Raw genomic sequence first — 56,294 nt, 5'->3', positions numbered from 1 at the left:
AGGTAAGCGAAACCAGTGTTCCGTGTCCGCCCCCTCCGTCGCCTTCGGCACCACCTCCCCCTGGCGGGGGAGGATCGCAAGAACGGCTAGTCCAACACCCAATGCCGCCGCGCGATGCCTTGTGCGTACAGTAGCGCGGTAAGGTCGCCGTGATCGATCCGCGCTGCTGCGGCAGCCGCGACGATCGGCTTGGCGTGGTAGGCCATGCCCAGCCCCGCCGCCTCGATCATCGCCAAGTCGTTCGCGCCGTCACCGATCGCGAGTGCTTCCTCCACCGCAATCCCCCGCTCGGTGATCGCGGCGCGTAGCGTCGTCAGCTTCGTATTCGACCCGACGATCGGCTTGGTCACTGTCCCCGTCAGTACGCCACTCTCGATCTCCAGCACGTTGGCGATCGCGCGGTCGAAGCCGATCTCCTTGGCTACCGGCTCCGCGAACCGCGTGAAGCCGCCCGATACCAGCACCGCCAGAGCACCCCGCGCGCGCATTGTCCGGACCAACGCCTTTGCGCCCGGCATGATCGTGACGCGTTCGGTCAGACAGCGTTCGATGTCGCTTTCGGCTAGTCCCTTGAGGAGGGCTACGCGCGCATCGAGCGCCGCCTCGAAATCGAGTTCGCCGCGCATCGCGCGTTCGGTGATCTCGGCAATCTGTGGCTTGATGCCCGCGTAGTCGGCGAGTTCGTCGATGCATTCGACGGTGATCATCGTCGAGTCCATGTCGGCGACGAGCAACGTCTTGGTGCGCGTCAGGCTCGACTGTACGACCACGTCGGTCGCCACGAATGCCCCCTCGAGCGCGGTCCGAGCAGCGTCCGGCGCCATCCCGAAGATCAGGTCGGCGGCGTCCCCCTCGTCGATCCAGCCGCTAGCGCCCGGTGCGCAACCGGCGTCGCGCAAGCGGTCCATCGCGGTCGAAATATCGCCTGCGGTCAGCGTGCCCGAGGCTATAAGCGTTGCCGTGAACATAGAACATCTCCCGAAGGTCGCGCTCATCGCAGGGCCGACCGCGAGCGGCAAGTCCGCGCTCGCGCTCGCCATCGCCGCGCGCCACGACGGCGGCGTCATCAACGCCGATTCCGCGCAGGTCTATGCCGACCTCCGCATCGTTACTGCGCGCCCGTCGGCGGAGGAAGAAGCGAGCGCCCCCCATCGGCTGTTCGGCCACGTCGATGCCGCCGATGCGAGCTACTCCGCGGCGCGCTGGGCTACCGAGGCGACGCTGGCGATCCGCGACACGCTCGCGGAGGGGAAGCTGCCGATTTTGGTGGGGGGCACCGGGCTCTATATCCGCACCTTGCTCGACGGTATCGCGCCCGTTCCCGAGATCGACCCGGCCCTTCGCGACGAGGTCCGCGCCCTCCCCGTGGCGGAGGCGCACGCCGCGCTCGCGCAACTCGACCCGGAGGCCGCGACCAAGCTCAACGCAGCCGACACCACCCGCGTCGCCCGCGCGCTCGAAGTCGTCCGCGGCACCGGCCGCACGCTCGCCGATTGGCAGACCGAGAAGGTCGGCGGGATCGGCGAGACGATCGACATCCGCGCGCTGATCCTGATCCCCGACCGCGACTGGCTCAATGCGCGCATCGACCAGCGCTTCGCCGAAATGGCCGACACCAGCCGCGACGAAATCACCGCACTCCTCGCCCGCACCGACATCCCGCAGGACGCCCCGATCCGCCGCGCGATCGGCGTGCCCGAGATCGCCGCCCTGGTCCGCGGGGAGACCTCGAAAATCGACGCCATAGCCGCCGGATCGCTCGCCACGCGGCGCTACGCCAAGCGCCAATATACGTGGCTTCGACACCAGCCGCCGCCCAAATGGACGCGCACCGAAGCCCTAGATCTCCCAACGCGCATGCAGCAATTTGAAACTATATTGCTCAAATGATGTTTGACACGCATCTTTTATATCGGTAGCCGGCCCCTCCACGAGACGCTAAAGGCAGCGTTCTCGCAAAGGATGACATGAAATGACCGAGAAGAGTGGAGCCGATATCCTGATCGAGGCGCTGTGCGATCTCGGCGTGGAGGTCGTCTTCGGCTATCCGGGTGGCGCCGTGCTGCCGATCTACGATGCGCTGTTTCGCTCGGGTCGGATCAAGCACATCCTCGTGCGCCACGAACAGGCTGCGACGCATGCCGCAGAAGGCTATGCTCGCTCGACCGGCAAGCCCGGCGTGGTGCTCGTCACTTCGGGCCCCGGCGCGACCAACGCGGTCACCGGCATCACCGACGCGTTGATGGATTCGATCCCGATGGTCGTGATCACCGGCCAGGTGCCCACCGCGCTGATCGGCACCGACGCGTTCCAGGAAGCCGATACCGTCGGCATCACGCGCCATTGCTCGAAGCACAATTACCTCGTGAAGGATCCCGCCAAGCTTGGCGACGTGATCCACGAGGCGTTCCACATTGCCACCTCGGGTCGTCCGGGGCCGGTTGTCGTCGACATTCCCAAGGACGTGCAGGTTGCGACCGCGCGGTACAAGAAGCCGGGGCCGATCCAGCACAAGACCTATCGCCCTCAGGTGAAGGCCGACCAGTCGCAGATCGAGCAGCTCGTCGACATGCTCGCCGCGGCCGAACGCCCGATCCTGTACACCGGCGGCGGCATCATCAATTCGGGTCCGGCCGCGAGCCAGTTGCTGTGCGAACTCGTCCGCATCACCGGCGCACCAGTGACGTCGACGCTGATGGGCCTTGGCGCCTATCCAGCATCGGGGCCGCAGTGGCTCGGCATGCTCGGGATGCACGGCACCTACGAAGCCAACATGGCGATGAACCAGGCTGACCTCGTCGTCGCGCTCGGCTCGCGCTTCGACGATCGCGTGACCGGACGTCTCGATGCGTTCAGCCCGAACTCGCGGAAGGTGCATATCGACATCGATCGCTCGTCGGTGAACAAGACGGTGCGCGTCGATCTCGGGATCATCGCGGACGTCGGCCATGCGCTCGAGGACATGGTGCGGATCTGGAAGAGCCGCCAGCATCCCAAGCCCGACACGACCGACTGGCAGCGTCGCATTGCCGGCTGGCGCGCGGTGAAGTGTCTCGATTTCCCCGAGAACGATCCGAACGAGATCATGCCGCAGCGCGCGATCCGGGCGCTGTTCGACGCCACGCATGCACGCTCGCCGATCATCACGACCGAGGTCGGCCAGCACCAGATGTGGGCGGCGCAGCATTTCGGGTTCGAAAAGCCGAACAAGTGGCTGACCAGCGGTGGTCTCGGCACGATGGGGTACGGCCTGCCCGCAGCGATCGGCGCGCAGCTCGGCAACCCGAACGCGCTAGTGATCGACATCGCTGGCGAAGCGTCGATCCAGATGAACATCCAGGAGCTGGCCACCGCGTCGCAATACCGGTTGCCGGTGAAGATCTTCATCCTCAACAACCAGTATATGGGCATGGTCCGCCAGTGGCAGGAGCTCACCTATGAGAGCCGCTATGCCGAGAGCTATTCGGATTCGCTGCCCGATTTCGTCAAGCTGGGCGAGGCGTATGGCTGGAAGGGCATCCTGATCGAGACGCGCGATCAGCTCGACAGCGGGATCGCCGAGATGCTGGCGTATGACGGCCCGGTGATCGTCGATTGCCGTGTGTCGCAGCTGACCAACTGCTTTCCGATGATCCCGTCGGGCGCGGCGCATACCGACATGATCCTGCAGGCGAACGAAGTGTCCGGCACGATGGACGACGAAGCGAAGGCGCTGGTGTGATGGCTGCCAAGATCGCCACCGAATTCCCCTCCCGCCTGCGGGAGGGGTTAGGGGAGGGCCTGATGCCCACAGCATCGGCAGCCCTCGCCTCCCCTCCCCCGACCCCTCCCGCAAGCGGAAGGGGAGAGTAAGAAACCATGCACATTTCCCAGGAAAAGGCCGAGCGGCACACGCTCGCCGTCATCGTCGACAACGAACCGGGCATCCTCGCCCGGATCGCCGGCCTGTTCACCGCGCGCGGCTATAATATCGAGAGCCTGACGGTGAGCGAGATCACCGCGGACAAGTCGGTCAGCCGGATCACGATCGTCACCAGCGCGTCGCCGGCGACGATGGAGCAGATCATCGCCCAGCTCGACCGGCTGGTGCCGGTGCACAAGGTCACCGACCTGACGGCACAGGGCGCGCACGTCGAACGCGAGCTCGCACTGGTGAAGGTCCGCGGTACCGGCGACCACCGGATCGAGGCGCTGCGTCTCGCCGACGTATACCGCGCGCGCGTGGTCGATGCGACGACGTCGAGCTTCGTGTTCGAGGTCACCGGCGGGATCGACAAGATCGACAAGTTCGTCGAACTCATGGGCGAAGTCGGTCTGATCGAAGTCGCCCGAACCGGCATCGTCGCGATCGCCCGCGGCAAAGAGCCGGCGTAAGCCAACACCATACCGTCACCCCGGACGTGTTCCGGGGTCCACTCATCCCCGCACCGTCGCCCTCGAGGCACGGTGGACCCCGGAACAAGTCCGGGGTGACGAACCCCAGAACTGAAGGAGCTTTATCATGCGTGTCTATTACGATCGCGACGCCGACCTGAACCTGATCACCGACAAGAAGATCGCGATCGTCGGCTACGGCTCGCAGGGCCATGCGCATGCGCAGAACCTCCGCGATTCGGGCGTCAAGGACGTCGCTATCGCACTGCGCGAAGGCTCGGCCACCGCCAAGAAGGCGATCGAGGCGGGCTTCGCGGTCAAGTCGAACAAGGAAGCCGCAGCCTGGGCCGACATCGTAATGATCCTCGCGCCCGACGAGCATCAGGCGGCGATCTACGCTGCCGACCTGCACGACAACCTCAAGCAGGGCGCGACGATCGCGTTCGCGCATGGTCTCAACGTCCATTTCGGCCTGATCGAGCCGCGCGCCGATCTCGACGTCATCATGATCGCGCCCAAGGGCCCCGGCCACACCGTGCGCAGCGAATATGTCCGCGGCGGCGGCGTCCCCTGCCTGATCGCGATCGACCAAGACAAGTCGGGCAACGCGCATGACATCGCCCTGGCATACGCATCGGGCGTCGGCGGCGGGCGTTCGGGGATCATCGAGACCAACTTCCGCGAGGAATGCGAGACCGACCTGTTCGGCGAGCAGGCCGTGCTGTGCGGCGGCATCACCCATCTGATTCAGGCCGGGTTCGAAACGCTGGTCGAAGCTGGCTACGCGCCCGAGATGGCGTATTTCGAGTGCCTCCACGAGACCAAGCTGATCGTCGACCTGCTGTACGAGGGCGGCATCGCCAACATGCGCTACTCGATCTCGAACACGGCCGAGTATGGCGACATCACGACCGGTCCGCGGATCATCACGTCGGAGACCAAGGCCGAGATGAAGCGCGTGCTGGCGGATATCCAGTCGGGACGGTTCGTGAAGAACTTCATCCTCGATAATCGTGCGGGGCAGCCTGAGCTGAAGGCGGCGCGTAAGCAGGCGCTGGCGCATCCGATCGAGAAGATCGGCAGCGAACTGCGCGGCATGATGCCGTGGATCGGGAAGAATGCTTTGGTGGATCGCGAGCGCAACTGAGCGAAGCGAACGCGCGTGAGCGCGGCCGGCACGACGAAGCCTGCCCATAGGGCACGGCTTCGCCGGGGCCGACGGGTTGGCGTGAGGAGCGCGTTTCGGTTGCTCCCATACCCCCAATCCACCCCGGCGAAGGCCGGGGCCCAATTGGGGGACGTCGCCAACTGAGGACGGCGCTCCGTTACTAAAGCTTTTCCAATTGGGCCCCGGCCTTCGCCGGGGTGGTTTTGTGAGGTGGGGGCCGTTCTCCCCTCCCTGTTCCCTCGCGAACGCGGGGGTCCAGGGTCTCGGGCGGTGGTCGTGGTTTAGCTGGGCCCCCGCGTCCGCGGGGGAACAAGAACGAGCGGTGCTCTCTTCTCCCCCTCCCCCACAACCCAATTCCGAAACACAGCGTTGGCATAACGTCGTTTGACGCGCCCCCTCCCCTCGGCCAGCATCGCGCGATCAACAGGAGACCCCGCATGCGCCTAGTCCTAGCCACCATCCTCGCCCTCACCGCCGCGCCCGTGCTGGCGCAGACCGCCGCAATCCCCGGCGCCCCGGTCAAGGCGCGCGTCGCCGCCGGCACCTACGCGGTCGACCCGAACCACACGCAGGTGACGTGGGCCGTCAACCACATGGGCTTCTCGATGCTCGAAGGGCAGCTTGGCGCGTCGGGGGGCAGCATCACGATCGATCCCGCCAAGCCGAACGCGACCAAGGTCGAGGTCAACTTCGCGATCGACCAGCTTTCGGTCACCGCAGCACCGTTCGCCGGCCATCTGAAGTCGAAGGACTTCTTCGACGCCGCGACCTACCCGACCGCCAAGTTCGTCTCGACCAAGGTCGTTGCGAACGGCGACAAAGCGACGATCACCGGCGACCTCACGCTCAAAGGTGTCACCAAGCCCGTCGTGCTGCAGGCGACCTTCATCGGCGCTGGCGCGAACCCGATGAACAAGAAGCTGAACTTCGGCTTCCGTGCGACGACTTCGATCAATCGCAGCGACTTCAATATCGGCGCCTACGCCCCGGTCGTGTCGGACAAGGTCGACCTAACGATCAACGCTGCATTCTCGGCGCAATAATCTGTCGAGATTCCTATCGCGCTGGACACGGACCGTGTCCGCGCGATAGGACGCTAACAATGACGCATGGCCGCCTCCTGCTGCTTCGACTTACGCGCCCTTAGGCGCGCCGATCGTTTGCGCGGTGGCCATGCCCCCGCGCCTCGCGCCTAAGGGCTGACCCGAACGCTCCCGACGACACGAGAGACACGAGCCATGCTGCGCGACCCATCGACCAAATACCGTCCCTTCCCACAAGTCGACCTGCCCGACCGCCAATGGCCGTCGAAGACCATCGTCAAGCCACCGCGCTGGCTGTCGACCGATCTGCGCGACGGCAACCAGGCGCTGATCGACCCGATGGACGCGGAGAAGAAAACGCGCTTCTTCGACCTGCTCTGCAAGGTCGGTCTGAAGGAGATCGAGGTCGGCTTCCCGAGCGCAGGCGCGACCGAGTTCGACTTCATCTCAGGGCTGGTGAAGACCGGGCGCATCCCCGACGACGTGTCGATCCAGGTGCTGACCCAGTCGCGCCGCGACCTGATCGAGACGAGCTTTGCCAGCCTGGTCGGCGCGAAGACCGCGATCGTCCACCTCTACAATGCCGTCTCCCCCGCTTGGCGCAAGATCGTGTTCGGTATGGACCGCGCGCAGGTGAAGCAGATCGCTGTGGACGGCGCCAAAGTGCTCCGCGACGAAGCCGCCAAGCAGCCGAACGTCCGCTGGCAGTTCGAATACAGCCCCGAGACCTTCTCGACCGCCGAACTCGATTTCAGCCTCGAGGTGTGCGAGGCCGTTATGGACGTCCTGATGCCGACGCCCGACAATCCGATCATCTTCAACCTGCCCGCCACCGTCGAATGCGCGACGCCGAACATCTATGCCGACCAGATCGAATGGTTCGGGCGCAACATCCGCAACCGCGACGCGGTGGCGATATCGCTGCACACGCATAATGACCGCGGCACCGGCGTCGCAGCGGCGGAGCTCGGCATGATGGCGGGCGCGGACCGCGTCGAGGGCTGCCTGCTCGGCAATGGCGAGCGCACCGGCAATTGCGATCTCGTGACCGTCGCGCTCAACATGTACACGCAAGGGGTGGATCCGAAGCTCGACCTGTCGGACATCGATGGCGTCGTGAACACGGTCAATTACTGCACCAACATCCCCGTCCACCCGCGCACGCCCTATGCCGGCGATCTGGTCTTCACCGCGTTTTCGGGCTCGCATCAGGACGCGATCAAGAAGGGCTTCGCGGCGCAGGAGGCGAAGAACGACACGCTGTGGGAGGTGCCGTATCTCCCGATCGACCCTGCCGATCTGGGTCGCAGCTACGAGGCGGTTATCCGCGTGAATTCGCAGTCGGGCAAGGGCGGCGTTGCCTGGGTGATCGAGCAGGACAAGGGCCTGAAGCTGCCCAAGCGGTTGCAGGCGGACTTCAGCCGGCACGTCCAGGCTTATGCCGACGAGACCAGCCGTGAGCTGAACGCAGGCGATATCTGGGGTCTGTTCGAGCGGACGTACATGCCGCAGGCTGACGACCGGGTGGAACTGCGTGATTACGAGGAAAGCGGTGCCTCGGGGCAGCGGGTGTTCATCGGCCGCGTCGCAATCGACGGCGAGGAGCGGTCGATCTCGGGGCGCGGCAACGGGCTGATCTCCGGCGTGATCGCAGCGATCGCGGAGTCGACCGGGCCGACGCTCGACGTGGTGGATTACAACGAGCACGCGATCGGCCACGGCGCGGATGCGCAGGCGGCGGCGTATGTCGAATGCCGGACGGCCGAGGGTCGGACGGTGTTCGGCGTCGGCATGGACACCGACATAGCGACCGCCTCGGTCCGTGCGGTGTTGTCGGCAGCGAACCGAGCCTGATGCGCACCTCCCTCTCCCCTCCGGGGAGAGGGTCGGGGTGAGGGGCAGCCAAGCAGTGCTCAGCCTGGAACAGCCCCTCACGCCAGCCCTCTCCCCGGAGGGGAGAGGGAGCAGTGCGCCATTTGCGCTCGCGTAATCCTCCCCGGCACGGGGAGGGGGACCGCCACGCGCTTGCGTGGGGGTGGAGGGGGGCTTCCCCACGCGTACCGTGCGAGGCACACCCCCACCACCAGCTACGCTGGTCCCCCTCCCCGCGTGCGGGGAGGATCAGCGAGTGCGGACGATCCCGCAGCCGACGCGGGCGTCGGGGTAGACATCAGCCTTCACCGTTCGGACCTTGACCCGTCTGACCCGCTCGTCCCCCATGCATAACCCGGCTATCGCCTCGCAGAGCGTCTCCTGCAACGCGAACGGGCGCTCCGCCGTCAGCGCTCGGATCCCCGTGCGGACGAAATCATAGTCGAGCACTTCCTCGATCGCATCCTCGCCGAGCGGGCCTGGATACACCACCGTCATCTCGACCGAGACGACCACCCGCTGCGGCGCCACCTCGTGCGGATGGATACCGAGCCGCATCATGACTTCGAGCCCGTCGAGGATCGTCGTGAACTCAGCCATGTCGCCCCCCTTGATCCCGGTCGAACATCACGTCGCTATCGCGCACTAGAAACCGCTGCCCGCAATCTACGAACACGTTTTGTCCCGTCACGCCCTTCGCGGTCAGCAGCCACGCCACCGCATCCGCGACAGCCTCCGCCCCGACCGGTCGCCGGAGCAGATTGTCGCTCGCCACGGCCGCGAACTCCTCGTCGCTCTGGTCCCCGCTCGGCAAGGTGAGCCCCGGCGACACGGCGTTCACCGCGATACGCGGGCCAAGCGCCTGCGCGAGCATCGTCGTTGCCCCCTCCAGCGCGATCTTGCCGCAACTGTACGAGAAAAAGTCAGGGTTGAGGTTGGCCACCTTCTGGTCGAGAACATTGACCACCGCGCCATCCACAACATCGTCCTGCGACGCGAGCGCCGACGCAAACAGCACCGGCGCGCCGCAATTGATCGCGCCAAGCTCGGCGAACAGCACCGGATCGACGCTCGGCGGGCGATCGAACGCGAACTTCGATGCGCAGTTTACCAGCCCGTCGATCGGCCCCCCAATCGCTGCCCGCGCCGCCGCGAACAGGTCGCCGATCGCGCCCAGATCGCTCAGGTCGCCCGCCACCGCAGCAGCACGCCCTCCCCCGTCGACGATCTCCGCCACTAGCGCCGCCGCCTCGTCCGGCGAATGCCCCTGGTGCACGACAACGGCATGCCCCCCCGCCGCCAGCCGCCGGACGATCGCCGCGCCCAGCCGCTTCGCACCACCCGTGACCAGCACAGTTCGCATCAGACGCCGCGCCCCATCAACGCCAGCACTTCCTTGCGGCTGCGCTCGTCGTCGCGGAACACGCCCATCATCCGGCTCGTGACCATCGTCACCCCCGGCGTGCGGACGCCGCGCGCGGTCATGCAGGCATGGCTCGCCTCGATCACCACCGCGACGCCCTGCGGCTTGAGGTTGTCCCAGATGCAGTCCGCCACTTCCGCGGTCAGCCGCTCCTGCACCTGCAACCGCCGCGCGAAGCCGTGCAGCACACGCGCGAGCTTCGAGATGCCGACGACATGGTCACGCGGCAGGTACGCGATGTGCGCCTTGCCGATGATCGGCGCCATGTGATGCTCGCAATGCGACTGGAACGGGATGTCCTTCAGCAGGACGATCTCGTCATACCCGCCGACCTCCTCGAACACGCGTTCGAGATGTTTCGCCGGATCGTCGCCATAGCCCGCGCAATATTCCTTCCACGCACGTGCAACACGGCGCGGCGTATCGAGCAGCCCCTCGCGGGTCGGATCGTCGCCTGCCCAGCGGATCAGCGTACGGATCGCCGACGCTACGTCTTCGGGCACAATCACCTTGCCGTCGGGACCCAGCACATCGCCCCCTGCTGGCCGCCACTCGGACCCGTTCAGTTCATCCCGCATCGCAACACCCTTTGTCAGCATACCCAAACATCGGAACATGGGTCCTCTTTTGCAACTGTTTCATTTGAGCAACGCGCCGTAAATCCCCGTAATCCGGGCTTCAAAAAGCGTTGACGGTTGATTTTTTTGGTCGTTACTTCGCCATACCTGAAAATCTAAATCGTGAATCGGCATAGACCGGCACGATCGGGGAGAGGACTGCCATGGCAAAGTTCGAATTGCTCGCCGCATCGGCGATGATACTCCTGTCGATTGCGCCGGCAATGGCGCAGACCGCCACCACCACATCGGCCGAAAACACCGCGCCCACCAATGGCCCCGGGCAGGAGGCGCCGTCGACGCAAACGACACGAGACGTGTCCACCGCCGATCCCTACGCGTCGCAGGATATCGTGATTACCGCGCAACGCCAATCGCAGCGTCTGCAGGATGTTCCGATCGCTGTAAGCGCTTTTACCGCGGACAACATCGCCAAGCAGCAGATCGTCAACCCGAGCGCGCTTCAGCAGACGCTGCCCAACATCACCTTTACCAAGACCAACTTCACGACGTCGAGCTTCACCATCCGCGGGATCGGCGACCTGTGCACGGGCGCGACCTGCGACACCGCGACCGCGATCCACGTCAACGACATGCCGTTGGTCACGACGCGCCTGTTCGAGAGCGAGTTCTTCGACCTCGAGCGGATCGAGGTCCTTCGCGGGCCGCAGGGGACGCTGTTCGGCCGCAACGCCACGTCGGGCGTCGTCAACTTCATCTCGGCAAAGCCCGACCTCTCCGGCATACATTCGGCGGCCGAGTTCGAATACGGCAACTATGATTCGAAGCGCGTGAAGGCGATGATCAACCTGCCCTTCACCGACACGCTCGGCATCCGCGTCGCCGGCACCTATCTCAACCGCGACGGCTATACCAAGAACCTGTACGACGGCCGCAAGATCGACGGGCGCGACCTGTATTCGATCCGTGGCACGCTGTCGTGGGAGCCGACCAGCGACACCCGGGTCGACCTGATCGGCTATTATTTCCGCGAGAAGGACGACCGTTCGCGGTTGCAGAAGCAACTTTGCCACCGCGATCCGACCGGCATCCTCGGCTGCCTTCCCGACCGGCTCGCCAACGAGACCGCGAACGGCAATTCGACGCTGTCCGCGGTGCTCAGTTCGAACGAGTTCTTCGCGGTCAACAACCCCGCGCTGGCGCGCTTCGGGCTGCAGAGCCTCTATGGTCAGGATACCTACACCGGCGTCGTTAACCCGGCCAACGTGCGGACCGTGTCGCTCGACTACAGCCCGACCTATTTTGCCGAGGAGGAGCAATATACCGCCAAGATCTTCCACGATTTCGGTCCGGTCAGCCTGAACTTCACCGGCGGCTACACGCGCAACGCGGTAGATAGCACGACGGACTATAACCTCGCGGTCGAGAACCCGCTGGCCAACAATGTCGGGCTCGCGACGCTCAACGCGCTCGCCCGCCCCGGATCGCCGTTCGCGTTCCTGAACGGCGTGCGCCAGACGTTGATCCCCAACGGGCCCGCGGGCGGCGCGTGCCAGTCGGCGGCGGATCCGAACAACGTCGGCATCTATGGCGGCAACTCGATCGGCTGTTATCCGCAGAGCCTCGACTTCGATCGCTCGCGCCAGGTGAACCGGCAATATTCCGCCGAAGCGCATCTCGACAGCAATTTCGAGGGCATGTTCAACTTCCTGCTCGGCGGCATCTATGTCGACAGCAAATCCACCAACACCGATTATTTCGTCAACGCGTTCGGGCTTGATTACGCCTCCGGCATTCTCGGCTCGGCGAACGCGGCGGGGGCCGGGCTGCCCGCGGGCAACGGCTATTTCCTGTCGACGCCCTTCTATCGCAACAGCGATACCGAGTTCCGCCTGAAATCCTATGGCATCTTCGGCGAGACGTATTTCAAGTTCACCGACAAGCTCAAGCTGACCGTCGGCCTGCGCTACAACCACGACAAGAAGACCGACGAGGCGCGCAACCTCGCGCTCAACGTGCTGACACCGATCGGCGCGACCGGGATCGAGCAGGGGCTTAACTACGGCACGGTCGATTTCGACCCCAACCTGCCGGGCCGCCAGGAGTTCGCCAATGCGCAGGTCAGCTTTTCGCGGCTGACCGGGCGCGCGGTGCTCGACTACCGGATCACCGAGAACAACCTGCTCTACGCATCCTACTCGCGCGGCTATAAGTCGGGCGGGATCAACCCGCCGCTGCTGCCGATGTTCAACGTCAGCAGCACCTTCCTGCCCGAGCAGGTCAACGCATACGAGATCGGCTCGAAGAACACCTTCGGCGGCGGCCGGTTCAGGCTGAACCTCACCGGCTTCTATTATCAGTACAAGAATTTGCAGCTGAGCCGGATCGTCGCGCGGACCTCGGTCAACGACAATGTCGACGCCGATATCTACGGCGTCGAAGCGGAGGCGATCATGAGCCCGATCCCGGCGTTCGTCGTCAACATGAACGCGAGCTACCTGCATTCGAAGGTGTCGAGCGACAAGCTGCTGGTCAACCCGCGCGACGTGTCTGGCGGTCGGTCGGACGCGGTGATCATCAAGGACATCACCAACGCGTCGAACTGCGTCGTCGTGCCCAACGTCGCGGGCAATGCGGCGCTGTCGAACGGCTATGTCGCGGCGGTCAATTCGCAGATCGGTCTGCGTGCGCCGACCGCGATCCCGACGGTGGCGGCGACCGGCGCGTTCGGGATCTGCTCCGCGCTGGGCGCCAACGCCGCGGCGAGCGGCGTGTCGGTGCTAGACGGCGTGACCACCAACATCCGCGGCAACCGCCTGCCGCAGGCACCGACGTACAAATGGTCGGTCGGCGCGCAGTACACGATCGACTTCGCGAACGGCATGAGCCTCGTGCCGCGCGCCGACCTCAACTACACCGGCGGGTTCGCGGCGAGCATCTTCAACACCGCGATCGACCGGATCCCCGGCTACGAGGTGGTCAACATGCAGGTCCAGCTCAACGCCCGCGAAGACCGCTTCTACGTCCGCGCCTATGTGCAGAACCTGACCAAGAACGATGCGACGACCGGGCAGTATGTCACCGACCAGTCGGCCGGGCTGTTCACCAACATCTTCACGATCGAACCACGCCGGTATGGCGTGGCGGCCGGTTTCAAGTTCTGAGGGGATGTTCGAGGCGGAGCCGTTGGAATGCGAGTCCGTCGGGCAGGACGGCGATATGACTGATCCTCCCCCGCCAGGGCGAGGTGGCACCGAAGGTGACGGAGGCGGGCGGACACGGAACAGATGTGTCGCCTTACCTCCCCCCACCGTCTGGCAAGCGCCAGCCACCTCCCCCTGCCGGGGAAGTATCCGACGCCGCCGCCGTCATCCTGACGAAAGTCAGGATCCAGAGCCAATAAGCGCGGCGTTCGTGACCCTGGGTCCTGACTTTCGTCAGGATGACGTGTGGGTGGAGCTACGTGCTGGCTCATGCAGGCCGCGGACTCTCCTTGCCTTCACCCCTCCCACGGCGAAGACCCACGGGCCCCTTCCCTCTCCATCGGGATAGGGAGAGACGCCGAAGGCAGCGAGGCGAGGGTGAGGGCACGGCTTGCAGACCGATAGCCTCGAACCATCAAAGCCGCGGTTAGCGCTTCAGCCGCTCCGCGTGCCACACCACATGGTCGCTCATAAACGTCGAGATGAAGTTGTAGCTGTGATCATACCCCGGCTGCATCCGCAGCGTCAGGTCGATCCCCGCAGCCTCGCACGCCGCCACCAGCAACTCGGGCTTCAACTGCTCGACCAGGAAGCCATCCGCATCCCCCTGATCGACCAGGATGTCCTTCACTCGCGCGCCATCCTCGATCAGCGCGCACGCGTCATACGCGCGCCACGCCGTCCGATCCGCCCCGAGATACCCGCCAAGCGCCTTCTCGCCCCAGGCGCACTGCAACGGCGCCACGATCGGCGCGAACGCCGACACACTCCGGAACCGCTCCGGATTGCGCAGCGCGATCGTCAGCGCGCCATGGCCGCCCATCGAGTGTCCGAAGATCCCCTGCCGCGCCATATCCGCCATCGGAAATTCCGCGCCGATCAGCGCCGGCAATTCGTCCTCGACATAGGACCGCATCCGGAAGGTCTTCGCCCAAGGCTGCTCGGTCGCATCGACATAGAAGCCCGCGCCCTTGCCGAAGTCGTACGCGTCGTCGTCCGGCACGTCGTCGCCCCGCGGCGAGGTGTCCGGCGCCACCAGGATCACGCCCAGCTCGGCACACGCGCGCCGATACTCGCCCTTGTCCATGACGTTGGCGTGCGTGCAGGTCAGCCCCGACAGGAACCACAACACCGGCAACCGTGCGCCTTCGTCATGTGGCGGCACATAGACCGCGAAGGTCATGTCGGTGCCGGTCGCGGTCGAGGCGTGGCGGTACACACCCTGCGTGCCGCCATACGCCTTGCTGGTGGAGACGGTCTCCATCACGCGACCCGGTGCAATGCGCAGATCTTGTTCCCCGACGGATCGCGCAGATAGGCGAGGTACAGCTTCCGCCCCCCGGTGGCCTCACGCACGCCCGGCGGATCCTCACAGGCCGTCCCGCCGTGCGCCAGCCCCGCAGCATGCCAAGCATCGGCCGCATCGGTAGAGGCCGCAGCGAACCCCATCGTGCTGCCGTTGCCGTGACTAGCCGGCTCCCCGTCGATCGGCTTCGTCAGCAGGAAGCGTCCGCCGTCATGCGCATAGACCACCCGGCCCCATTCGTCCGTGACGCCTTCGGGCACACCGAGCGCGCCCAGAGCCGCGTCGTAGAACGCTTTCGACGCGGCGATGTCGCTCGCGCCAAGCATGATGTGCGTGAACATGATCCCGCCCCTCAGAAGATCACGACGGAGCGGATGCTCTCGCCGGCGTGCATCAGGTCGAAGCCCTTGTTGATCTCGTCGAGGGTTAGGCGGTGCGTGATCATCGGGTCGATCTCGATCATCCCGTTCATGTACCAGTCGACGATCTTCGGCGTATCCGTCCGCCCACGCGCACCGCCGAACGCGGTGCCGCGCCAGTTGCGCCCGGTGACGAGCTGAAACGGCCGCGTCGAGATTTCCTTCCCCGCCTCGGCCACGCCGATCACGATCGAGGTCCCCCAGCCGCGATGGCACGCCTCCAGCGCCTGCCGCATCACCGTCGTGTTGCCGGTCGCGTCGAACGTATAGTCCGCGCCTCCATCGGTGAGCGCGACGATGTGCTGGACGATGTCGCCCACATCCTTGGGATTGGCAAAGTGCGTCATGCCGAAGCGGCGGCCCCACTCCTCACGGTCCGGATTGAGGTCGACGCCGACGATCATCCCCGCGCCCGCCAGCCGCGCGCCCTGGATCACGTTCAGCCCGATCCCGCCGAGCCCGAACACGACGACCGTATCGCCCGGCTGAACCTTCGCCGTGTGCACGACCGCACCCACGCCCGTCGTTACGCCGCAGCCGACGTAGCACGAGGTATCGAACGGCGCGTCCTCGCGGATCTTCGCCACCGCGATCTCCGGGAGCACCGTGAAGTTCGAGAAGGTCGAGCAGCCCATGTAATGGAAGATCGGCTGCCCCTTGTAGCTGAACCGTGTCGTCCCGTCGGGCATCAGCCCCTTGCCTTGCGTGGCGCGGATCGCGGTGCACAGGTTGGTCTTGCCGCTGAGGCACGACTTACACTGGCGGCATTCGGGGGTGTAAAGCGGGATGACGTGATCGCCGACCGCAACGCTGGTCACACCTGCGCCGATCTCGCGAACGATGCCGGCGCCCTCATGGCCGAGCACGCTCGGAAACAACCCTTCCGAATCAAGCCCGTCGAGCGTGTACGCGTCGGTATGGCAGATGCCCGTCGCCATGATTTCGACGAGGACTTCGCCGAATTTCGGCCCTTCGAGGTCGAGTTCGACGATCTCGAGCGGTTTTTTTGCCTCGAAGGCTACGGCGGCGCGGGTCTTCATGAGTGGGTCTCCTTGATTGCCGCCCTGATGCCCCCAGCGCCCCGCCTCCGCAACCCGCGGACGATGCAACCAATCCGCTCGTGCGGCGCTTGATCCTTTCAAATCAAGGAGATGGCGCGATGAAGGATCCGAAGAAGGGTGACGAGGTCACCTGGAAATCGCACGGCGGCGAGGCACATGGCACGGTCGAGAAGAAGCAGACCAGCGATACGAAAATCAAGGGCCACACCGTCAAGGCCTCCAAGGAGGAGCCGCAGTTCATCGTAAGGAGTGACAAGGGCGGCAAGGCAGCGCACAAGGCGGACGCGCTCACCAAGGCGTGACCACGCGCGCAGTGCCTAACGCACGCGCGCAACAGGAAGGAATGCTTATGGCTACAGCTCCCAAGACCGGCGGCATCCACGCCCCCGTCCAGCCCTCTCCCGAGCTCGGCGAGATCGTCGGCAACGACAAGCTCCCGCGCAGCGAAGTGATCAGCAAGGTCTGGGTCTACATCAAGGCCCACAACCTGCAGAACCCTGAGAACAAGCGCGAGATCCTCGCGGACGAGAAGCTGAAGAAGGTCTTCGGGCGTGACAAGTGCACGATGTTCGAGATGAACAAGTACATCTCGCAGCACGTCAAGGCCTAACCGCCCGCACTGCACGGCAAGTGGCGACGGGGCATCCAAGCGATACCCGTCGCCCTTGATCGCGCCTCTACAATATCCCCACTACCCAAGTGCCGGTCTGATCGCCCTGCCCGTAGTGGCCATGCAATCAGCTCAAGCCGATCGCGAACCGGGCGCTTGATCGCCACATCCGACCGTCGTACTGCGCAACCGGATGCCCCCGTAGCTCAGCCGGATAGAGCGACGGTTTCCTAAACCGTAGGCCGCGTGTTCAAATCTCGCCGGGGGCACCAGCTTTTCTGCGGATTTCCGCCGAAAACTGGTCCTACGCAAAGCGCGAAACGCGCGACAAGCCACGGTTCGCCCCGACACAGTCGGCGGCACATTCTGTTCTTCGCCCGTTCCGCCGTCGTGCCCCAGCACGGCGCCGTAGAGTCGCGCGTGCTCCGCCCCCCGATACCTAGCCGATGAGGCTCCAGCGCCCGTTCTAACGGGCGCACCACCACCCCAAAACACGTCCGCGCGGCTGAACACACCGATTCAGCTGGCGCTTTCGTGCGCCCATCGACTTCCCATCGGGAGCCGACACGATGTCGCTTACCTTCTCTTCCACACCTACGCTTCGCGGCTTCGGCCAGATCGCGGGCACCATCGCCAAAGCCGCGGACGGATCCGTCCGTGATCGCGGACCAGACGCGCAGGTTCGCCGCGGCTGCGTGGACGAGGCCGCGCCGGCCGCACAGCCGTGGGACCGCAACCGGTTCGGGTCGACCGCTGAACGAATCTCGACCGTCGAATCGCTGGTGGCGCTCGCGAAGGAACTGCAGGCGGCACATGCCGCGGAATTCCCGCGGGGCAGGAAGCTACAGCTCGAGCGCGATCACGAGGTGCTGTCGGCGGAACTGAAGGAACTGATGGGGCGCCCCGTCGCGGATCGTCCAGTCGGCCGCCCCGCCACCATCCGGATCGCGCTGGACGCGATCGAGGTCGACCTCAAGAAGCATTCGCTCGGGATCACCCGCACCGACGTCGCTGTGTACGAAGCGGTTTTCAACTTCCTGTGTTTCGCGGGTTCGGGACGCTGGTTTCCGTCTTGGGCGAAGATCTCGGTGGCCGCACGATGCTGCGAGAAAAGCGTCTGCCGAGCGTTACGCCGCCTCGGGCATCACGGACTGCTGGCATGGATCAGCCGCAGCACTACCAAGTCACGGCGTAGCGATCCCGCGGCAAAGCAGCGAGTGCAAACCAGCCACGCATATTTCCTCGATCTGAAGAAGCGGATGGCCGAACGCGTCTACCAACGCTTCATACAGCTACGCGAGTGCCGGGTACGCCGGTTCGGACGATCGACCGCCGCTGAGCCTGTCCAGGCGCCACCGCCGCCTCCGAGCAAGGACGTCGCCGAACAACGCCGTTCGATCGCCAGCCTTGGCGCCTCCCTCTTTGGTTCAGACGGACATCTTGGCCGAGTATGAAGCATCTAGGTCTATAGATCAGGAAGAACGTCTTCGCTGAACGCGAAGCCGGCGCCAGTTTGTTTTCCCCCAAGGCCGAAACGGCATGCCTCAAGGACCCGACCGCCAAGACCCGGCTGTCGGAGCGAGGCGGCTTGCGCCGCCCCGAGCTGTCGATGGGGGAAGTGTGCGAGATCCGTTGTTCTTTTCTTGCGTCGCGCCTGCGGCACTGATCAGATGTCGACCAACAGATTCGCCCACTCCTGGAACAGATCGCGCAGGCGCTGAAGGCGCTCGCTCCGATCGTACGCCGCTTTGACCTTGTCCTTCGGCGTATGCGCCAGCGCCCGCTCGATGTCGGCGCCGTCCGATCCCCGCTCGTTCATCACCGTCGAGAACGACGCGCGCCAACCGTGCGGGACATGCCGCCCCTCGAACCCCGCGCGATCGTACAGCGCGCCGATCGACTTCTCGCCGATCATCCGGCCTGCGCCGCAATCGAAGATCAAACCATGCATATTTGCATCATCCTGATGCATATTCGCGCGGATCTCGCGCATAAGCGCGACCGCTTGGCGCGACAGCGGCACCGCATGGTCGTTCTTCGCATCGAGCTTCTTCGCTGCCGCCAGCTTCATCCGCGCGGCCGGTACCCGCCACAGCGGCGCGGCCCCCTCGAGATCCTCGATCTCTTCCCAGCGCGCGCCGCGGACCGCGGCGAAGCGGACTGCGGTCAGCGCCAAGAATCGCGACGCGTGTTTCACCAGGGGCGCGACGTCGACCAGCTCGGCCGCGGCGAGCAGCGCGCGAGCGTCCTCGATCTCGAGCAACGCGGGATGGTGCTGCGCCGGCGCGGGCGGGGTGAGCGCGCGACTGACTATCGCCGCAGGATCCTGGTCGACCAGGTCCTCCGCCATCGCATATGCGAATACTGCCGAGATCCGCTGGCGCACGCGGCTGGCGGTGACCAGGCTGCCGCGCTCCTCGATGACGCGCAGCGCATTCAGAATCACGGGCACGGTGACGGCGCCGATCGGCATCGCGCCGATCGCCGGGAAGACGTCGCGCTCTAGGCTCGCGAGGACGTCGCCGGCATGCACCTCCGTCCAGCGCCGGCACATGTGCGCGTGCCACTGGCGCGCGACGTCCTCGAAAGCACGAGCCTTGCCGGTTTGCGCAATTTCGCAATTCCGAGGATCCTCGCCGCGGCCGAGCTGCTCGCGCGCCTGGTCGCACCGGGCCCGCGCGGCATCGAGCGTCACCTCGGGAACGGCGCCGATCGTGAGCAGCTGCTCCTTACCGCCGAGGCGGAAGCGCATGCGGAACGACTTCCGGCCTGTCGGCGCGACGTAAAGGTGCAAGCCGCCTTGGTCGAACAGCTTATAGGCGGCCGCGCGCGGCCGCGCGGCTTTCACCGCGGCGTTGGTCAGCATACGTTATCCTTTAAAGTTGCCGCGTTTGAAGCGGCTGGCCATCGGCGTCGCGGGTTGGCAGAGCATGCGTATGAAGCAGCTCGAAGAACTTAGTCCGGCCGAGACCCAGCGTCTCGCGATGCACAAGAGCAACCGGCTTGAGCGAAGTATTGCGAAGATCGACGGGCAGTTCGTAACTGTCTCGGGATGGCTGACTGCATCCCTGTTCGCTCTCAACGCCGGAGGCGCGCTAACTGCGATAGGGGCTGTCGATCGGCTGGACAGTCCCGGCTGGTCGATATCCATTTTTGCGGCGGGCCTCGTTTTCGCGATGCTCGGAGCGACGTTGATCCAGCACTTCCTAAGCCTCACGAGTCCGCAGGCTGAGACTCTGCTGACCTTTTGGCGCGGCGCGGCAGCTACCGGCCAAGCCGACTGGACCTACTACCAATTAGAGAAAGCTAGCCTTGTCAGGGTCGAGCGTTGGTTCTGGACCGCACCCGCAGTCGGATGGGTGTCGGGCGCCTGCTTTCTCGTCGGCGGAGCCGTATTGGCCTTAGATGAAGCCAATCCGCCCCCGCGACACGCTGCTACGTGCAACCGTCTCCAGGCGAGGATGCTGAGGACGGGGGACACGGCAGAGACGAGCCGGAAGCTTTTCGATAGCCTCAAATGTCAATGGCAAGAGTAATCTGACCGGCGTTCAAGGCTCATCGGCATGTCTTAAATTCTGGCGGTGTTTGCTCCAGCCGGTGCACTGCGCAATATTTCACTTGAGCCAATTCCCGTAACTGTCAAAATTGCCGACAGGAGATCGCGCAACATGATTCTTACAAAAAGCCAAAACCTGTACAAAGGCGAGGAGGCCATTCGCGAGGAGTCGCTAAGGCGTTTGGCTGCAGTGCCGGATATGGCGGCACATCTTGAGATTATCGAGCAAAGCCTGAACCTGATCTACGTCTTACTTCCCTCGAGAAACGTTCATGATGCTGATCAGCGCACGATCGGGAATCTAGGCATTAGAATGTTTAACGCGCTCAATGCCTCATTGAAGTTGTCGCTTTCGGGTTATTACCAGGCCTCCGGGCTTCAGTTGCGCGACCTTCTGGAAACCACGTTCCTGCTCGACTATTTTTCAACCGACCCGACGCTCGTTACTCAGTGGCGGACGATACCGGAAAAGCAGCGGAAGGCGAAATTTGGTCCGGCCAAAATTCGAACAGAACTGGATAGGCGCGACGGGTTTATCAAAGCGCGACGAAGAGACGCGTACGATATGCTTTGTAGCCTCGCTGGTCATGCCACCCCCGAGGGCGTGGTGATGTTGGTCCCGGTGCCCGGCGGCACAGACGTGCACTGCGGACCATTCCTGGAAAATACCGCGCTTCACTCGGTTCTCTCCGAGACTGCGAAACACGCCGTCACCGCGGCAGGTGCCTTTCGTACGGTGGTCCAAGACGAGACTCTCGATCAAAACGAAGCGCGGATCGTCTTTATGGAAGCTGAAGCGGACTGGTTCGAGAGGTTCTTCGAAACCCCCGACCGGACGGGCATCGCGAAATTACGCGAAACACTGGCTTCGGCTCGTGCTGGCAAACCGTAGGGTTTAATTGGGTTGCTGCGGCGGAGACACTCTCCGCCGCAGCCTTTGCGTTTGCGAGGGTTTCACGTTCAGTTCACCCCGGGATTGGCAGGGTGATACCCCTATTGATTTGCCGCGCCAGACCGCTCGGTAAATAGGCCAGTCTGCGTGTCCTAACGTTGAGTGACTCTGCTCTCGCTGACACATTGTCGCTCGCGAATTTTCGCGATCGGAGAGTCGGCAATGGTAAGAACAGCATTAATGCTCGCTGGTGCGCTGGGGCTGTCTGCAGTTTCGTTTGGAGCGCCGCAGCAGGCTCAAGCGGCTTCGCCGCAAAGGCCGTTGCAAGCGGAAGACCCTTGCCAGAATTATTATACGAGAGGGTTCAACAGCTACAAAGACTGCACCGATCACCTTGGTGAGCCGGATATCATTGACCACGGCTCGGGAAATCACTCGGGTGGTGGGATCAAGGAATATCCACCGGGGGGGTCAATATGCGGCTATGCGACCCGCATTGAAGACTGCGGCTAAACTCTGAAGTGCGGCGGATATTCCCTCCGCCGCAGTGACGTTTTTCTGCGGTTTTTCGCCGCCTAGTACCCCGGTTCGGGGCAGGTGATACCCCGCCCCGAACCGCAAGATAGCTACTCGAAAGCACGAAGTTTCAGGCGCTTGCGCTGCAAGACGTCCGGCTATTGCGCGGTGTACCGCTGGAGCGTCTGCGCCTCGATGTCGTAGCCCGGCCCGGTTTCGTGGACACCGTCGGCCGTCAGGCCATTGATGACAGCGCCAACGCGACCGCCAAGCAGCGCTTCATCGTCCTGGAACGCGCAACCGTTCGACGACGCCAGCGTAACCAGCGCCGACTTCCACTGCGCGCGCGTCGCGTCGGCGCCATAGGACGGTGACGTCCCCCCGATCGATGGCCATTCGAGAATACAGTCGCCGGTCACCTTCGCCCTGGTGATGATCGCCTGGATGTCGGCAACCGACGTCGCCAGTGGCACAGCCGTGTTGAGGTTATTGGTCCACAGGTTGATGATCGTGAGGTCGGGGGCATAAGCGGCCAGCGCATTCAGCGGCGCCCATGCGGTCGTCGCGTCAGCCTGGTATCCGCTGACGACGCCATACACAGCGAAGTTGCTGATCTCGATCCCGGGGACTGCGCTGTCCCACGTGATCATGCCGGCAATCTCGACATACCCGCCGGACGTGCGGGTGATGCTGATCGGGCTGGCGTCCTTCGTCGCGAAAGTGATCTCGCCGCGGATGATCGCGTTCGTCGCGTTCTGCGCGTTGATCGTGAAGGTCTCGCTGCCCTTGGTGACGGTGAAGGTGCCCTCGCCGGGACGCTGGACGTAAAACACCGAGGCGCGATCGACCGCCACGGACGGCTGGAACGTCCCCGGGTTCGTGTTGCCGGTGGCAAGCGAAGCGCCGCCCAGTGACACGACGCCGCCCGACCAACCCGAAAACCCGCTTCGCCGCGGATCATAGCCGAGGACGTCGGCGATCGACGACATACCGCCGGCGCCGAACCAGCTGTTGGTGCGCGTCGGTAGACCGGACTGGCCGAGCAACACCGCGAGGCGCGACGGCCGCGATGCGCCGAACGCGTTGACGGTGAACTTCGGGCCGGTGCCCGCACCCGCGCCGAACGTCTTGCTGTCGCCGGGGAACGCGATCTTGCACGTCGACACCAGGGCGAGCCGAAGCTTGGCGCGGCAGGTTCGCCACTTCGTGAGCGACGCGCCCTGCATGCTCGCCTCGCGGGCAAGCGTCACATTCTGCTGCTGCGCCTGCACGGCCAGGCCGCGCGCGGCCGGATCGACCTGCGCCGTCGCCGGCGTCGCGACCATACCGAAGGCGGCAAGCGCCAACAGTAGCCGCATGATCATCCGATCGATCACTGCCGAACTCCATACGTGAGGGTGCCCGACGAGATGGTCGCCGTGGCGCAGTAGATGACGCCGGCGAGCGTCGGGATATCGACGATCTCGTTGGCGCTGCCGGTGAAGCTGCCCCAGGTCATCCCGCCGATCGTCAGCGGATTGACCGTCACGCAGGCGTCGACCGACGTACCGAGCGCAAACGTGCCCGACCAGGTGCCGCGCAGGATCACGCGGATCCCGCGGCCGAGCTCGGGCGCGAGCGGGCCGATCGTCGCGACGCCGGCGGTGATCGTCGCCGCGCCCGACGTCGGCGCGACGGCCGAACTGGTGACGGTACCGGTCAGCGCGGTCGACGCCGCGGCCGACAGCGGCACGGCCGACGTCGGGAACGGGGTGGTGGTGCTAACCGCCACGCACGACTTGTCCGCCTGCCGGACGCATGGCGCCTGCATGGGCGCAAAGCCCGCCGGCGCGGCGACGGAATTGACGGTGCCGTCCTGCGCGCTGGCAAGCGACGAGACCATGATCAGCACGATCGCGCCGATCAGGTGCATGAGTTTCTTCATCGTGGAAGTCCTTCGAAAGAGAATCAGGCGCCGGCGATCGTGCGGAAGTTCGCCGCGGCGGTTGCCGCCTCCCGGATCGCCGCCTCGCGCTGTGCGGTCGTCGCGGCCGCGCGCGCGGCCGCCAGGGCGCGGTCGACCAGCGCGCCGGCGAGCCGGATGCTGGTCGCGCGATCGGGGGACACGAACGGCAGGAAGATATCGGCGAACGCCTTGGCCGAGGCATAGCGGTCGGCGATCGCGTCGATCCGCTCCAGCGTCGCCGTCGTCGACGTCAGACTGCCGGTGGTCGCGCAGGCCGACAGACCGCCGAACATGGTCACCGGCAGTGCGATCGACACGCCGATCGCCAGGATCTTGCCGGCCGCATCCGCGACGACGCCGGCGGTCGGCTTCGCGATCGCGTGCGTCTGGCAGACCCGGAGCACGATCGTCACGATCCCGACGATCGCCATGATGATGCTGATGACGTCTTCCTGATCGAGCCCGTGAGGCAACAGGCCGAGCGGACCGAGGACGGCGAAGAGGACGGCGACGAGCTGCAGCCAGATGGTGCGGCTCTGCCACCAAGTCTTGGTATCGAACATGGGTGTCTCCGGATCGAGGACGCGCGCTGCCAGCCCGCAGCGTAAGCGCAGGGGTGAGTCATGGCTGGTGATGATGAGGCCCGGGAATGGGCCGGGATTTAGAAGGCGAGCTTGCCCGTCAGGCAAAGCGACCGCTCATTGGTTCGCCGGTTGATCAGGCCCTGCGACACCTTGCCGCCTGCCTTGATCCACCCGGGCACGGTCGAAACCTGCCCCTTGGCATTTGTGATGGTGAAGTATGGGCCGAGCGCCGCGCACCCGCCGAGCATATCGCCGGCCGCGAACCGCTTGGCCGCGGTCGAACCGTTCCAGCCGGTGACGCCGATGTTGTAGGCGAACACCACCGCGGCCGCGAGTTGCCAGGGATGCCCCTTCAGCGCTGGCGCGCGCTTCAGCACCGCCGGCCCGAAGTCGCGCGTCATGCGCTTGTCGAGACGAACCTCGCAGCCGTTCACGGTCTCGAGCATGCCGGACTTTACGTTCTCGGTATCGCCATCGCAGATCGTCCAGACGCCGGCGATATCGCGATAGGCCCGGAGCTGCGGCTTGGGGCCGCTCTCGAGCGGGGGAATGACGGCCAGCACGATCGCTGCCGCGGCCGCGCCGATCGTGCCGACAAGCCCCGTCCCTGCTGCCAACTGACGCTTCGTTGCCATCGATGTTCTCCTGGTAGTGGGCCGCGAAAGATCAGCGGCCGCTGGTGCGGGTGCCCTCGATGCGGGCGACGCGGGTATTCAGATCGAGCAGCTGATCATCCTGGCGCCGGCTGCGCTCGCGCGACGTCTCGATCGAGTCCCGATTGCGGCCGATCTCCGAGCCATGCTGCGCGAGGACCTCGCGCACGGCCGAGACCGCCTGCGTATCCTCACGCTGGCCGATCGACGTCGCGTCGAGCTTGGCGAGATACGGACCGCACAGACAGCCGACGACGAGCGAGATCCCGCCGAAGAGTGCCAGGCCGTTCTTGAATAGCTCGGATCGATCGCGTGCCTTACGGTCGCCCTCGTCACGGATCTCCGCCTTGACCGCCTGCGCCCGCTCGGCAACGCGGCCGTCGGTCTGCGTCAGGCCGTCGACCAGCTTGTCGAGCTTACCGCCGAAAGCGCCCATCGCGCCGTTCAGTCCTTTGACGTCCTCGCCGATTGCCTCGACGCTGGTCTCGAGCCGCGCGACGCGGTCCGGAATGTTGGCCGTCATGCGCGTTGCTCCACTTCAACCGGCGCGATCGTCACGCCGCCCGAAAACCAGGTCCGCACCGGTTTGGCTGGGAAAACCTGAAACTGCTCGAGCACGCTCAGATCGCGGTCATCGAGACACCGGACGTTGACGAGATAGCCCACCAGCTGGGTAGCTTCGCCGGTACCCGGCTTGGGTGCGATCATGCCGATGACGTCGATCTCGAGGAGGCCGGGATCGCGATCGATCGCGAGCGCCGCCCACGCGTCCTCGTCCTCGAACCGCAGGTTGAGGTCGCGCATATCCGTTCCTGTCATTTACCGAGCGGCCGTCATGCCTTCGACGGTCAGCGAGCAGTAGCTGATCGTCTCGAGCGCCAGATCGACCGAGAATTCCTTGAAGAAGCCGTAGACGATGAGGCTGTTGTACCCGTCCTCACCGATCCACACCGCCGGCACTGCCCGTATGCTTGCGACGCGCAGTTGGATGGCGTCGACGGCAGCCGTGTCGACCTTGGTCTTGGCGGTCATGCGCTTTGCCCAGCCGCGTTCGACGACGGTGGTGACGCCGAAATCATCGGTCGACCGCTTGCTGAAGTCGGTGATGCCGATCGACGCGCCCGCCTCGGTCAGGCCGAGGTCGACCATGTTGCCGATCACGAGCGCGCCGGCCGTCACCAGCGACGACAGCGTATCCCCTGTGATCGTGACGGTGATGGATGCGTTCGCCGGGTTGGGCAGGCCAAGGAAGATGAGCGATGCCGGATCGATCCCGTTGGTCGACTGCGTCTGGTCATAGACGCTCGCGCCGTTCGCGGTGATCTGGACGCGGACACTCGCCGCGGTCAGTTCGAGCACGGCGAGGGAGTCGACCGGGATATCTGGCCGCAAGGTAACGCTGATCTGGCCATTGGCTTTCGCCAGCGACCCGATCGCGCCGTCGAACAGTGCCCAGCGGTTCGTCGGTGCGATATCCAGCCACCATGTGCCATCGGTCAGCGAGTGTGCGAGATTGTCCGCCTGCAGGCTTTCGTAAATGCGCGTTCCATCGGGAACCTCGACCAGCCGCACCTGCGCTATGATGGTGCCGTTCAGGGAGTCGGTCGGCACCACCGCCTTGCCGCCATCGACCTTGGTCGGCAGATTCTGCGTCGTCCCGTCGGCGAAGGTGTATCGTGCGGTGTACGCGCCGTCGCCGACGCCCTTGGCAGCCCAATTGAGCGTAAGCACGTCGGCAGCGCGGGTCGTGGCGGCGGTCGTCGTCGGAATGTATGAGGTCTGCCGACCGGTCTCGATCTGCATGCCCCAGACATCGAAAGTCGACGTAACGCCGTTGCCGCCGGTTCCGGTACGCCCGTCGAACCCGAGCACGCGCCCCGCGGTATTGGTGAAAGCCACCGACAACGTCGTGCGAGCCCACTGCGCGCTTGCCGGGAACGTATAGGCCCCCATCTCAGTGCCGGCCGCACTATAGAGGCGCAGTGCCGCCGTGCCGCCGGCAAGGCCGCGCACATAGCCGGTGGCAAAGAGCGGGCCCGGCGCGGTCGACGGGATGTTGTTGTAGTAGTACCCGCCATTCTGGAGTTGCAGCGTATCGGCGGTGACATCACCGGCCGGGCTGGTCTTACTATCAGCAGTGACGACCGAGTTGAGTTTCAGGCCCGTCCAGTTCGGAAGATCGCTGGAGCGCGCGAAAAGATTGGTGGCTTGCGGCTCGACCAAGAGGCCGACGCAAACCCCGTTCACGCACTCGAACCGTGCCTGGTCGACCCCGACCGTCGTCAGCACGCCGTTGAACGCGGTGTAGGTGCCCGACGAGGCGCGGGTGAGCGTCGCATCGACGAGCGTGCCGATCGTGAAGTCGAACGAAATGAGCCCGCGGGCGCGGGCACCCTTCGCAAAGCTGGTGCCGGGCTTCCACGGCGTGCTGTCCGTCTCGGCCAGGCTCGAGGCGAACAGCATCGCGTTGGTGATGGCGCGGGGGGCGATCACCTTCATGCCGCGAGCACCGTAACCGCGTTGCCACCGTTTTCCTGCGTGACGTTGTCGAGGATGCGGTTGGTCCTCTTGTTCTCGCCGGCGATGGTCGCGTTGCCCGTATTATTCTCGCTGCGCATCTGCCGTACCTCTTCGCGAAGGGTCACGAGTTCGCTGACGATCGCGTCGTTGCTGGCGACCGGCGTACTGGCGGCCTGGCTAGCGGCGCCCGCGGCCAGCAATGCGCTCGAGCTGGTCTTCGCGCTCGGTGCCTGTCCCAGCTTCTCGTTGGTCGCCTCGAGGCTTGCCGCGGTCATGGCCTGCAGGCGCGCCAGCTCCTGCCGGCTGGTCGCGACGTCGGCCGCGGCGGTCAGCAACGACTGCGACAGACCGGGCAGCAGCTTGGCGGCTTCGATATCGCCGCCCCGCGCCGCGTTGGTCGCCGCGTTGAACTGCCCCTGCAAAGCCGCGAAGCCTACGGCGCTGCCCGTATCGGCCAGGCCGCGGATCCGCTTGATCTCGTCGCCGATGCTCGTGCCGACCGCGCCCCATGCATCCGCAAGCGTTTGCGCTGCCTGCGCCGCTGCCTCCGCAGCCGTCTGCGAATCCTGAAGCGTCCAGATCTGCTCCTGGAGCGCCCGGTTGCTGGCATCCAGGCCGGCGAGATCGAGCGCGCGGATCGCCGCGGTATCGCCCTGCAGCTCGAGCAGCTGCCGGTTGAGCCCGTCGCGCTGCTGCGCTGTCGCATCCGCAAGCGCCTTCGCCGAGGCGGCCGCTTCGTCCTGTGCGGTTTTCTGTGCAACCAGCGCGGCATTCTGGTCGGTGATTGCCCAGATATTCTGCTGAAGCGCGCGGTTGCTCTCGTCCAGCTTGGCAAGATCGAGCGCGCGGATCGTCGCGGTGTCGCCCTGCAGCTCGAGCAGCTGCCGGTTGAGCCCGTCGCGTTGTGCGGCAATCGCGGACTCGGCGTCCGCTGCCGCCTTCGCCGCGGCGGTCGCCGCGTCCTGGGCAACCTTCTGATCGGCGAGTGCCCAAATATTAACCTGGAGCGCGCGATTGGTCTCGTCGAGCTTGGCGAGGTCAAGCGCACGAAGCGCCGCGGTGTCGCCCTGCTGCTCGAGCAGCTGGCGCTCGAGATCCTTGCGCTCGCTGAGGATGTCGGCCGCGCTCTTCGCGCCCGCCATCGACGTTTGCAGATCGGCGAACGCCGGCGCGAGTTTGAGCAGGGTCGCATAGGTCGACTGCCCCGCCGACGTCGTCAGGTCCTGCGCCTCGACCAGCGCGCGGAACGCCGCCAGCGTCGCCGGCATCGCCATGCCGAGGCTGGCGAACACGCCGGACATCTGTGCGGTCTTGGCGGCTGCCTGCTCTTCCTTGGAATAGTAGGTCTGGAAATATGCGCCGGCCGCATCGGTCAGCGCCGAAATGCTGTCGAACTGATCGGCCAGGGCGAGCTTCACGCCGATCCCCATCGCCTGCGCGTTGGTGCCGAGCATGTCGAGCGATGCGCCGACCGCCTCGACGGTAGACGCGACGCGCACCAGCGTTTCGAACGTGCCTTCGCCGACCTTCTGGAACTGAGCGACCGCTGGGAATGCCGCGGCTGCCATGCCGTCGGCCGCGGCGCCGAACACGGCCGACAGCTTTTCCTCGATCTGCGCGCCGGTGAGGCCCTTCAGGTCGATCTTGCCGATGTTGACGACGAACCCGTTGAGGCGCGCCTGCACGTCGCCGGTGGCAACGCCGAGCGGACCGGCCGCTGCGGCAATCGCGTCGTTGAACGACTTCAGGATCAGCGTGAACTGGTTCGACAGACCGGGATCAGCAGCGCTGTATTGCGTCGAGGTTTTCGTGCTGGTCGTGATGCCGAACAGCTTCTTCTTCTTCTCGATGTCCGAATAGTAGGACGCGTCGAAGCCGTTGCCGAGGATGTTGCCGACCGACTGCGGACCGCCGGACAGGCCGGTGCCGATGACGCTGGTCTTCGTCCCGAACAGCCCGCCGAGGATGCCACCGATCACCGGGATCTTGCTCAGCACCGAACCGATGGCGTTCGCCTTGAAGCCTTCGTTCACGCCAATCGACGCATCGATGTTGCCGGCGCGTGCGACCAGGCTGGCGACGCCACCGATCTGACTGTCGATCGACTTCAGCGAAGCCGCCATTTCGCGGGCGAAGGTGTTGGTCACGGTGTCGACCTCCTTCAGCGCATCGATCGCGTTCTTGATGCTGTCGCTCTTCGCCGACGAATCGCCGAGCACGGTACCGGTGCCGCTGTTGGTCGGTGCCAGCGTGTTCTTGCCGCCCCCGCCGAAGGATCCGGCGATCGAGACGCCGATCGACGCCAGCGCGGCGACGGTCGCGGCGCCGGCCGCCAGGTTGAGCGGGAACGGCAGGCTCTTGATCGCATTGACGACCGCCTCGGTCGCACCGACCGCGATACGCGCCACGCTGTTGGCGATCTTGGTGCCGGTCTCGATCGCATCCTGCGCGATCGCGCGGACCGACAGCGCGAACTGGACCAGGCGGAATGCCTTTTCGGCGGTGGCCATCGCCTTGTAGCCGTCCGAGCCTTCCTTGAAGAACCCCTTGGCGGCAGATGCCATGTCGCCGAACGCGCCGATCTGCGCCGACGACGAGCGGATCGCGAACATTTCGTTCTCGCGATCGATGCGTGTCTGGTCGCCATGCGCATCGCGGATGGCCGCGGCGTGCGCTTCCTGGAGCTTGGCCTGGTCGGCGTAATAGCCGGTCATCACGGTGAGCGTATCGCCGATCGCCGTGCCGACGCTGCCGAATGCCTCCGACATGCCCTGCGCTGCCCGCTGCGCACTCTGATCGATCGTATCGAACAGGTCGGCCGTCGCGGTGAGCGAGGCGTTGTAGGCGTCCTGCTGCTCGGTCAGTGCCTGCTGACCAACCGCGATCTCGACCTGCTGCTTCACATACGCGTCGCGATCGGCCGGATTGAACTTCTGCGCCTCCTGCATCGCCTTCAGCGTGGCGAGCGCGCGGACGCGTTCCATATCGGTCGCGCCGATCAGTCGCTGCTCTTCGCGCAGCTCGGCGAGCCGATCGTTGCCGGTTGCGGTCTCCGAATTGAACTGCGCTGCGCGCTCCGACACGGTGAGCGCATCAAGCGCAGCGCGCTGGTCGACCAACGCCTGCGTGGCGCGCGCGGCCTCGGTGGTGAGACCACGCGTGCGCGCCGCCTCGATCGCGGCGAGCAGCGGCAGATCGGAGATCTGGTCCTTGACCAGGTCGGCCGCACGCTCGGCGGGCACGAGGCCGGCCGCGACCTGCGCATTGACCATCATCTGCGCCGCGGCCTGGTTGCGCGCGCCGGCGGTCGACTTGGCGGCGTCCGATACGCGCTGCGCGATCGCGAGGCGAACCTGACGATCGACAGAAGCTTCGATATCGGCCTGCTGCTTGATCGCCTTGCTCTCGGCTTTCACGCGCGCCTCGGCGATCAGCGCCGCGGCATCCGAAACGCCATAGGCTTTCGCCAGCGCGTACAGGTTGCGGATCTGCGCCTCGACCGCCTCGGCATCGCGCACGAGCGATTCGGCGTGACGATCGACGGGCGTCTTCTTCGGCGTTCGGTCGGCCTTGATCTCGTTCGACTTCTTCGTGAGCCGCTCGTGCGCCTTGTCGATGATGTTCTCGGCAGTCCTCGAGACGATGGCGTTCGAGCCGTTGATGACCTCCCCGGCGCCCCGCGCGTATCCCTTGCCGAACGCACTACCAAGCTTGCTGCCCGCGGTTGATACGGCCACCGCGGCGTCGTCCCAGCCCATCGCCTTCAGGACCGGGCCCGCGAATGTGCTGATCGCACTGCCGATCGACTTCAGCCACCCAGCGACAGTGTCGTAGATAGAATTGAACGTCTGGGAAATGGCGCTGCCCGCCCACGTGGCAGCGGCAACGACGGGCGCGAAAAACGATGCGACTGCGGTCGCCGCGGCCGACACATAGGCCGAGACCGACGTCGAGATGGTGCCCCACAGTTCGACGATCGCGGCATAGGTGCCGGTGAACGTGCCGTAGATCGATGCAAGGAAGCCCTGCACCTGTTGCGCGTCGTTCGGCGAGAACAGGTAGTCCATGATCGACTTACCCGTGCCACCCGCGTCCATGCTGTCCGTGATCGTCTTCCAGACGCCGGCGACCATGTCGCCGGTCGTCACGGACACGTCGCCGAGCTTCTTCATCTCCTTGTGCGTCAGGCCGAGGCCATCGGCGAATTTCTTCATGCCGGCATCGTCGTCGATCTGCTGCTTCCAGCGATACAGCGCGACACCGGCGACGGACGCCACGGCGATCGCGGGCAGGAACGCAACCGCGAGCCCGCCGACCTCTGCAGCGAAGCCCTTCAGACCGCCTTCGGCCATCTGCGCGACCTGGAAGATCTGCGCGCCCTGCTGAATGAGGACCTGCATAGGCTTCTGGCCGGTGAGCAACCCTTGCGTGATGTCCGGCAGCTGGACGGCGATGTTCTTCAAGGCACCGCCGCTTTTGCGGACCGATCCCGCCATCGCTTCGTGCGCCTGCATGCTCTGCCGCAGGCGTCCGTTCAAAACGTCCTGCTGGCGTGCATATTCGGCCGGCGCCGTTGCACCCGCATGATACAGCCGCGTCGACTCGGCGATCTCTGCATTGAGCCGCTTGGTCGCGGCGTAAAGCGGATCCGTCGACGCGCGCAGCTGCTCGGCCGCGGCCGCATCGGCGACCTGCGCATCGTGCGAACCACGGACCATAGCGGCAAGCCGCTCATGCTCGTTGGCTAGCTGCTTGACCTCGGCCGCAGCCGCGCGGGCAGCGCGGGCCTCATCCTCGGCGAACTTCGCCGACAGGGCACTGAATGACGCGCCGGCATCGGTCGCGCGCGGCCGATCGGCGCCGGTGGTACGGGCGAGCGCCGTCTCGAGACGCGATTGCTCGAGCAGCTGCGCGTTGACCAGGGCTTCGGCGCTGGCGCGTTCGCGGGCGGCCGCGGCTTGGGCGGCGATCGCGCGTGCCTGAGCTTCGTCCTCGGCAAACTTCGCCGACAACGCGCTGAACGACGCGCCGGCATCGGTCGCGCGCGGCCGATCGGCGCCATTGATACGGGCAAGTGCCGCCTGGAGGCGCGATTGCTCGAGCAACTGCGCGTTGACCAGGGCTTCGGCGCTGGCGCGTTCGCGTGCGGCCGCGGCTTCCGCGGCGGTTGCGGCCGCGTCACGGTCCTGAGCCTGGGCAGCACGGACCGCCTGCAGATTGCGGGCGCTGGTGAGCAGCCGTTCGGCCGAATCGCCAAGGTCATGTTGCGCCGCGGCCAGCGCGAGCGACTCGACCTTCATGTCGCGCAATTCTTCGCGTGTTTTGCCGGCCGACAGCGCCTCGCGGTCCATCGTGAAGATGAGCCGCTCGATACCCTTCGCGGTCTTGTCGATTTCGGCGCGGGTCGCATTCGCCTCGCGCGTCGTATTCGGACCGAACACGGACGACGAGGCGGACTTCTCCATGATACGGGCGAGCGCTTCCTGCGCGTTCCCGACCCCGCCGATCGCCGCCTGGGTCTTCGCCATTTCGCGCGAGGCCGCGTTACCGAATGCCTGGACGTGCGCGGTAGCGGCGGTCAGCTTGATGCCGCCCGCCGCTCTTTCCATTTCGGCCGCATTGCGAAGGAAATCCGCCGTCTTGCTGTCGAACATCTGCGCGAAGCTGAGCATCTCAGCGAACGCGCCTTCGGTGTTGATGATGAAACCGACTTCGAGTGCCGGGGAGGAATCGTCCGTGGACATATATCATCCTCCCCGATCACTACCCCAGCAGCGCGCGCAGCTGGGCTTCCTCGATATCCAGCTCGCGCTGGGTCACAGGCGCCCGCCATGGCGGCGGGCAGTTCTCGCTTTCGGCACGGTGGCCCTCGGCGAGGTACGCTTTCGACAGATTGCGAATAAGCCGAGCCTCCCAGGGCTCGAGCTGGACGCAGGTATTTTCCTGCCATGCGGCGATCTCTCGCCAGCTGAGCGGCACCGAACCCATCCCTGCCGCCTCGGTCAGGCCCATCTCGATCAGGTGACCGAGAAGGTGCGGGGCCGGATTTGGCGGCATGGGCGGATCGATCTTCTTCCGCTTCAGATCGTCCAACCGGCTCAGCGCTGGCCCGGACGGTTCGTCTTTCCCGCGTCGACTACGGGCATCCGGCTTTGGCCTGGCGTGGAGCCAGGCCATCTGCCGGATGTAGAGGGTCAGGCCGCTTTCGACGCGGCCGTGAAGTTTCCCCAGTCACTGACGAACTTCTGCACCTGGCGCGTGATGAAGCCGAGGCTCGGGTTGGCGTAGACCGAGTGGAACAGATCCTCGCCGGTTACCGGCTCCGCTGCGCCGTCCGGCTGATATTCGAAATTCTCGAACGCCGACGTGATCGCGGCGAGATCCTCGGCGGTTTCCGAGACGCGTTCCTCAGGATTCGACGCGGTCATCTTGCCGTCGTTGTCCTGCATGCGCTTGAGCATGCGGGCGGACTGGCGCGATTCAACAACGCCGTATGCCTTGCTGCCCGGACCGTGCACCAAGATGCGAACCGGCAGCGTGCGCTCGGCGTCGGCGAACAGCAGTTCGCCGGCGGGGTTCTTGACGTGCAGGGCGGCGGTCGACGTGGCGGCGAGCAGTGCGATATTGAGCTTCATGATGTGGATCCTTCGCGGGAGGATGGCGCACCAACCCGCCCCGCACCCGCGATAGCGAGGCGAGCTGGTGCAAAAGGAGCCGGCGTCGCGGGCGCCGGGAGGGGAAAGGCGTTAGGCTGCGCCGGCGACCTTCACCGGCTTGGTGCAGATCTCGAGCGTCGGCGCGGCCATCACCATCGAATCGGCGCCGTCGATCGTCTCCGGCATGCCGAAGGTGCGGCCCTGGAAGAACCGCTTCGCGCCGTCCTGAAGCGTGGCCCTGAACGAATAGAGCTTCTGGCTCTCGTCGTCGGCGGACGTCTGCAGGATGTTCTGGCCCGCATCGGCGCTGTCGAGCGCCACCGAAGGCTGCAAAGCACCGTAATCGGGCGAACCCTTATACTTCTGCTTGCCACCCTTCAGCGGCTGGAATTCGACCTTTGCGAACGTCGTGCCGATCGTGCCGATCTTCTCGACGTTGCCGATATCGGTGAACGTCAGCGCGGTGAAACCGGCTACATCGTTGGTTGCCGGGGCGGCAACGCTGATGGCGAGCGTCGAGCCCGCCGCAGTCTGGGACGTCATATTTTTCTACCTTTCTCGAGGCAAGCCGGCTCTGCCGGCAGAAGGTCGCTCGCGCGGACGTGAGCGACGGGGGTTAGCTGCGGGTGCGGCCGGTCTTCGCGGGATCACCGGCGTTGGCTGCGGCGGTATCGTCGGCGACAGCCTCGACGAGGCCGGCCGCGCTGTAATTGCCAAATTCCCCGGCGGTGATGTTGATGGTCGTGCCGGCGGTGAACCGCTTTTCGCTGCCGGCGTCGGTGAAGTCGCGCGTCACGGTCGCCTTGACGGTCTTGGTTTCGGTATCGGACATGGTGGTCTCCTTGGTGGTCAAGCGGGAGCGTCGAAACTGACGCGGAAATCCTGGGTCTGTTCGAAGGCATTGCCGGGGCCACGCGCGTCGGGGCCGGTACCGGCGCTGAGGATCGAGACGCTTTTGCCACCACCGACATTGCCGGTGCGACCAGCGCAGCAGCTGCGGGCAAGGCGGATCGCCTTGCCCTGGTCGCGATACGTCTCGGCTCTGACCGTCACAGCCACGCGATCGATGGTCCGGACGGTCCCCCCGCGTTTCAGCGCCGGCCGTTCGACGCTGCTGACCAGGCGCACGAGCAACGCCGGCAGCACGACGTTTTCAGGTAATGCGCCAGCCTTGATCTGCTCGGCTGCGATCAGCGCGATCAGCGCGTCGTCCGTGCGCAGCAGTTCGCCGATGATATCCACACCGGTCATGCGTCGTCGCCTTCCGGTTCGGCGCCCGCAAGGATCCCCGACGGTGTGATATGCGCGATGATGTAGCTCTGCGCCGCGGCGATCGCCTCGTCGCCCTTGAGGTCGAGCGACGGCCGCAGGAACGGATGCGGCTTGGCACCCGGATGGAAAACCGTCTCGCCGATGAACTTGCCGCCGATGATCATGGTGCGCTTGGCGGTGCTATTGAAGCGGCCGACGCTCATGCCGCGACGCTCGTCTTTTGCGATCGTGATGAAATGGGCGTCCGTGCCGTATTCCAGCCAGTTGGCGATCGCCCGCCCCCAGCCCTTGCGGACCGTGATCTTCATCGTGATCCGGCCCGACTCAACCTTGCTGCGCATAACCAGCGCGTCGTCGACATCGGACGAGACCGACCGTTCCTTGGCCTCGGCGAGGATGATCTTGCCGCCTGCGCGCGCGGCGCCGCGCAGGACCTTGTTCTCGATCTCGGCCGGAAGCTGCCGAAGAAAGCGCTGCACGTCGGCCATGCCGCGGACGGTCGGCATCAGGTACGCGCCGCGCGGGGATTGTAATCCTCGACCATCAGCTCGGTACCGCCGCGTCGGCCGAGCTCGGCCGGACCCGCGACGATCTGCATGATACGGTCGCCGAGCACGAGCCGCATGCTCGGATCGATATCGTCACGCCAGTACATGCGGACCCGCGCCGGTCGCGTGCTGGTGGTAAAACCGCCCTCGAGCTGCTCGCCTCGGCTGGGCAACTTGTCCTGGATGCCGACCCAGATCTCTTCGACCAGTTCCCATGCATCGGCGCCGGCGTCATCGAACGACTCCGCGACGAGTTTACGCTCGAGGCGCACCAGGTGCTCGAGTTCGCCGGGACGAACGACGATCATCCGACCGACTGCGCCATGAAGCGGCCGATCATCGGGCGGAGCTGGTCGTCGGTGAGCTGCGGCGCTTCGCGATTCACGAAGAAATCCGACAGCGCGAGCTTCACGCAGTGCACCACCATGGCGGGCACCTGGTCGACCGTCGACCAACCCGCCGCGCCGACCAGCTCGCGGCCGAGGAAGCTCTCGATCCGTCCCTGCGCCGCGGGGATCAGGTCCAGGACCTGCGCATCGGCGCTGCCGCTGACGCGAAGGAAGGCACGCGCAGCGGCGATCGTCAGCACGCCGCTATCGATCGCCGCTACGTCGACCATCGCTTAGGCGGCCGGCTTGTCGTCGGTCTTCGCCGACGTGTGCTTGTTGGCGATCTTGCGGTCGACGAGATCCTTCTCGATCTCGGTGTCGAACTTGGCGACGTCGTCCTTGTTGTAGTGCGCACCGACGTGGTGCGCGTGGATGAATTTTACGGCCATGCAGGGTCTCCAGATGCGCGTCAGGCGGCCGAAGCCGCCTGACGCAAGGTTGGTTGTGATGAGCGGCGATCAGGCCGCAGGCGGGTTACGCGCCCCAGGTGACGCCGGTGAGCATCGCGAAGGCGGCCGCATAGCGCGTGCCGGTATCGTGCTCGGCAATCAGACGGACGACGGTCTCGTCGTTCGAGAACGCCGAGCGCATGACGCCGGCATCGTCGTATGCCGCGGTGTCCGAGCTGGCGATCGTCACCGCCTCGGTGTCGCCGATGAGCAGCTGCGAGAAGTCGCCGAAGTAGACCTCCGACTCGTTGCCGCCTGCGCCGAGGTTGTCCGGCACCGACGTCGTCATGCCGATCGGGTAGCCGTACAGCGTGCCGTTCGCGCCGATCTCCGGGAACGCGATATTGCCGTTCCCGTCGCGCATCGTCTCGAGGTACATCTTCGTCCGCGGGCTCATGATCCAGCCGCAGCTGATCATAGGCACGTTGGAGTTGATGACCTTGAGGCGAACACGCATCAGGTCGTTGGTGACCGTCACCAGGTTCGGCTGCGCGGTCATCGTCAGCTTGTTGCCGGCAAGCATGAGCGCTGCCACCCCGTTCGGCGTGAGCGTATCGCCGGTGTTGCGGATGAACACGGCGTCTTCCTTGACCGCCACCCCCTCGAGCAGATCGTCGCGGACCATCTGCACCACGCCGATCGAGGCGCGGCGGATCAGCTGGTTCGTGATCGGCACGAGCGCGCGCAGCGTCTTTGCCGACATCGACATCGTACCGACCTGCACGTCGGTCGTCGGCGCCGGCTGGCGTTCGCCGACATAGCCCGCGGTCGTGCCCTGCGTCTTCTTGCGCATGGTAAGGTTGCCCTCGGGCATCGGGATCGAGCGCGCGCCGAGGCGGCGGACGACGACGCGGGGGCGGAGCAGGTCGACGAAGTCGGCGCTGTAGGCCGTGTTGATCAGGAAGCCGCCCCGAACGTTGGTCGACTGCTCCTGGTTCGCCACGATCTGGCCGGTCTCGGTGCCCCAGACCTGCTCGGCATGATCGGCCGCGGCGCGCTGGTCCATGTTGCAGGCCGCCAGCGACATGGTGATGCGGGTGAACATCGTGCCGGCAGGGAGTGCCACGGCAGGCACGGCCGGTACCGTACCGGGGCCGCCGGCGGGCGTGCCGACGACGATCGGCGCCGCGGTCGACGCCTTCAGCTTGAGAACCTGCTCTTCGCGGCCGATCTTCGCCTGGATGCCGGCCGCCTCGGTCATCTTGGCGTCGAAGTCGGTCTGCTCTTCGGCGGTCAGGTCGCGGTCGCCATCGGCGGTCGCGGTGGTCGTGATCAGCTCGGCTGCCGCGAGAACGCCGGCAAGGCTCGTCTTGAGCGCGGTGATGCGCATAGGTAGGTCTCCTGGGGTTTCAGAGGCCGGCGCGGGCGTGCGCAAGCTTCAGGGTGTTCTCCGCGGCCGTGCGCCGGGTGGAGGAAGTGCGGGTCGCGAGGCGGCGGATCGCCCCGTCCAGGCCGTCGGCCTCGACGCGGTCGGCCATGCCGGTTTTCACCGCCGGACCGCCGGCGAGCACGCCGCCTTGTCCGAAGTCGCTGCGGACAACCGCCTCGGTGACACCGCGGCCGCGCGCGACCGCTGCGATGAACACGTCCTCGAGCGCATCGACCGTCCCGCTGATCACGGCGCGCCCCTCCTCGGTGGTGAGGTCGGGGCGCTTGTTGGGTGCGTTCTTGCTGACGATCGCGATCTCGCGCCGGCCGGCCTGGTCGGGGTTCTCCTGGATGCTGCCGCCCATCATCACGCCGATCGAGCCGACCATCGCGGTCGCGTCGATCGAGATCTGGTTCGCCTGGCTGATGATCCAGTAGGCGGCCGAGCAGCCCATGCCGGTGACGTGCGCGGAGACCGGCTTCGGCGACTGCGCGACCATGCGCGCGAACTGCGCGATATCGGTGGTAACGCCGCCCGGGCTGTCGACGACCAGCAGGATCTTGCGAACCGCCGGGTCGGCCTGAAGGGCACGGAAGTCGGCTGCGAGCAGATCGAGCGCGACCGCACCGCCGCCCGACGGGCTCATCATCGCCGCGCGCGGCAGGATCGGGCCGAAGATCGGCAGCGCGCCGACGCCATCGCGGATCGCGGCCGATCGCGTGCCCGCCGCCCGTTCGCCCATCTGCGCGATCGCCTCGAAATGCCGCTTGACGTGACCGTCGTCGGCAACCGCCTGGACGGCCGGATGATCGAGCGCACGCACGGCCATCGCCTCGATCGCCTCGAGATAGCCGGGCATGATCGCCCACGGCACGGACCGGATGGCCGCTAGAATACGGTCGTTCATTCTGGATCCTCGTCTTTCTCGGGAGCCGGCAAGGCGACCGGCGGGGGCTGCTGCTCGCCCTCGATCTGCGAACCCGACCCGACGCGGTACTTCTCGCCGCCTGGTCGCTTGTTCCGGTTCTCGAGGCTGCGAACCTCGTCCGGATTGAGGATGCCCTTGTCGATCGCGATCGAATACGCCTCGTACCGGCTCTTGATGTCGCCCTTCAGCAGGGCGTCGGGCAGGAATTCGAAGAAGTGACCGGGCTCGGCGAACTGGTGCGTCGCGGCCGCGGCGACGCGCTCGAAGTGCCCCATCATCGAATACAGGATCAGCTCGAGGCTTTGCTGCTCGATGTTCGAAAACGTCGCGCGGCTCAGCTCGAAGACGACATGCGGGGGAACGCCGAACGCGCGGGCGATCTCGACGACGTAGAAGCCGCGGACCTCTACATACTGGCTCTTCGCGTTGTCGTGCGCGAGGAACTTGGCGTCCATCTCCTGATCGAGCACCGCGACGGCGCCGGCGTTCTTCGGTCCGGAGAAGCGGCTCTGCCAGTCGTTCTTGAGCTTGGTCTTGTCGGTCGCCTCCATCTTCGACTTGGAGGTCAGGATGGTCGACGGCTGTGCGTTGTTCTCCCAGAAGCGCGCGGCGAACGCCGACGTCGCCGCGGCCGCCTGCAGCGTGTCCTGCAGCAGCTTCAGGCGATCGATGCCGACCAGGCCGTCACGCGAGAAACCCGGAATATACCAGAGGTCGTTGCGGGTGAGCCGCTCGAACGTGCCATTCGGTAGATGGGTGTCGTAGAACACCTCGAGCCCATCGGCCTTGTCCCAGCTCGATACCGGCGAGATCCCGTGCGGATCCACGCGGGTCAGTTTGCTGGCGCGGTAAAGCGGATCCCGGTGGATATAGCCCGCGAACCGCCCGGTCATGATCAGGTCGCCGAGCATCAGCTCCTTGAACAGGAAGGCGTTCTGCACGTCGTTCGTGCGGGTCCGGAGCATGATCGCCGGCGGGGCGTCGTCGACGCGCACCTTCCCGCCATCTTCCGACCGATAATAGACCAGTGGTGCCATCGCGAAGAGGCCGGTCAGCACCTCGAGCGCGCGTAGGACGGCTGGCGACGACAGTGCCGCTTGCTCGCCGATCGGACCGCCCCGCGAACCGCCGAGCAGATTCATGAAAGTGTAGCCGCTGGTGTCGCTCATGCCATCGGCCGAGGCGACGATCGCCGGCGCGGCAGGCCCCATCGGCATGCCGGCAGGTTCTTCGGCGGTTACGGCGACGTCGTCGGCGCGATCGCCACGAAGGGCGCGTGTAGCCGCGCGAGCACGGTCAAGAATTCCCATGCTCAGATCCCCGTATATTCGAAGGTGTTGGTGCGCGGGTTCCGCGTCATCAGCTGCACGGCGTTGAAGCCCGCCAGCAGCGGATCGATCTTCGCCACGCCCGACATCTGCTTCGTGATCAGGATCGCGCTGCCGCGCGGTTCGACCTTCGCGTTACCGACGCACCAGTTCATCAGCAGCTGGCCGGCATGCTTCAGGGTGCCGTCCTTCAGCTTGCGCTCGGTGCCCTTGATCGCGCCGGTAAGGCGAAAGCCCTGCGGTACCGCGACCAGCTGGTCGGCCGTGAAACCGCGGCCGGACAACTCGTCGACCAGGGCGGCGACGCCTTGCGGATCCAGCCCGATCGCCGCCTCGTCGGGAAACAGCCCGGCATCCTTCACCCGCTCGAGGAGATCCGCGACCTCGACCAGGTCCTGCGTCGGCTCCGCACATTTGATCAGCGTTCCTTCCGACATGAAGTCGGTCAGCTTGCTGACGATGTCCTTGCGCCGCTCGAACACATCGAGATGCGCCCATGCCCGGTTCCACATCAGCCAGGTGCGCGGATCCGACTTCAGTCGGCCGAGCAGCGCCAGGCCGAACAGATCGTCGAGCCCGCCGCCATCGATGCCGGCGACGGCGACCTCGACCAGCTCGAGGAAACCCTCGAGCGAACCGTCCCACAATTCCACCGCGGCTTTCGCCTGGGCCCAATAGACCGCACCAATCCAGGCATCGTGCCGCAGCCCGACGCCGATCTCGACGTTGAGGTGCTTGGCGTAGAACACCTGCTTGGTGCCGTCCTCGGCGTTCTCGATCTTGCGGAACTGCGCCTCGAGCCACGGCTGGCTAACCGACCGGCCGAGGTTCGGGTTGGTGATGTAGAAGTTCGCCGGGTTGAGATGCTCGTCATTGGCAAGCATCTCGTCCGGGAATTCGTACAGGACCGGCAGAAACTCTTTGTCGACGACCTTCCCGTCGCGGACATCGCGGGCGTAGGCCAGCTTCTCCTTGAACACGCCGGCGGGCGGCTCGTCGGATTGCGTCGTCAGGTAGAGCGTATAGCCCTCCGGACGCGACACCTGACCACCGGCCGCCTCGCGCAGCATCGAGTCCGCGTTCGCCTTCTTGCCGAAGAGCCATAGCTCGTCGACGAGCACCCGGCTGGCCTTCTTGCCCGACACCGTCGCCGCGTCGGCCGCGACGACCTTCAGCGTCGCCTTGGTGTCCCGGTTGGTGATGAGCCGTACATGCTCCTGGATGTGGAGCAGATCCGCCAGCTCCTCGTCCGCCCGGATCATGTCGCACGCCGGCTTGAAACTGTTGCCCGCCACCTCGATCGTCGGCGCAAGGATCAGGTTCTCGTCCGACGGGCGCCAGCCGCAGATCAGCTCGGTCAGCATGATGCCGGCCGCGATCGTCGACTTGGTGTTCTTCTTCGACACCAGCAGCAGGCCCTCGCGGATCAGCTGCTCGCCCGTCTCGGCGTTGTAGGCTCCGAAGATCGCGGCTGCGAAATCGAGCAGCCATTCGTCGGCGCTCTCGCCGATCGTCCAGGTCTCGTCGGTATCGGGATTGATACCGAGGTCGGCAATCTTGAGCGCGGTGAAGACCGCCATCTTCGCCTCGGCCGAGGCAGGAAACAGCGGCGTGAACGGGATCAACGTGCGCCGATCGCGGAGCCGTCGTTTCCAGTCGAGGCACGCCGTCGACCAGGTCGGATCGGTCAATTGATCGTCCTGGTCGGCGCGCCGATCGCACCGAACTTACGACCGACGGCCGTCGCGCGGTCCTGCGCCTGCGCCTTTTTGCCCTTCGTCGGCGCGGCCGTTTCGTTGATGACCTTCAGCGACGCGGCGAGGTTCTTCACGATCTGCGATCGCGCCGGCAGCGACACCGCTTTCATCATCGCGTCGCGCCGAGCGTCGTTCTCGTCGTTGGCGGTGAGGATCTCGATCGACTCCTCGAGTTCGCCCTGGAAGCTCGTGACCGCGTCCAGCTCGTCGAGCATGCGCGCGACCAGCTGGCGGGCGTTCTCGGCGATCGTGCCGGCGTCGATCGGCTCGCGGACCTCAACGGGATCCGCGATCGCGATACGCGGCGCGGGAAGCAAAGTGCGCACCGGTTGGCGCGTGCGAACCGGCCGTTCCCAGCCCTTCAGCTTCGCGCGTTTGCGAATAGCCGCTTCGGAAATCTCGTGCCGATCAGCTATTTCCCTGATCGAATCGTCACCCGACAAGTATTCGTGCTCAATGCGCGACCACTCTTCAGATGTTTTGCGGACTGCCATCGATCAGCACTCCGCCACGAAAGTACGCACCCGGGGACACCCAGGAGGAAATAATCTCCGCGTGGGAGCCATAGGGGTCCAGGGGGTCGGCCCCGGCCAGGGATCGACCCACCCCCCTGCCCCGCGGAGTCAGGCTAGAAAGGCAGCCCGCTCGGCACGCTGCTTGTGCTTGTCATGGCATGGCTTGCAGAGCGTCTGCAGGTTGGCGAACAGCCAGAAGAGGCGCTCGTCGCCGCGGTGCGGTTCGCAATGGTCGGCGACCAGGCGTGACGTGTCGGCCGTCGTGAAGCCGCAGCCAGGCCACTGGCAGGTGTAGAGATCCCGGGTGAACACGAGCACGCGCAGGGCACGCCAGCGCGCCGACTTGTACCACTTGTGCCAGGGCTTGAAGAGGCGGCGATCGGCGTCGGCGCTGCGCTCGACGGGGGCAAGGGAGCCCATCGTCGGCTTCAGCCTGGTCAGCGTGCTGCCGATCGCCTTCAGCTTACCCACGACGCTTACGCGGACGCCAGATCGATGGTGACCGGATGCCACGGCGCGTCGTGCGCGGGGCGGTCGTAGAAGCGGACGTAGGTGCGCGAGCCGATGACGCGGATCGAGTCCTTGATTGCCTCCATGGCGCGCAGCCAGCGGACGTCGGCAATGTCCAGGCGGAGCAGGCGGAACAGCTCGGCCCGGTTGATCTTGCCTTCCTTGTCGACCTGAAACACGCCGTTGACGACAGCCTGCAGCTCGACCGGCGTACCGCCTGCCCAGCCCATGAGGCATTCGTCGATCAGCACTTTGGCGGCCTGCAGCTCGGGGCCGAACTCGAGAAGATCGGCGACCTGCACCTGAGCCCGCTCGCGGCCGTCGAAGGTAAGCAGCGTGATGTTGCCCTTCGGCCCGCCGACCGTCGTGCGGTACTCCTGTGCCAGCAGCGCTTGGAATGCACCGACGCGCTCGAACGTCCGGACCTTGAACGCGGCGATCTGTGCAGACATCTCGCGCGCATCGGCCAGGATGGCGCGAACCGTCTCGTCCATGAGCAGATCAACCGGCTTGACCGCGGCGAGCGGGACAAGACTGCCCTTGGCGTCCCGCAGGTACATGGTGCCGGAGACCTCGACAGCGACGGGGTGCTGCGCGGCGGTCATGCCGGCGTACCCTGCGGCGTGCTCGGTGCGGTGATCGCGGCGATCGTCTCGACGGGTAGGAACCGTAGGATCTCGCGCATCAAGCTGACCGGCACGCCGATCAGCGCGGTGTCCGGATGTCCGGCGTCGACGGCACGCCGCATAGCATCGAACGGGATAGCCATTACCAGCATGCCTTGGTGCCGTCGGCACTGAGATAGAGGGGCGGACGGGCAGCGCGACCGGCGTTGCCCCGGAACGGCTCGAGGACGTCGCGGGCGATGCCCTGCGCCAGTTCCTCGAGCTCGTTGTATTGGTCGGCGGAATCAATGCCCAGCCGCGCTCGTTGGGTCAGCTCATCGAACCGCGGTGTGATGCGTTCGAGCTGATCGGCCAAATTCGAGTTCGACTGGGCAGGCCGTGCATCCGGTCCAGATCGATCATGACGCATTGCAGATCTCCCTTCGGGATGGCGTGCTCGAGGGGGGCGAGCGACGCCAAGCAGATACAACTGTGGCGGGGTCGATTTGCGAGTTACGTGACCGTTTGGGCAGGTGTCCTTGTGGGAAGTTCCCCAAAGGTCACCCCTAGCAGCGCTTCCAGCTGTCCAGCGCCGAGACCAGGATCGATCGGGCTCGTCGGTTGGAAAGCCGCCAGTCCCGCGCGGCCGTGGTCAACGCCATGTCGTCGACGATGATCGCCAGCAGCATCAGGGCATGCGGAGCAACCGCGTCGCGCCAACGGGCGTATGCGCGCTCCCGAATCACGGCAGCGATTGGCGCGTGCGAAGCGCTGTGCGGACCGCCACCGGAGCTGCGCGGCTCCAAGTTCGCAGTGCGAACCGCAACTTCGGCCGTGATGAAATGGTACGCTTCCGCGATCTGATCGGCCGCGGCGAGCTGGTGCGCATCGATCGCGCCGGTAGCAACGAGGCGGGCAAGCGCACCCTCGCGTCGCGCCTGTACCGCGGCGTGCTCGTGCGTCTCGGCCGTGCCGTTCGTCTTGTGCGACCAGCGCTCACGCAGCAGCACGCGCTCCTCGATGCCGGGATCGAGCGTGACGATCGCCGGCGTCTTACCTTTCTTCAGCCGGTTCGCGCCCTTGGGTTTCGGACGCGGTTCGCCGAGCACCAGGTGCGCGACGCGCTGCCGCTCGCGTTCGAGCGCTTCAGCAAGCGACGGCGCTTCGTCAGTAGGTAGGTATGGCATGAGGATCCCCGGCGTCGACGTCAGAGATATGCTCGAGGATCGCCACGAGCGGGAGATGACCTTGTGGTAACGGCAGCACGCGATCGGCGCCCGCGAAGTCGTCGTTCACAACGACGCCCATCTGGCGCATCCGATCGAGCAGCTGCCGCTCGAGCAACCCGGGCACGGTGATCGCGCGTTGCGCGCCAGCCGCGCGCTCGATCATCTTCTCGAACGCCAGCTTCTTCACCAACGCCTTCGCCCGGGTGTCGCTAACGTCCAGCGCCAGTGCGATCTCGCGCATTGCGGGACTGCGGCCGTGCTCCAAGATGTACTGAGATATGAAATCGAGCGCCTGCTGCTTTCGGCTCGCTCGCGCCGGTAACACCTCTGAATATACGCCCATTGTTCCCCCAGATCCCCTGTAAGAACATAGGGAGAATCATGCGAGGGCGCCAGCATGATGACGGACGCTCCATGGCGGAACTGCTGCCAGATCCTTGCCGCGGCGGAGCGACCTGGAGCGCCGCTAGGTTGCGGGATTACGGAGTTTAGATCGAAAACCGACCGATAAATCATTGACGCTCAATGATTAGATTGTCCCCTTGCGATACCGACAACAAATCAGGTGACGATCATGATCAAGAGAATTCTGGTTATTGCAAGCTTGGCCATCTTGCCTTCGATCGTCGGCTCGGCAACGGCTGAACCGCGCGACGTAAAGTTCGACAGGTGCCTCGCTGGCTGCATCGAGTCCCGGCCCGGGCAAGCTGATTGGTGCGTTGCAGAATGTACGCGCCTCTACGACCCTAATTAATCCTATCGGTTGCGGCGGAGGGACTATCCGCCGCAACCTGCCGCGCCCCGCAGAAACCCGTTGGTTAGCGATGTCGTATGGCACGATGTACCCCAGCGATACCCCAGGCAGACCAACCGATCCGAGCGTCTAGATCGAAAACCGATCTGTTCCCGCAGTGTCCGCTTACGCCCAAATTCGGACGTTTGGGCGTGCGATCAGATCTCCCGATAGCCGCCATCCGTTAAGCTAGCTTACGAGCAGTAGTAGAAATCGCAGCGAGCATCGCGCATCCATACTATCGACGTGGCCGGGTTAAGACAGATATACTGTCTCTATGAGCTCCGATAACCCGCTGACGGCCCAAGATTTGAAGGACGAATTGGAAGTGTTACTACAACTCGCGGACGACCTCGGCCTCACGGTCGTTGGTGCGTTGCTAGCTTCCGCAATCAATGTGATCCCGATCGTTCGACATTGATATAATTCCTCCCCATCTCGACCATTTCAATTTAAACCAATAAGCTTTGTCGTTGATCAAACCGCCTTTTTAAGCGGCTCCGGTAACTTGTTGTCCGGGAGCATGTTCCGCAAATGCTCGTGTACCATGTGCTTGTTGAACGGCTTGGAGATGAACGTAGCCTTTTCGGGCATCTCGCCCGCTTTCGGTAGAACATGACCGGAAGCGATGACGATTTCGATCGCAGGCCAGCGTTCGGCGACATGCCGCGCCAACGCAAAACCGTTGGTATCGCCGGGCATGTCGACGTCAGAGAACAGCAGTACGATGCTTTCCCAGTTGGTGGCTAAGACGCGCTTTGCCTCGTCGCCGTCCATGGCTTCGTAGAAGCGGAATCCGGCGTCTTCGAGGATGGCAGTCGTATCCATCATGATGAGCGGATCATCATCGACAACGAGGGCGTAGGGTACGGTTGAAAGGGTCATGGAGCCCTAACCCTCCCGCCATAAGCAGAGTTGCGGCGCGCGAGGATTTTTGGTTGATTTCTTAGAATGCGACTGCGGCATGGCCGCATTTGCGGGCCATGCCAGGTGTCGTTTGCAGGCTGCTAACCGAGTAGTTTTGTCACAATGGTCATCGTTGTCTACTGACACTAAAGGACTAAAAAACATAGCGTCCAACGACATAAGGCCCGTTGAGCGCGCGAACGGAGTGACGTGTGCGAGATATCCAGGAAGAAGCGCGGATCGTCCGCGAACTGACGCGCGGCGATGGCGGATCTGACCCTTTTGCCTCGGCCGTGCGGGCAACGCGCATGCCGATGATCATCACCGACCCCCGGTTGCCCGACAATCCCATCGTGTTTGTGAACGACGCCTTTGGGAAGCTGACCGGTTATGCCCGCAGCGAGATCATGGGGCGCAACTGCCGGTTTCTGCAGGGACCGAACACGGACATGGCCGACGTCGGCCGGGTGCGGGACGCGATACGTGCGCGGGAGTCGATCGAACTTGACCTGCTAAACTACAAGAAGGACGGCACACATTTCTGGAACCGGTTGCTGGTTTCGCCCGTGTTTAACGACGACGGGGGGCTGCTCTATTTCTTCGCCTCGCAGTACGACGTCACTCTTGAGCGCGAACGCCTCGTCAATCTTCAGCTCGATCGCGATGCCCTCGAAGCAGAGGTAGAACGCCGCATTGCCGAGCTTCAGGAGAGCGAGCAGCGGCTTCAATTCGCCCTGGATGCCGGTCGCCTGGGGGCCTGGAGCATCAATCTCGATACGTACCGGCTGACGGCATCTGCCGAGTGCAAGAGGATATGCGGTCGTGCCCCGACCGATCCTCTGACCCTCGACGAACTGCGAGAGTCGATCCATCCGGAAGACCGGCAGATGCAGGTCGACGGCATAGAGCGCGCCGTACGCGACCGATCGCTGCTGGACCTTGAGTACCGCTTGCAGACGCCGGCAGGCGAGGAGCGCTGGGTACAGATCCGGGGACAGGCGAGCTACCGCGCCGATGGCACACCGTTGGCACTCGTCGGGACGACCCAGGACGTGACCGCACGGAGGCGCGCTGAGGAGCATCGGACCCTCTTGGCTAATGAGCTAAGCCACCGGGTGAAGAACACGCTTGCGTCCCTGCAGGCGATCGTCTCGCAAACGATGCGCCGGGCGACCTCTGTGGAGGAGGCCGGCACGACGCTGGAAGCACGCATACACGCGATGTCGGCCGCGAATGACTTGCTGATCAGTGGCAGGTTCGAGAGCACGTCTCTGCGTGCGCTGGTTGAGCGCACGCTTATCCCCTTCGGGGTGGAAGACGGTCAACGGTTCAAGCTTTCCGGCAAGGACCTTCAGCTCCCGCCACGCCTTGTCGTCGCATTCGCCCTTGCCCTCCATGAGCTTGCAACCAACGCCGCAAAATATGGCGCGCTATCGACCGCCGATGGGGTGATTGATCTGAGCTGGAAGGTCATGGACGGCTGGCAACCGCATGATCTCCACCTCACTTGGGTAGAGTCAGGAGGCCCACCGGTTGAACCGCCGACACGGACCAGCTTTGGAACACAGCTCATCCAGCGTGTTTTGGCGCACGAAACCGGCGGAACAGCTAAAATCTCATACCTTCCTGGCGGCGTCGTGTTCGAAGCCGTCGCACCGTTGGTCGACAGCGCCGACAACGACAACGAGCAGCATGATCGAGCCGAAGAAAGGAACTAAGGGGCTAGCCTCTCACAAAGCACTAAGCACAGTGCTTTCGGCTTGGCGTTATAGCCCCTATCCGTCTTGCCACTTATGGGTGAACAACGGCCCGTCCCCACAGGGTAGCAAGGACGGACCGGCCACGGCCGGAGGACGACCGAGGCAAGGCATAAACGATACCCGTCATATTAGTTTCCGGCGGTTTTCGCCGTTTTGCTTCGACTTCCCAACCCGGCCATTTCCAAAATTCGATCCTCTTTGAAAAGCCGACAGTTGCCCAATGTCTGCTATCGCCGCCCGCCTTCCCGAAAGCAGCCTGTCCGCTTTCCTTCCCATTCCGGACATTACCTCGGCGGATACACCCTCCGCCGCAGATGTACCCAAGCCGCAGAAATGCGTCATTCTCGACGTGCTACAGGGGCGATGTACCCCGACGATACCCCTGCTGGGCGGGATGGATGCGATACATCCATGATGGATGCAAAAAATGCTCTGGTGTCCTCGTCTTTTTAGCAATTTGATCGTGGCTACAGCACTACAAATCCGGCCCGAACGATGGAACCCGCTGTGCCCCACAATATCAATTACGAGCTGCTGACAGAGATCGAGCTAGCCATCGCATCGCGCGTCAGGACCGATCGCGAGCGGCGAAGCCATTTAGATCAAGCGGCAGTCTATGCGACGCTTGGAGAAAAGTACCGCGAAGAACGTGCGCTCTTAGGTCTTGCCGCATAGGTCGCAATGCGGCGGAGAGACCCTCCGCCGCAGCATCCCGAAACTTCCGGGAATACGCCGTTTTCGACCTCGCCATTTGACGAAGTACCCCGGCGATACCCCTGACCATTAGGCATGCGCCCGGGGACCTATAGTGTACTTATAACAAGGTCGGGCTAGAGGTTGTCTTTGTCCCCCCTTTCGAAGGTTCGTCATCGCCGGGATGATCAAGCGGCTCGCGGTGCTGGGTGCCGGAGTTAAGTGGTGAGGCGGTCGCGCCAACCTTGTCTTCGGGTTCTGCCGCGGAATCCTTCGCGGTCTCGGCCGCTGACATCTCCTTAGGCTCTCTAGGAGAGTAAGGATGAGCGGTAGCCGGGACGACAAACTCGCTGCTCAATAGCGCAGTACGCTTCGCCCCGACGAAGTCGGCGAATACGCCGATGATCGACTTCGCTTCAACGCTCAACCCAATCAGCGCCTCACGCGATCGCGCATGTGCCCGGCCTTCTAACTCGCGGGCCACCGGGAAGAGGTGTGCCGCGTTCTGCTCCTTGGCGAAAAACTCGGCGATGATTTCAGCGCGAACCCCCGCGAACATCTCCTCTAGCGCGTCACTCGTCTGCCGAGCCAGAGCTCTACCGTTCTTCACACCGTGCGAGATAACCGAGAGGACCATATCGATGCTGTTCTGAACTCGGTTGTCACCAGCGTCGCCGTACGTCACGCCGGAAAGAAGCAGATTATAGCGCGACTGCGGATTCTCGAACGCCAGTCGCTCAAGTGCAGCATCCAGCGACATGCAGGCGAGAGCCGCGGACAAAAATGCGCCCCGCATCGCCTGCTCGCGATGCTGTGGGCGGGTGGCTGCGCGCTCAGCGAAGAACCGGAAAGACGCAATTGCCTTGTTAAAGGCCGGGTACGGAGTGAGGCTAACCACTGCCGATTTGGCGGCGGCTATCTGCTTAAGCCAATCGCCGTCCTGCTTGTGCCCTGCGTATGATTGGATGCTCGAGGTCAACTCTTCGAGGCTCAGTCGTTCCTTCAACACATCGTCGCCGCCCGACCAATGCCTGAGGTAGGCAGCGGTCAGGAGCGCAACTTTCTGCTGCTGCGCGAATCGGGTAACCTTCGCGTTCGTATCAGTCGTGGCGACGACTGCCCGGTCGCAGTTGAGAGCCAGTTGCATACCCCGTGCCCACATGATGCGCTCGAACGCCTTGGGCGACTTTTTATCCTTCACGTCGACAAGCGCACGCGTCCGCACGCCACCGCCTTGCCGCCCGTACAGCCACACGTCGACGTCGGTAACTTCCTCGTCCTCGAACTGGATCGAGACGCTGCGGATAGCGATCAAGCCTTGTCGTGCAAAGAACGCACGCGCTAACTCTTCCAGCCCCGCACCCTTCGCCAAAACCATCAACCCCCACTCCTCAATCGGTCGAGCGTTTCGTGCACGAACCGCTTATCGGCAATGTCATTTTTAACGCGTACCTCGTTTCGGCTCGCATGAGGACCCTTGAAGGAGCGAGCCGGGGAACCGTCCAACAATACGGCGTCCTGTGCCGCAGCTCCACCGCGAACGATGGTGAGGGCTAGCTCACCGACGTCCTTCTTCAGGAGGCGCATGGTAAACCGGCCCCGGCTGCGTTCCGTGGTTTCCACGACTTGCCTCGCTTCCAGCTCGTGATAGTCCTCACCAATGGCGCGTACCCCGCCTTTCCGAGCGGCCAGCTCGTCGCCACGAACTAATGCTTTGATGAGAGCCTCCGGCATGGTGATCTGCCCCCGGGAGTAGCTGCTGCGCGTCTGCCCGTAGGTCAACGACGCGATCAGCGCTTTCGCATCGTCGATCGGATCCTCCTCAAACGGGCGTCCGTACTTCTGGAAATCGTTCGGCGACGCGATATACCCGACCGACTCGGTGCTGTTGCTGACCTCCATGCGGTCGAAAAGCCCGACGCTGACAAGACGTCTATACAAGTCAGCGCCGAGCATCTTTTCCACCTCGACCTCGTACATTGCACCGCGCCGAGACAGCTTATCTTGAACCTCACTCAGTCGTGCGCGCTCGTCAACCTTGAGCTGCTCCAGAACCCGGTGCGCCTTCTCCGCATACTTGCCGTCACGGAACGTGTGTGAATTGAACAGTATACCGTTCCCACGCTCTCCCTCCTCGTCGATCAATGCTGTCTTTTTCGAGAGGTCGACGAGAGTGGTAGCGTCCGCCTTCACAAGCTTATGCGTATCGGAGATATACTCCTCGGCTTCCGCGCGTTTCATCGGTTTGACCGAAACTTGCTCCGAGAGGTCCAGTATCGCTTGCTCGTCAGAAGTGGGGGCTTGGTCGTCGAAAATCTCGACAGTTGCTTCCAGGACCGCTTGAGTGGTCGCACCAAGAACGGCAAGCGATCCATCGCTGGTGACGTCAATGCGGCCAGCATCCTTCAATATTTGCAGACCGTCGCGCCTGGCGGACTTATCGATGCCGTTCAGCTGACAGGCGTTATCAACGACCTGCCTGGGAATGGTGAACGTGTTTGCCTCGTCTGACTGCCGCCGTAATAAGTTGTACAGCCTACCGACTTTACCAGAATGCGAAATGTTTTCGAGGCGAGCTGCACCGGCCCCCGAGTAGCCGTCTAAACTTTTAGACTGGGCAAGCAGCCAGGCGCCCTTCGTCTTCTTGTCCATAATCGCCAATTTGATACGCCTTCCCAGTTATATTGAGAAGGTACGATTGCCGACGTTGAATTTCCAACGACTTATTAGGTTCAAAAAGGAGTGTATCGGGATCATGCCGAAATTCGAGTATTTTCCGGATGGTCGAAGACTGGATGCCCGGAATTCTTACCGGCCAAGAGCTGGAAGCAGTTGTCTAAAGATCCCAGCACGTCAAGCGGATGCGTCTGCGGCGTGCGCTATCCAAGCCAACACCTGTATTTTTGCGCTCGAGATCCCCTCCGCCGCAGGCTTCCGAAAGCCGCGACTTTCTTACCGTCAATCAGGGGCGATATACCCCGGCGATACCGCAACTGCACCCGCTCTGGATCGCCGCCCCTTCCGTCGCACCACCGTTGATCGTGCTCCTTAGATACGTCATGGAACGGCATGGGACGAATTGATCATCGTGCGGAGGGCGCCCGACAATGGGTAACCGGCCTGGTCGTGATCGCCGCGACCATCGTGGGTTTCTTTGGATTCGCCCGGCTCTCGCGCGAATGGACGCTGGGCATATCAGCCAGCATCCTCGTTGCCTTGGTCATCTTCTTCTGGTTCGTCGGTCGCAGTGCGACCCGTGGGCCTCGGCGATAGCACCTGAACGACCTTTCGACTGTCCGGCACATATTCCCATGCCTTCCCCAGCTCCCGCTCCTTCCACTCGACCCTGATTTCCATCCGAACGCCCTCCTGAAGGCTGATCGGAATGGTCTTGTCGGTTATTGCCTGCAGGAATTCGAGGTCAGCCATTTGGGCCGAGAACCGCACCCCATCGCGAGAAAAGCCCCAATGCCTCGCGCTGACGTAGAACGGTGCCTGCATCAGCACGACGCTCCAGATCTCGCTGCGAGTCTGTTCCGCCGGCGGCGCGGCCTCCGCCGTATATAACCCCCCTCGCATGGCGAACTGCGATCGATCGATCGTCACGATCGGGGCACTGGGAGCGCCGGCCGCTTTGACGACGACATTCGTGATAGCTGGATCGCGGTCGAGCGCTCGATAGAAGCGCATCGCCGAACGGGACGCGTCGGCGCTTTCGCGAATCGCATCCGTCATTCCCCGTAGCAGGTCACGATCCTTTTCGCTCAAGGCGACATCCTGCACGTCGGTATCGAGCGACTGCTCCACGAATGTGGACAGGCCCGCCGTCGCCACGGCAATTGCAAGGCCAATCGCGGCCTTCTTCAGATACGGAAAGTGATCGGCACCGGCGCTAATTATTGCCGCATGATCGTCGATCAACTTTAGGATCTGCTTGAGCGACCCTTCCTCGCGCGCGATCAGCTCAACGCGAATATCAGCATAAGGGTCGATCGCCCGCGCTGCGTCACGAGCTAGATCAATCCATGCGAGCAGACTTTCGGCAGCAACCGCAGCATCAGCGTTCCGGCCATCCTTGAGCCCGAGCTGCAGGACAATTTCACCGTCGTCGATCATTTCGTTACCGCCTTTGCGATCTCGATGCGGTTACGCGCGATTAGGCGATTGCACTGCGCTAGGGTGAAGTTCATTTCAGTATCGTTGAGCCCAATATCGAACGACTTCAGGTAGTATTCGCGCGTTCGAGCGTCTTCCGATCGGCCGAATTCCGCTGCCAGCGCATCAGAACGGTCCTTTCCGATGCGCTTTCGGCAGGTGCCGGCAGACAGCATCATGTCGCCACGTGCCCGGATTGCCGGTGTCTGCCAGCTGGCTAGGCCGCCGTCCTCTAACATGCTGTCGGCGAACGCAGTTGCTGCCGTCTGCGGGTCGAACCCGGCGGGCGCAGTAATGAGGCGAGAGAAGATCGGGTCGTTCGTAGCCTCTACGCACATGCGGCCATACGCGACGAACATGGTCCGCAACTTCCTCAGCTCAGCTTCGGTTTTTGCCTGTTCCGACGCCGTTTCGAGGTCGATCGCGAACGACTTCGTCACCCGGTCGATCGAAGCTTGCTTGAGACGCTCGACTGTGTCGGGATCAACCTGCCAAGCCGATGTTTCTGCTTTGAACGCGGTCTCGACCTGGTCGCCTAGGTCGCGCACGACGGTCATACCCAACCGCCCGCACAAGGGCGACGTGACCGCAAACCGCGACACACGGTCGATCCGGTCCTGTTGGGCCTGCGTCTGTGCAATCGCAGGCGCGGCCGATGCGGCGGAAGCTACGGCTGCGAAGCGAACCAAGTGGAACAGCCATGCACGCCCATATATTAGAGCGCTCCCCAGAAAGCCCCCCGCCGTAACCGGCGTGGGAGAAGAACAAGTGATAGGTGATTCGGTATATCGAGCGACGCCGGCGTGCATCGAAGGATGTTCGCCATGCCTGATAAAATGCGCAGTCATCGCGGCCGTTCGCGATCACCGGTGGCAAGCACTCGAGAACGCGCTGTTGCAGCCCTCTGCGTCACAAGAGGAGCTTGCAAGGCTGAGAGGCCGATGGGCAGTTGCTGAGCAAGCTCACGAGCGAGCTCAGCCCGCGACAGCCCGTCCCCCGCGATCTCTAGGAAAGCCTCGAACATTTGCTCCAATGCGGGCTCGCTCGGGAGCGTGACAGGCATCATAATGATCTGAGGCATTGGAACCGGAAGCGGGGCATCCTCTTCCGGATTGTCAGTTTCCCCGCTCAAATACGCGGGGGTAGTTCGCAGCTCTCGCGCAATCAGATGAAGCTTTGTCGACCCCTTCTTTGCTGAATGTAGAAGCTTGTAGATTGTGGGTTGAGCCACCCCGACACGACGCGCCAGTTCAGATTGGGAGATGCCCAATCTGTCCATACGTTCGCGTACTCTTTCGCTGACGATCATCGATAGGAAAGTATAGCTTCAGGTATTGACGGCCATCCACGTCTAGGTATAGTTGACCAATACCCAAAGCTATAGAGCCGAATCGCATCAACCATGCTGGACCGTCCACCCACACCACGCTCTTCACACGACGCGCTGCGCCGCGCCGTGGAAGCCATGGGTTCGCAAAGCGCGGTCGCTCGCCTGCTCGGCGTTTCCCAGCCGTCGGTCTGGAAATGGCTGTCAAAGGCCAAGGCGCTGCCAGCCGAACACGTTTTGGCGATCGAGGCGGCAACCGGAATATCGAAGCACGAGCTTCGCCCGGACATCTATCCCGCGGCGGACTCGGACAAAGCAGCGCTCCATGCCAACACGGCGCCAGCGCTTTGACGTACGTAGCTTCATCTCTTCCTCTCGGCCGCCAGCCCGGCGGCGAGCGTCGACAGCAGTTATTGTCTCCCTGGCTGCTGTCGACGTCCACCTCATCACAGAACATTTGCCCTCGCGCTGCCTCACGCGCACCGGGAATGCGAATCGGCGTTTCCCGACATGGGTAGCGCGCAGCTCCCCGTTGCCGAGCGTCGGCTTGCCGAGGCGACCAAGCGTGCCGTTCAGGCCGCGGGCGGTGGCAAGGTATGTGAGGACGAAACCGGCCTCTCGGATACCCGGATCTCGTGCTTCTGTTCGAAGAACGATCCCGCAAGCATCTCAGTTCGTAACGCGGTTCGGATCGATGGCATCGGCGCTCGCGAAGACGGGCATCCACACATCCTGAACGCAATGGCGAACCTCCTGGGCGCCGTCGTGATCATGCTTCCCGACCACGACGGCTCCGAGCCCTGTCTCCGCAGCGGTGTCATGGCGCTGAGCATCGAGGTTGGCGACGTGTCGCGCGCCGTAGCAGACGCGCTCGCCGGCACCAGCGAGGACGGCACCAAGGTTACGGTTCGCGAAGCGGAGGCAGCTCTCGATCATCTCGTCGATCTGGAGCGCGCAACTGCAAGACTCCGCCGCCAGCTCGAACGCATCTGCTCTCCACCGGAAGAAGCGCCGCCCTAACACCAAACCACTGCTCACCTGACACCGCCGCCGCCGCCGCCCCGCCCCGCCCCGCCCCGCCCCGCCCGCGATCATAACGATTCGCGGGGCGGGAAACTGTTGCCTGGATCATCCCGCCATGACTGACCGACGCGAAGCCCTATTCAACGTATCCGCTAAGCTGCGCGAACTGGTCCCCGTGCTGCAGGCGCTCGCCAAACCGAGCGATCACAACCTGCCGCTCGGCACGCGCTTCCTGCTCGACGCGATCGATCACGTCGACGTCGCGGCCGGCGCCGATCGCCCCATCAGCCCGGGTACGTACATACGCCTCACGCGCGAGAACCTCGGCCTCACCGTCGAGCAGGTCGCGCTGAAGCTAG

The 56,294-nt window shown here is 64.3% G+C and carries 58 protein-coding genes and 1 tRNA gene (1 of these 59 only partly in view); 17 read left to right on the top strand and 42 right to left on the bottom strand.

Annotated features, from left to right (window positions below; all coding sequences use genetic code 11):
- Positions 1-86: 86 nt before the first annotated feature.
- Positions 87-968 (bottom strand): phosphoserine phosphatase SerB, encoded by an 882-nt coding sequence (gene serB / locus ASG20_RS02605; protein ID WP_056050315.1) that lies wholly within the window; start codon positions 966-968, stop codon positions 87-89.
- On the opposite strand from serB, the gene miaA reads away from it, so the two are divergent.
- The 6 genes from miaA (at position 961) to leuA (ending at position 8,439) form a co-directional block, all read left to right on the top strand.
- Entirely contained in the window at positions 961-1,890 is a 930-nt protein-coding gene (gene miaA / locus ASG20_RS02600) for a tRNA (adenosine(37)-N6)-dimethylallyltransferase MiaA (protein WP_056048118.1), read from the top strand. The genes serB and miaA overlap by 8 nt on opposite strands.
- A gap of 82 nt (positions 1,891-1,972) precedes the next feature.
- Positions 1,973-3,721: an acetolactate synthase 3 large subunit gene (locus tag ASG20_RS02595; protein WP_056048115.1), complete on the top strand. Its 1,749-nt coding sequence runs from the start codon at positions 1,973-1,975 to the stop codon at positions 3,719-3,721.
- Between the two features lie 137 nt (positions 3,722-3,858).
- Positions 3,859-4,374 carry an acetolactate synthase small subunit gene (gene ilvN, locus ASG20_RS02590; protein WP_056048113.1) on the top strand — a complete coding sequence of 172 codons (516 nt, stop codon included), beginning with the start codon at positions 3,859-3,861 and terminating at the stop codon, positions 4,372-4,374.
- 127 nt (positions 4,375-4,501) lie between these two features.
- Positions 4,502-5,521: a ketol-acid reductoisomerase gene (gene ilvC, locus ASG20_RS02585; RefSeq protein WP_056048109.1), complete on the top strand. Its 1,020-nt coding sequence runs from the start codon at positions 4,502-4,504 to the stop codon at positions 5,519-5,521.
- 458 nt (positions 5,522-5,979) lie between these two features.
- Positions 5,980-6,585 (top strand): YceI family protein, encoded by a 606-nt coding sequence (locus tag ASG20_RS02580; RefSeq protein ID WP_056048106.1) that lies wholly within the window; start codon positions 5,980-5,982, stop codon positions 6,583-6,585.
- A gap of 195 nt (positions 6,586-6,780) precedes the next feature.
- A complete protein-coding gene (gene leuA / locus ASG20_RS02575; RefSeq protein WP_056048103.1) occupies positions 6,781-8,439 on the top strand; it encodes a 2-isopropylmalate synthase in 1,659 nt (552 codons plus the stop codon).
- A gap of 267 nt (positions 8,440-8,706) precedes the next feature.
- Here leuA and ASG20_RS02570 read toward each other — a convergent pair whose 3' ends face one another.
- The 3 genes from ASG20_RS02570 to folE are packed head-to-tail and all read right to left on the bottom strand — an operon-like array spanning position 8,707 to position 10,458.
- Positions 8,707-9,057 (bottom strand): dihydroneopterin aldolase, encoded by a 351-nt coding sequence (locus ASG20_RS02570; RefSeq protein WP_056048100.1) that lies wholly within the window; start codon positions 9,055-9,057, stop codon positions 8,707-8,709.
- Positions 9,050-9,820, bottom strand: coding sequence for an SDR family NAD(P)-dependent oxidoreductase (locus ASG20_RS02565; RefSeq protein ID WP_056048096.1), 771 nt, complete (start codon positions 9,818-9,820; stop codon positions 9,050-9,052). Before ASG20_RS02565 ends, ASG20_RS02570 begins: the two co-directional genes overlap by 8 nt.
- Positions 9,820-10,458, bottom strand: a complete 639-nt coding sequence (gene folE, locus ASG20_RS02560) for a GTP cyclohydrolase I FolE (protein WP_056050313.1) — start codon at positions 10,456-10,458, stop codon at positions 9,820-9,822. Before folE ends, ASG20_RS02565 begins: the two co-directional genes overlap by 1 nt.
- Positions 10,459-10,661: 203 nt before the next feature.
- On the opposite strand from folE, the gene ASG20_RS02555 reads away from it, so the two are divergent.
- Positions 10,662-13,622 carry a TonB-dependent receptor gene (locus tag ASG20_RS02555; protein ID WP_056048093.1) on the top strand — a complete coding sequence of 987 codons (2,961 nt, stop codon included), beginning with the start codon at positions 10,662-10,664 and terminating at the stop codon, positions 13,620-13,622.
- A gap of 466 nt (positions 13,623-14,088) precedes the next feature.
- On the opposite strand, the gene fghA is transcribed toward ASG20_RS02555, so the two are convergent.
- From fghA to ASG20_RS02540, 3 genes are read right to left on the bottom strand one after another with little or no spacing between them, the layout of a single operon-like run.
- On the bottom strand, positions 14,089-14,925 hold the full coding sequence (fghA, locus tag ASG20_RS02550; RefSeq protein ID WP_056048090.1) for an S-formylglutathione hydrolase: 837 nt from the start codon (positions 14,923-14,925) through the stop codon (positions 14,089-14,091).
- Complete coding sequence (locus ASG20_RS02545; RefSeq protein ID WP_056048086.1) at positions 14,925-15,308, bottom strand: VOC family protein; 384 nt, start codon at positions 15,306-15,308, stop codon at positions 14,925-14,927. Before ASG20_RS02545 ends, fghA begins: the two co-directional genes overlap by 1 nt.
- Before the next feature lie 11 nt (positions 15,309-15,319).
- Positions 15,320-16,426, bottom strand: coding sequence for an S-(hydroxymethyl)glutathione dehydrogenase/class III alcohol dehydrogenase (locus tag ASG20_RS02540; protein ID WP_056048083.1), 1,107 nt, complete (start codon positions 16,424-16,426; stop codon positions 15,320-15,322).
- Between the two features lie 119 nt (positions 16,427-16,545).
- On the opposite strand from ASG20_RS02540, the gene ASG20_RS02535 reads away from it, so the two are divergent.
- From ASG20_RS02535 to ASG20_RS02520, 4 genes are all read left to right on the top strand, one after another.
- On the top strand, positions 16,546-16,749 hold the full coding sequence (locus tag ASG20_RS02535; protein ID WP_056048079.1) for a DUF2945 domain-containing protein: 204 nt from the start codon (positions 16,546-16,548) through the stop codon (positions 16,747-16,749).
- A 47-nt stretch (positions 16,750-16,796) separates the two neighbouring features.
- The gene (locus ASG20_RS02530) at positions 16,797-17,057 is read left to right on the top strand and encodes an SWIB/MDM2 domain-containing protein (protein ID WP_031394799.1); all 261 of its coding nucleotides are present in this window, start codon (positions 16,797-16,799) and stop codon (positions 17,055-17,057) included.
- Positions 17,058-17,252: 195 nt separating this feature from the next.
- Positions 17,253-17,329: transfer RNA gene (locus tag ASG20_RS02525), tRNA-Arg, on the top strand.
- Positions 17,330-17,752: 423 nt separating this feature from the next.
- On the top strand, positions 17,753-18,511 hold the full coding sequence (locus tag ASG20_RS02520) for a hypothetical protein (protein ID WP_156364001.1): 759 nt from the start codon (positions 17,753-17,755) through the stop codon (positions 18,509-18,511).
- 212 nt (positions 18,512-18,723) lie between these two features.
- Here ASG20_RS02520 and ASG20_RS02515 read toward each other — a convergent pair whose 3' ends face one another.
- A complete protein-coding gene (locus ASG20_RS02515; RefSeq protein ID WP_056048073.1) occupies positions 18,724-19,923 on the bottom strand; it encodes a tyrosine-type recombinase/integrase in 1,200 nt (399 codons plus the stop codon).
- Between the two features lie 25 nt (positions 19,924-19,948).
- Between ASG20_RS02515 and ASG20_RS02510 the strand changes: the two genes are divergently transcribed.
- Both ASG20_RS02510 and ASG20_RS02505 read left to right on the top strand, forming a co-directional pair.
- Entirely contained in the window at positions 19,949-20,593 is a 645-nt protein-coding gene (locus ASG20_RS02510) for a hypothetical protein (RefSeq protein WP_056048070.1), read from the top strand.
- Positions 20,594-20,725: 132 nt separating this feature from the next.
- Positions 20,726-21,505 (top strand): hypothetical protein, encoded by a 780-nt coding sequence (locus ASG20_RS02505; protein WP_056048068.1) that lies wholly within the window; start codon positions 20,726-20,728, stop codon positions 21,503-21,505.
- Between the two features lie 674 nt (positions 21,506-22,179).
- Here ASG20_RS02505 and ASG20_RS02500 read toward each other — a convergent pair.
- From ASG20_RS02500 to ASG20_RS02370, 29 genes are all read right to left on the bottom strand, one after another.
- Positions 22,180-23,397: an SGNH/GDSL hydrolase family protein gene (locus ASG20_RS02500; RefSeq protein WP_056048066.1), complete on the bottom strand. Its 1,218-nt coding sequence runs from the start codon at positions 23,395-23,397 to the stop codon at positions 22,180-22,182.
- Positions 23,394-23,945 carry a hypothetical protein gene (locus tag ASG20_RS02495; protein ID WP_056048063.1) on the bottom strand — a complete coding sequence of 184 codons (552 nt, stop codon included), beginning with the start codon at positions 23,943-23,945 and terminating at the stop codon, positions 23,394-23,396. The genes ASG20_RS02500 and ASG20_RS02495 overlap by 4 nt, the downstream gene beginning before the upstream one ends.
- A gap of 23 nt (positions 23,946-23,968) precedes the next feature.
- Positions 23,969-24,529, bottom strand: a complete 561-nt coding sequence (locus ASG20_RS19755; RefSeq protein ID WP_056048060.1) for a hypothetical protein — start codon at positions 24,527-24,529, stop codon at positions 23,969-23,971.
- 98 nt (positions 24,530-24,627) lie between these two features.
- The gene (locus ASG20_RS02485; protein ID WP_056048057.1) at positions 24,628-25,185 is read right to left on the bottom strand and encodes a lysozyme; all 558 of its coding nucleotides are present in this window, start codon (positions 25,183-25,185) and stop codon (positions 24,628-24,630) included.
- Positions 25,186-25,216: 31 nt separating this feature from the next.
- A complete protein-coding gene (locus tag ASG20_RS02480; RefSeq protein ID WP_056048054.1) occupies positions 25,217-25,726 on the bottom strand; it encodes a hypothetical protein in 510 nt (169 codons plus the stop codon).
- Positions 25,723-26,007, bottom strand: a complete 285-nt coding sequence (locus tag ASG20_RS02475; RefSeq protein WP_056048051.1) for a hypothetical protein — start codon at positions 26,005-26,007, stop codon at positions 25,723-25,725. Before ASG20_RS02475 ends, ASG20_RS02480 begins: the two co-directional genes overlap by 4 nt.
- Before the next feature lie 15 nt (positions 26,008-26,022).
- Positions 26,023-27,702 carry a phage head spike fiber domain-containing protein gene (locus ASG20_RS02470; RefSeq protein ID WP_056048048.1) on the bottom strand — a complete coding sequence of 560 codons (1,680 nt, stop codon included), beginning with the start codon at positions 27,700-27,702 and terminating at the stop codon, positions 26,023-26,025.
- Positions 27,699-33,467 (bottom strand): hypothetical protein, encoded by a 5,769-nt coding sequence (locus tag ASG20_RS02465; protein WP_056048046.1) that lies wholly within the window; start codon positions 33,465-33,467, stop codon positions 27,699-27,701. The genes ASG20_RS02470 and ASG20_RS02465 overlap by 4 nt, the downstream gene beginning before the upstream one ends.
- 19 nt (positions 33,468-33,486) lie before the next feature.
- Positions 33,487-33,816 (bottom strand): phage tail assembly chaperone, encoded by a 330-nt coding sequence (locus tag ASG20_RS02460; RefSeq protein ID WP_236698731.1) that lies wholly within the window; start codon positions 33,814-33,816, stop codon positions 33,487-33,489.
- Between the two features lie 101 nt (positions 33,817-33,917).
- Positions 33,918-34,358: a hypothetical protein gene (locus ASG20_RS02455; RefSeq protein WP_056048042.1), complete on the bottom strand. Its 441-nt coding sequence runs from the start codon at positions 34,356-34,358 to the stop codon at positions 33,918-33,920.
- 111 nt (positions 34,359-34,469) lie between these two features.
- Positions 34,470-34,922 carry a hypothetical protein gene (locus tag ASG20_RS02450; protein WP_056048040.1) on the bottom strand — a complete coding sequence of 151 codons (453 nt, stop codon included), beginning with the start codon at positions 34,920-34,922 and terminating at the stop codon, positions 34,470-34,472.
- Between the two features lie 73 nt (positions 34,923-34,995).
- Entirely contained in the window at positions 34,996-35,211 is a 216-nt protein-coding gene (locus tag ASG20_RS02445) for a hypothetical protein (RefSeq protein WP_156363998.1), read from the bottom strand.
- Positions 35,212-35,228: 17 nt separating this feature from the next.
- Positions 35,229-35,630, bottom strand: a complete 402-nt coding sequence (locus tag ASG20_RS02440) for a hypothetical protein (RefSeq protein WP_056048033.1) — start codon at positions 35,628-35,630, stop codon at positions 35,229-35,231.
- Positions 35,627-36,157: an HK97 gp10 family phage protein gene (locus tag ASG20_RS02435; RefSeq protein ID WP_056048030.1), complete on the bottom strand. Its 531-nt coding sequence runs from the start codon at positions 36,155-36,157 to the stop codon at positions 35,627-35,629. The genes ASG20_RS02440 and ASG20_RS02435 overlap by 4 nt, the downstream gene beginning before the upstream one ends.
- A complete protein-coding gene (locus tag ASG20_RS02430; RefSeq protein WP_056048026.1) occupies positions 36,157-36,507 on the bottom strand; it encodes a phage head completion protein in 351 nt (116 codons plus the stop codon). The genes ASG20_RS02435 and ASG20_RS02430 overlap by 1 nt, the downstream gene beginning before the upstream one ends.
- Complete coding sequence (locus tag ASG20_RS02425; RefSeq protein WP_056048023.1) at positions 36,504-36,818, bottom strand: head-tail connector protein; 315 nt, start codon at positions 36,816-36,818, stop codon at positions 36,504-36,506. The genes ASG20_RS02430 and ASG20_RS02425 overlap by 4 nt, the downstream gene beginning before the upstream one ends.
- Before the next feature lie 3 nt (positions 36,819-36,821).
- A complete protein-coding gene (locus ASG20_RS19255; protein WP_156363997.1) occupies positions 36,822-36,977 on the bottom strand; it encodes a hypothetical protein in 156 nt (51 codons plus the stop codon).
- Positions 36,978-37,062: 85 nt separating this feature from the next.
- Positions 37,063-38,367: a phage major capsid protein gene (locus tag ASG20_RS02420; RefSeq protein ID WP_056048020.1), complete on the bottom strand. Its 1,305-nt coding sequence runs from the start codon at positions 38,365-38,367 to the stop codon at positions 37,063-37,065.
- 19 nt (positions 38,368-38,386) lie between these two features.
- Positions 38,387-39,313, bottom strand: coding sequence for a S49 family peptidase (locus tag ASG20_RS02415; RefSeq protein ID WP_056048017.1), 927 nt, complete (start codon positions 39,311-39,313; stop codon positions 38,387-38,389).
- Positions 39,310-40,644 carry a phage portal protein gene (locus ASG20_RS02410; protein WP_056048014.1) on the bottom strand — a complete coding sequence of 445 codons (1,335 nt, stop codon included), beginning with the start codon at positions 40,642-40,644 and terminating at the stop codon, positions 39,310-39,312. The genes ASG20_RS02415 and ASG20_RS02410 overlap by 4 nt, the downstream gene beginning before the upstream one ends.
- Positions 40,645-40,646: 2 nt before the next feature.
- Positions 40,647-42,353 carry a terminase large subunit gene (locus ASG20_RS02405; RefSeq protein WP_056048011.1) on the bottom strand — a complete coding sequence of 569 codons (1,707 nt, stop codon included), beginning with the start codon at positions 42,351-42,353 and terminating at the stop codon, positions 40,647-40,649.
- Complete coding sequence (locus ASG20_RS02400) at positions 42,350-42,745, bottom strand: hypothetical protein (protein WP_236698730.1); 396 nt, start codon at positions 42,743-42,745, stop codon at positions 42,350-42,352. The genes ASG20_RS02405 and ASG20_RS02400 overlap by 4 nt, the downstream gene beginning before the upstream one ends.
- A 297-nt stretch (positions 42,746-43,042) precedes the next feature.
- A complete protein-coding gene (locus ASG20_RS02395) occupies positions 43,043-43,405 on the bottom strand; it encodes an HNH endonuclease (protein WP_236698729.1) in 363 nt (120 codons plus the stop codon).
- Between the two features lie 5 nt (positions 43,406-43,410).
- On the bottom strand, positions 43,411-44,049 hold the full coding sequence (locus tag ASG20_RS02390; RefSeq protein ID WP_056048008.1) for a DUF3164 family protein: 639 nt from the start codon (positions 44,047-44,049) through the stop codon (positions 43,411-43,413).
- Positions 44,046-44,213 carry a hypothetical protein gene (locus ASG20_RS19250; protein WP_168371594.1) on the bottom strand — a complete coding sequence of 56 codons (168 nt, stop codon included), beginning with the start codon at positions 44,211-44,213 and terminating at the stop codon, positions 44,046-44,048. Before ASG20_RS19250 ends, ASG20_RS02390 begins: the two co-directional genes overlap by 4 nt.
- Positions 44,213-44,425, bottom strand: a complete 213-nt coding sequence (locus ASG20_RS02385) for a hypothetical protein (RefSeq protein WP_056048005.1) — start codon at positions 44,423-44,425, stop codon at positions 44,213-44,215. Before ASG20_RS02385 ends, ASG20_RS19250 begins: the two co-directional genes overlap by 1 nt.
- Positions 44,426-44,615: 190 nt before the next feature.
- Positions 44,616-45,236, bottom strand: coding sequence for a hypothetical protein (locus ASG20_RS02380; RefSeq protein WP_056048003.1), 621 nt, complete (start codon positions 45,234-45,236; stop codon positions 44,616-44,618).
- Positions 45,217-45,621 carry a LexA family protein gene (locus ASG20_RS02375; RefSeq protein WP_156363995.1) on the bottom strand — a complete coding sequence of 135 codons (405 nt, stop codon included), beginning with the start codon at positions 45,619-45,621 and terminating at the stop codon, positions 45,217-45,219. Before ASG20_RS02375 ends, ASG20_RS02380 begins: the two co-directional genes overlap by 20 nt.
- A 927-nt stretch (positions 45,622-46,548) precedes the next feature.
- Positions 46,549-46,956: a response regulator gene (locus tag ASG20_RS02370; protein WP_056047997.1), complete on the bottom strand. Its 408-nt coding sequence runs from the start codon at positions 46,954-46,956 to the stop codon at positions 46,549-46,551.
- A gap of 233 nt (positions 46,957-47,189) precedes the next feature.
- Here ASG20_RS02370 and ASG20_RS02365 point away from each other — a divergent pair, with 233 nt between their 5' ends.
- Positions 47,190-48,695: a PAS domain-containing protein gene (locus tag ASG20_RS02365; protein WP_056047992.1), complete on the top strand. Its 1,506-nt coding sequence runs from the start codon at positions 47,190-47,192 to the stop codon at positions 48,693-48,695.
- 856 nt (positions 48,696-49,551) lie between these two features.
- Here ASG20_RS02365 and ASG20_RS02360 read toward each other — a convergent pair.
- The 5 genes from ASG20_RS02360 to ASG20_RS20135 form a co-directional block, all read right to left on the bottom strand.
- Positions 49,552-50,808: a hypothetical protein gene (locus ASG20_RS02360; RefSeq protein ID WP_056047989.1), complete on the bottom strand. Its 1,257-nt coding sequence runs from the start codon at positions 50,806-50,808 to the stop codon at positions 49,552-49,554.
- Entirely contained in the window at positions 50,808-52,091 is a 1,284-nt protein-coding gene (locus ASG20_RS02355) for a hypothetical protein (RefSeq protein WP_156363994.1), read from the bottom strand. The genes ASG20_RS02360 and ASG20_RS02355 overlap by 1 nt, the downstream gene beginning before the upstream one ends.
- A gap of 534 nt (positions 52,092-52,625) precedes the next feature.
- Positions 52,626-53,546, bottom strand: coding sequence for a hypothetical protein (locus ASG20_RS02350; RefSeq protein ID WP_056047984.1), 921 nt, complete (start codon positions 53,544-53,546; stop codon positions 52,626-52,628).
- On the bottom strand, positions 53,543-54,274 hold the full coding sequence (locus ASG20_RS02345) for a hypothetical protein (RefSeq protein WP_056047983.1): 732 nt from the start codon (positions 54,272-54,274) through the stop codon (positions 53,543-53,545). Before ASG20_RS02345 ends, ASG20_RS02350 begins: the two co-directional genes overlap by 4 nt.
- Before the next feature lie 155 nt (positions 54,275-54,429).
- Positions 54,430-54,864, bottom strand: a complete 435-nt coding sequence (locus ASG20_RS20135) for a helix-turn-helix domain-containing protein (RefSeq protein WP_443025889.1) — start codon at positions 54,862-54,864, stop codon at positions 54,430-54,432.
- A 123-nt stretch (positions 54,865-54,987) separates the two neighbouring features.
- Here ASG20_RS20135 and ASG20_RS02335 point away from each other — a divergent pair, with 123 nt between their 5' ends.
- The 3 genes from ASG20_RS02335 to ASG20_RS02325 form a co-directional block, all read left to right on the top strand.
- On the top strand, positions 54,988-55,263 hold the full coding sequence (locus ASG20_RS02335; protein ID WP_056047977.1) for a transcriptional regulator: 276 nt from the start codon (positions 54,988-54,990) through the stop codon (positions 55,261-55,263).
- A gap of 159 nt (positions 55,264-55,422) precedes the next feature.
- Positions 55,423-55,932: a phage regulatory CII family protein gene (locus ASG20_RS02330; protein ID WP_056047975.1), complete on the top strand. Its 510-nt coding sequence runs from the start codon at positions 55,423-55,425 to the stop codon at positions 55,930-55,932.
- 118 nt (positions 55,933-56,050) lie between these two features.
- Positions 56,051-56,294, top strand: partial view of a hypothetical protein gene (locus ASG20_RS02325; protein ID WP_056047972.1) — the 5' portion only. The gene runs 209 nt beyond the window's last position; the window shows 244 of its 453 coding nt (coding positions 1-244); the start codon lies at positions 56,051-56,053; its stop codon lies beyond the right edge, outside the window.

This window comes from Sphingomonas sp. Leaf198 (assembly GCF_001424005.1).
Classification (GTDB): domain Bacteria; phylum Pseudomonadota; class Alphaproteobacteria; order Sphingomonadales; family Sphingomonadaceae; genus Sphingomonas.
Note: the sequence above shows the minus strand (reverse complement) of the source record. Positions and strands in the feature narration are given on the sequence as shown.

What these genes read in the sequence shown, in the direction of transcription:
- serB (WP_056050315.1), bottom strand. Translation starts at nt 968, where the DNA reads ATGTTCACGGCAACGCTTATAGCCTCGGGCACGCTGACCGCAGGCGAT.
- ASG20_RS02595 (WP_056048115.1), top strand. Translation starts at nt 1,973, where the DNA reads ATGACCGAGAAGAGTGGAGCCGATATCCTGATCGAGGCGCTGTGCGAT.
- ilvN (WP_056048113.1), top strand. Translation starts at nt 3,859, where the DNA reads ATGCACATTTCCCAGGAAAAGGCCGAGCGGCACACGCTCGCCGTCATC.
- ilvC (WP_056048109.1), top strand. Translation starts at nt 4,502, where the DNA reads ATGCGTGTCTATTACGATCGCGACGCCGACCTGAACCTGATCACCGAC.
- ASG20_RS02580 (WP_056048106.1), top strand. Translation starts at nt 5,980, where the DNA reads ATGCGCCTAGTCCTAGCCACCATCCTCGCCCTCACCGCCGCGCCCGTG.
- leuA (WP_056048103.1), top strand. Translation starts at nt 6,781, where the DNA reads ATGCTGCGCGACCCATCGACCAAATACCGTCCCTTCCCACAAGTCGAC.
- ASG20_RS02570 (WP_056048100.1), bottom strand. Translation starts at nt 9,057, where the DNA reads ATGGCTGAGTTCACGACGATCCTCGACGGGCTCGAAGTCATGATGCGG.
- ASG20_RS02565 (WP_056048096.1), bottom strand. Translation starts at nt 9,820, where the DNA reads ATGCGAACTGTGCTGGTCACGGGTGGTGCGAAGCGGCTGGGCGCGGCG.
- folE (WP_056050313.1), bottom strand. Translation starts at nt 10,458, where the DNA reads ATGCGGGATGAACTGAACGGGTCCGAGTGGCGGCCAGCAGGGGGCGAT.
- ASG20_RS02555 (WP_056048093.1), top strand. Translation starts at nt 10,662, where the DNA reads ATGGCAAAGTTCGAATTGCTCGCCGCATCGGCGATGATACTCCTGTCG.
- fghA (WP_056048090.1), bottom strand. Translation starts at nt 14,925, where the DNA reads ATGGAGACCGTCTCCACCAGCAAGGCGTATGGCGGCACGCAGGGTGTG.
- ASG20_RS02545 (WP_056048086.1), bottom strand. Translation starts at nt 15,308, where the DNA reads ATGTTCACGCACATCATGCTTGGCGCGAGCGACATCGCCGCGTCGAAA.
- ASG20_RS02540 (WP_056048083.1), bottom strand. Translation starts at nt 16,426, where the DNA reads ATGAAGACCCGCGCCGCCGTAGCCTTCGAGGCAAAAAAACCGCTCGAG.
- ASG20_RS02535 (WP_056048079.1), top strand. Translation starts at nt 16,546, where the DNA reads ATGAAGGATCCGAAGAAGGGTGACGAGGTCACCTGGAAATCGCACGGC.
- ASG20_RS02530 (WP_031394799.1), top strand. Translation starts at nt 16,797, where the DNA reads ATGGCTACAGCTCCCAAGACCGGCGGCATCCACGCCCCCGTCCAGCCC.
- ASG20_RS02515 (WP_056048073.1), bottom strand. Translation starts at nt 19,923, where the DNA reads ATGCTGACCAACGCCGCGGTGAAAGCCGCGCGGCCGCGCGCGGCCGCC.
- ASG20_RS02505 (WP_056048068.1), top strand. Translation starts at nt 20,726, where the DNA reads ATGATTCTTACAAAAAGCCAAAACCTGTACAAAGGCGAGGAGGCCATT.
- ASG20_RS02495 (WP_056048063.1), bottom strand. Translation starts at nt 23,945, where the DNA reads ATGAAGAAACTCATGCACCTGATCGGCGCGATCGTGCTGATCATGGTC.
- ASG20_RS19755 (WP_056048060.1), bottom strand. Translation starts at nt 24,529, where the DNA reads ATGTTCGATACCAAGACTTGGTGGCAGAGCCGCACCATCTGGCTGCAG.
- ASG20_RS02485 (WP_056048057.1), bottom strand. Translation starts at nt 25,185, where the DNA reads ATGGCAACGAAGCGTCAGTTGGCAGCAGGGACGGGGCTTGTCGGCACG.
- ASG20_RS02480 (WP_056048054.1), bottom strand. Translation starts at nt 25,726, where the DNA reads ATGACGGCCAACATTCCGGACCGCGTCGCGCGGCTCGAGACCAGCGTC.
- ASG20_RS02475 (WP_056048051.1), bottom strand. Translation starts at nt 26,007, where the DNA reads ATGCGCGACCTCAACCTGCGGTTCGAGGACGAGGACGCGTGGGCGGCG.
- ASG20_RS02470 (WP_056048048.1), bottom strand. Translation starts at nt 27,702, where the DNA reads ATGAAGGTGATCGCCCCCCGCGCCATCACCAACGCGATGCTGTTCGCC.
- ASG20_RS02465 (WP_056048046.1), bottom strand. Translation starts at nt 33,467, where the DNA reads ATGTCCACGGACGATTCCTCCCCGGCACTCGAAGTCGGTTTCATCATC.
- ASG20_RS02455 (WP_056048042.1), bottom strand. Translation starts at nt 34,358, where the DNA reads ATGAAGCTCAATATCGCACTGCTCGCCGCCACGTCGACCGCCGCCCTG.
- ASG20_RS02450 (WP_056048040.1), bottom strand. Translation starts at nt 34,922, where the DNA reads ATGACGTCCCAGACTGCGGCGGGCTCGACGCTCGCCATCAGCGTTGCC.
- ASG20_RS02445 (WP_156363998.1), bottom strand. Translation starts at nt 35,211, where the DNA reads ATGTCCGATACCGAAACCAAGACCGTCAAGGCGACCGTGACGCGCGAC.
- ASG20_RS02440 (WP_056048033.1), bottom strand. Translation starts at nt 35,630, where the DNA reads ATGACCGGTGTGGATATCATCGGCGAACTGCTGCGCACGGACGACGCG.
- ASG20_RS02435 (WP_056048030.1), bottom strand. Translation starts at nt 36,157, where the DNA reads ATGCCGACCGTCCGCGGCATGGCCGACGTGCAGCGCTTTCTTCGGCAG.
- ASG20_RS02430 (WP_056048026.1), bottom strand. Translation starts at nt 36,507, where the DNA reads ATGATCGTCGTTCGTCCCGGCGAACTCGAGCACCTGGTGCGCCTCGAG.
- ASG20_RS02425 (WP_056048023.1), bottom strand. Translation starts at nt 36,818, where the DNA reads ATGGTCGACGTAGCGGCGATCGATAGCGGCGTGCTGACGATCGCCGCT.
- ASG20_RS19255 (WP_156363997.1), bottom strand. Translation starts at nt 36,977, where the DNA reads ATGGCCGTAAAATTCATCCACGCGCACCACGTCGGTGCGCACTACAAC.
- ASG20_RS02420 (WP_056048020.1), bottom strand. Translation starts at nt 38,367, where the DNA reads ATGCGCATCACCGCGCTCAAGACGAGCCTTGCCGGCGTTCTCGCGGCA.
- ASG20_RS02415 (WP_056048017.1), bottom strand. Translation starts at nt 39,313, where the DNA reads ATGAACGACCGTATTCTAGCGGCCATCCGGTCCGTGCCGTGGGCGATC.
- ASG20_RS02410 (WP_056048014.1), bottom strand. Translation starts at nt 40,644, where the DNA reads ATGGGAATTCTTGACCGTGCTCGCGCGGCTACACGCGCCCTTCGTGGC.
- ASG20_RS02390 (WP_056048008.1), bottom strand. Translation starts at nt 44,049, where the DNA reads ATGACCGCCGCGCAGCACCCCGTCGCTGTCGAGGTCTCCGGCACCATG.
- ASG20_RS19250 (WP_168371594.1), bottom strand. Translation starts at nt 44,213, where the DNA reads ATGGCTATCCCGTTCGATGCTATGCGGCGTGCCGTCGACGCCGGACAT.
- ASG20_RS02380 (WP_056048003.1), bottom strand. Translation starts at nt 45,236, where the DNA reads ATGCCATACCTACCTACTGACGAAGCGCCGTCGCTTGCTGAAGCGCTC.
- ASG20_RS02375 (WP_156363995.1), bottom strand. Translation starts at nt 45,621, where the DNA reads ATGGGCGTATATTCAGAGGTGTTACCGGCGCGAGCGAGCCGAAAGCAG.
- ASG20_RS02370 (WP_056047997.1), bottom strand. Translation starts at nt 46,956, where the DNA reads ATGACCCTTTCAACCGTACCCTACGCCCTCGTTGTCGATGATGATCCG.
- ASG20_RS02360 (WP_056047989.1), bottom strand. Translation starts at nt 50,808, where the DNA reads ATGGTTTTGGCGAAGGGTGCGGGGCTGGAAGAGTTAGCGCGTGCGTTC.
- ASG20_RS02350 (WP_056047984.1), bottom strand. Translation starts at nt 53,546, where the DNA reads ATGATCGACGACGGTGAAATTGTCCTGCAGCTCGGGCTCAAGGATGGC.
- ASG20_RS20135 (WP_443025889.1), bottom strand. Translation starts at nt 54,864, where the DNA reads ATGGACAGATTGGGCATCTCCCAATCTGAACTGGCGCGTCGTGTCGGG.
- ASG20_RS02335 (WP_056047977.1), top strand. Translation starts at nt 54,988, where the DNA reads ATGCTGGACCGTCCACCCACACCACGCTCTTCACACGACGCGCTGCGC.
- ASG20_RS02330 (WP_056047975.1), top strand. Translation starts at nt 55,423, where the DNA reads ATGGGTAGCGCGCAGCTCCCCGTTGCCGAGCGTCGGCTTGCCGAGGCG.